This window comes from Listeria sp. MAN/IMW/UF555 (assembly GCF_058684075.1).
In genome coordinates this window covers 288,358-346,028 of sequence record NZ_JBZWZS010000003.1, presented here as the reverse complement: position 1 = coordinate 346,028, position 57,671 = coordinate 288,358, and the positions used below count along the sequence as shown (strand labels likewise).

51 protein-coding genes and 1 other annotated feature (1 of these 52 running past the window's edge) are annotated in these 57,671 nt (G+C 38.5%); of the genes, 14 read left to right on the top strand and 37 right to left on the bottom strand.

The window, feature by feature from the left end:
* Positions 1 to 10: 10 nt before the first annotated feature.
* A complete protein-coding gene (locus AC4PG8_RS11445; RefSeq protein ID WP_003728607.1) occupies positions 11 to 1,363 on the bottom strand; it encodes an MATE family efflux transporter in 1,353 nt (450 codons plus the stop codon).
* Positions 1,360 to 1,809 carry a MarR family winged helix-turn-helix transcriptional regulator gene (locus AC4PG8_RS11440; protein ID WP_003768632.1) on the bottom strand — a complete coding sequence of 150 codons (450 nt, stop codon included), beginning with the start codon at positions 1,807 to 1,809 and terminating at the stop codon, positions 1,360 to 1,362. Before AC4PG8_RS11440 ends, AC4PG8_RS11445 begins: the two co-directional genes overlap by 4 nt.
* A gap of 169 nt (positions 1,810 to 1,978) precedes the next feature.
* Between AC4PG8_RS11440 and AC4PG8_RS11435 the strand changes: the two genes are divergently transcribed.
* From AC4PG8_RS11435 to AC4PG8_RS11425, 3 genes are all read left to right on the top strand, one after another.
* Positions 1,979 to 2,860, top strand: coding sequence for a helix-turn-helix domain-containing protein (locus tag AC4PG8_RS11435; RefSeq protein ID WP_492170386.1), 882 nt, complete (start codon positions 1,979 to 1,981; stop codon positions 2,858 to 2,860).
* An 84-nt stretch (positions 2,861 to 2,944) separates the two neighbouring features.
* Positions 2,945 to 3,400: a MerR family transcriptional regulator gene (locus AC4PG8_RS11430; protein ID WP_492170385.1), complete on the top strand. Its 456-nt coding sequence runs from the start codon at positions 2,945 to 2,947 to the stop codon at positions 3,398 to 3,400.
* The gene (locus AC4PG8_RS11425; RefSeq protein ID WP_003764327.1) at positions 3,400 to 3,804 is read left to right on the top strand and encodes a cupin domain-containing protein; all 405 of its coding nucleotides are present in this window, start codon (positions 3,400 to 3,402) and stop codon (positions 3,802 to 3,804) included. The genes AC4PG8_RS11430 and AC4PG8_RS11425 overlap by 1 nt, the downstream gene beginning before the upstream one ends.
* A 42-nt stretch (positions 3,805 to 3,846) precedes the next feature.
* Here the strand turns inward: AC4PG8_RS11425 and AC4PG8_RS11420 are convergent, their stop codons facing one another.
* The 10 genes from AC4PG8_RS11420 to AC4PG8_RS11375 all read right to left on the bottom strand — a co-directional run bounded on the left by AC4PG8_RS11420 (position 3,847) and on the right by AC4PG8_RS11375 (position 11,530).
* On the bottom strand, positions 3,847 to 4,458 hold the full coding sequence (locus tag AC4PG8_RS11420) for an HAD family hydrolase (protein ID WP_003727646.1): 612 nt from the start codon (positions 4,456 to 4,458) through the stop codon (positions 3,847 to 3,849).
* A gap of 13 nt (positions 4,459 to 4,471) precedes the next feature.
* Positions 4,472 to 4,840, bottom strand: coding sequence for a hypothetical protein (locus tag AC4PG8_RS11415; protein ID WP_003764329.1), 369 nt, complete (start codon positions 4,838 to 4,840; stop codon positions 4,472 to 4,474).
* A 107-nt stretch (positions 4,841 to 4,947) separates the two neighbouring features.
* The gene (locus AC4PG8_RS11410) at positions 4,948 to 5,904 is read right to left on the bottom strand and encodes a LacI family DNA-binding transcriptional regulator (RefSeq protein ID WP_003764330.1); all 957 of its coding nucleotides are present in this window, start codon (positions 5,902 to 5,904) and stop codon (positions 4,948 to 4,950) included.
* A 67-nt stretch (positions 5,905 to 5,971) separates the two neighbouring features.
* Positions 5,972 to 7,306 (bottom strand): hemolysin family protein, encoded by a 1,335-nt coding sequence (locus AC4PG8_RS11405; protein ID WP_492170384.1) that lies wholly within the window; start codon positions 7,304 to 7,306, stop codon positions 5,972 to 5,974.
* Positions 7,307 to 7,398: 92 nt separating this feature from the next.
* On the bottom strand, positions 7,399 to 8,088 hold the full coding sequence (locus AC4PG8_RS11400) for an NAD-dependent protein deacylase (RefSeq protein ID WP_003772836.1): 690 nt from the start codon (positions 8,086 to 8,088) through the stop codon (positions 7,399 to 7,401).
* Positions 8,081 to 8,371, bottom strand: a complete 291-nt coding sequence (locus tag AC4PG8_RS11395) for a helix-hairpin-helix domain-containing protein (protein ID WP_003772834.1) — start codon at positions 8,369 to 8,371, stop codon at positions 8,081 to 8,083. The genes AC4PG8_RS11400 and AC4PG8_RS11395 overlap by 8 nt, the downstream gene beginning before the upstream one ends.
* Entirely contained in the window at positions 8,361 to 9,569 is a 1,209-nt protein-coding gene (gene lde, locus AC4PG8_RS11390; protein WP_003772833.1) for a multidrug efflux MFS transporter Lde, read from the bottom strand. The genes AC4PG8_RS11395 and lde overlap by 11 nt, the downstream gene beginning before the upstream one ends.
* Before the next feature lie 92 nt (positions 9,570 to 9,661).
* The gene (locus AC4PG8_RS11385; RefSeq protein ID WP_492170383.1) at positions 9,662 to 10,033 is read right to left on the bottom strand and encodes an SH3 domain-containing protein; all 372 of its coding nucleotides are present in this window, start codon (positions 10,031 to 10,033) and stop codon (positions 9,662 to 9,664) included.
* An 18-nt stretch (positions 10,034 to 10,051) separates the two neighbouring features.
* Complete coding sequence (fsa, locus tag AC4PG8_RS11380) at positions 10,052 to 10,696, bottom strand: fructose-6-phosphate aldolase (protein WP_003768664.1); 645 nt, start codon at positions 10,694 to 10,696, stop codon at positions 10,052 to 10,054.
* 144 nt (positions 10,697 to 10,840) lie between these two features.
* A complete protein-coding gene (locus tag AC4PG8_RS11375) occupies positions 10,841 to 11,530 on the bottom strand; it encodes a Crp/Fnr family transcriptional regulator (RefSeq protein ID WP_003764343.1) in 690 nt (229 codons plus the stop codon).
* A 330-nt stretch (positions 11,531 to 11,860) separates the two neighbouring features.
* Between AC4PG8_RS11375 and AC4PG8_RS11370 the strand changes: the two genes are divergently transcribed.
* Positions 11,861 to 13,588 (top strand): ABC transporter ATP-binding protein, encoded by a 1,728-nt coding sequence (locus AC4PG8_RS11370; RefSeq protein WP_003772831.1) that lies wholly within the window; start codon positions 11,861 to 11,863, stop codon positions 13,586 to 13,588.
* A 52-nt stretch (positions 13,589 to 13,640) separates the two neighbouring features.
* Here AC4PG8_RS11370 and AC4PG8_RS11365 read toward each other — a convergent pair whose 3' ends face one another.
* From AC4PG8_RS11365 to AC4PG8_RS11355, 3 genes are all read right to left on the bottom strand, one after another.
* Complete coding sequence (locus AC4PG8_RS11365; RefSeq protein WP_492170382.1) at positions 13,641 to 13,892, bottom strand: TfoX/Sxy family protein; 252 nt, start codon at positions 13,890 to 13,892, stop codon at positions 13,641 to 13,643.
* 19 nt (positions 13,893 to 13,911) lie between these two features.
* The gene (serS, locus tag AC4PG8_RS11360) at positions 13,912 to 15,195 is read right to left on the bottom strand and encodes a serine--tRNA ligase (protein ID WP_033533779.1); all 1,284 of its coding nucleotides are present in this window, start codon (positions 15,193 to 15,195) and stop codon (positions 13,912 to 13,914) included.
* Between the two features lie 60 nt (positions 15,196 to 15,255).
* Positions 15,256 to 15,477 (bottom strand) — a binding site (T-box leader).
* Positions 15,478 to 15,529: 52 nt separating this feature from the next.
* Positions 15,530 to 15,949, bottom strand: coding sequence for a pyridoxamine 5'-phosphate oxidase family protein (locus tag AC4PG8_RS11355; RefSeq protein WP_003772827.1), 420 nt, complete (start codon positions 15,947 to 15,949; stop codon positions 15,530 to 15,532).
* Between the two features lie 130 nt (positions 15,950 to 16,079).
* Here AC4PG8_RS11355 and AC4PG8_RS11350 point away from each other — a divergent pair, with 130 nt between their 5' ends.
* From AC4PG8_RS11350 to AC4PG8_RS11335, 4 genes are all read left to right on the top strand, one after another.
* On the top strand, positions 16,080 to 16,652 hold the full coding sequence (locus tag AC4PG8_RS11350; RefSeq protein WP_492170381.1) for an anthranilate synthase component II: 573 nt from the start codon (positions 16,080 to 16,082) through the stop codon (positions 16,650 to 16,652).
* Entirely contained in the window at positions 16,649 to 18,355 is a 1,707-nt protein-coding gene (pabB, locus tag AC4PG8_RS11345) for an aminodeoxychorismate synthase component I (protein WP_492170380.1), read from the top strand. The genes AC4PG8_RS11350 and pabB overlap by 4 nt, the downstream gene beginning before the upstream one ends.
* Before the next feature lie 161 nt (positions 18,356 to 18,516).
* Positions 18,517 to 20,238 (top strand): ABC transporter ATP-binding protein, encoded by a 1,722-nt coding sequence (locus tag AC4PG8_RS11340; protein ID WP_045552762.1) that lies wholly within the window; start codon positions 18,517 to 18,519, stop codon positions 20,236 to 20,238.
* A complete protein-coding gene (locus AC4PG8_RS11335) occupies positions 20,238 to 22,010 on the top strand; it encodes an ABC transporter ATP-binding protein (protein WP_045552761.1) in 1,773 nt (590 codons plus the stop codon). The genes AC4PG8_RS11340 and AC4PG8_RS11335 overlap by 1 nt, the downstream gene beginning before the upstream one ends.
* Before the next feature lie 305 nt (positions 22,011 to 22,315).
* Here the strand turns inward: AC4PG8_RS11335 and AC4PG8_RS11330 are convergent, their stop codons facing one another.
* The 18 genes from AC4PG8_RS11330 to abc-f all read right to left on the bottom strand — a co-directional run bounded on the left by AC4PG8_RS11330 (position 22,316) and on the right by abc-f (position 49,617).
* Positions 22,316 to 22,669, bottom strand: coding sequence for a hypothetical protein (locus AC4PG8_RS11330; protein ID WP_492170379.1), 354 nt, complete (start codon positions 22,667 to 22,669; stop codon positions 22,316 to 22,318).
* A gap of 185 nt (positions 22,670 to 22,854) precedes the next feature.
* Positions 22,855 to 23,589 (bottom strand): hypothetical protein, encoded by a 735-nt coding sequence (locus AC4PG8_RS11325; RefSeq protein WP_003739944.1) that lies wholly within the window; start codon positions 23,587 to 23,589, stop codon positions 22,855 to 22,857.
* Between the two features lie 125 nt (positions 23,590 to 23,714).
* A complete protein-coding gene (locus AC4PG8_RS11320; protein ID WP_160464625.1) occupies positions 23,715 to 24,110 on the bottom strand; it encodes a barstar family protein in 396 nt (131 codons plus the stop codon).
* 33 nt (positions 24,111 to 24,143) lie between these two features.
* Entirely contained in the window at positions 24,144 to 24,554 is a 411-nt protein-coding gene (cdiI, locus tag AC4PG8_RS11315; protein ID WP_228465965.1) for a ribonuclease toxin immunity protein CdiI, read from the bottom strand.
* Positions 24,555 to 25,052: 498 nt separating this feature from the next.
* Complete coding sequence (locus AC4PG8_RS11310) at positions 25,053 to 25,238, bottom strand: hypothetical protein (protein ID WP_260502444.1); 186 nt, start codon at positions 25,236 to 25,238, stop codon at positions 25,053 to 25,055.
* Positions 25,239 to 25,456: 218 nt separating this feature from the next.
* Positions 25,457 to 25,807: an Imm40 family immunity protein gene (imm40, locus tag AC4PG8_RS11305; RefSeq protein ID WP_160464626.1), complete on the bottom strand. Its 351-nt coding sequence runs from the start codon at positions 25,805 to 25,807 to the stop codon at positions 25,457 to 25,459.
* Between the two features lie 172 nt (positions 25,808 to 25,979).
* Complete coding sequence (locus tag AC4PG8_RS11300) at positions 25,980 to 26,462, bottom strand: hypothetical protein (RefSeq protein ID WP_070212488.1); 483 nt, start codon at positions 26,460 to 26,462, stop codon at positions 25,980 to 25,982.
* 9 nt (positions 26,463 to 26,471) lie between these two features.
* On the bottom strand, positions 26,472 to 27,389 hold the full coding sequence (locus tag AC4PG8_RS11295) for a hypothetical protein (RefSeq protein ID WP_225903283.1): 918 nt from the start codon (positions 27,387 to 27,389) through the stop codon (positions 26,472 to 26,474).
* A gap of 305 nt (positions 27,390 to 27,694) precedes the next feature.
* Positions 27,695 to 28,051, bottom strand: coding sequence for a DUF7957 family protein (locus AC4PG8_RS11290; protein WP_160464627.1), 357 nt, complete (start codon positions 28,049 to 28,051; stop codon positions 27,695 to 27,697).
* 2 nt (positions 28,052 to 28,053) lie between these two features.
* Positions 28,054 to 37,416 carry an RHS repeat-associated core domain-containing protein gene (locus AC4PG8_RS11285; RefSeq protein WP_492170378.1) on the bottom strand — a complete coding sequence of 3,121 codons (9,363 nt, stop codon included), beginning with the start codon at positions 37,414 to 37,416 and terminating at the stop codon, positions 28,054 to 28,056.
* A gap of 20 nt (positions 37,417 to 37,436) precedes the next feature.
* Entirely contained in the window at positions 37,437 to 37,883 is a 447-nt protein-coding gene (locus tag AC4PG8_RS11280) for a hypothetical protein (RefSeq protein ID WP_203574713.1), read from the bottom strand.
* 381 nt (positions 37,884 to 38,264) lie between these two features.
* The gene (gene pbpD1 / locus AC4PG8_RS11275) at positions 38,265 to 39,602 is read right to left on the bottom strand and encodes a D-alanyl-D-alanine carboxypeptidase PBPD1 (RefSeq protein WP_492170377.1); all 1,338 of its coding nucleotides are present in this window, start codon (positions 39,600 to 39,602) and stop codon (positions 38,265 to 38,267) included.
* Positions 39,603 to 39,778: 176 nt separating this feature from the next.
* Positions 39,779 to 41,446 (bottom strand): CocE/NonD family hydrolase, encoded by a 1,668-nt coding sequence (locus tag AC4PG8_RS11270; RefSeq protein WP_492170376.1) that lies wholly within the window; start codon positions 41,444 to 41,446, stop codon positions 39,779 to 39,781.
* A 108-nt stretch (positions 41,447 to 41,554) separates the two neighbouring features.
* On the bottom strand, positions 41,555 to 43,708 hold the full coding sequence (locus AC4PG8_RS11265; RefSeq protein WP_492170375.1) for a DNA topoisomerase III: 2,154 nt from the start codon (positions 43,706 to 43,708) through the stop codon (positions 41,555 to 41,557).
* Between the two features lie 22 nt (positions 43,709 to 43,730).
* Positions 43,731 to 45,503: a DNA helicase RecQ gene (gene recQ / locus AC4PG8_RS11260; protein ID WP_492170374.1), complete on the bottom strand. Its 1,773-nt coding sequence runs from the start codon at positions 45,501 to 45,503 to the stop codon at positions 43,731 to 43,733.
* Between the two features lie 159 nt (positions 45,504 to 45,662).
* Positions 45,663 to 47,129, bottom strand: a complete 1,467-nt coding sequence (guaB, locus tag AC4PG8_RS11255) for an IMP dehydrogenase (RefSeq protein ID WP_003722118.1) — start codon at positions 47,127 to 47,129, stop codon at positions 45,663 to 45,665.
* Positions 47,130 to 47,418: 289 nt separating this feature from the next.
* Positions 47,419 to 47,949 carry an ADP-ribose-binding protein gene (locus AC4PG8_RS11250; RefSeq protein ID WP_070752237.1) on the bottom strand — a complete coding sequence of 177 codons (531 nt, stop codon included), beginning with the start codon at positions 47,947 to 47,949 and terminating at the stop codon, positions 47,419 to 47,421.
* 57 nt (positions 47,950 to 48,006) lie between these two features.
* Positions 48,007 to 49,617, bottom strand: a complete 1,611-nt coding sequence (gene abc-f, locus AC4PG8_RS11245; RefSeq protein WP_185541070.1) for a ribosomal protection-like ABC-F family protein — start codon at positions 49,615 to 49,617, stop codon at positions 48,007 to 48,009.
* 180 nt (positions 49,618 to 49,797) lie between these two features.
* Here abc-f and AC4PG8_RS11240 point away from each other — a divergent pair, with 180 nt between their 5' ends.
* From AC4PG8_RS11240 to AC4PG8_RS11215, 6 genes are read left to right on the top strand one after another with little or no spacing between them, the layout of a single operon-like run.
* Complete coding sequence (locus AC4PG8_RS11240) at positions 49,798 to 50,145, top strand: hypothetical protein (protein ID WP_185539140.1); 348 nt, start codon at positions 49,798 to 49,800, stop codon at positions 50,143 to 50,145.
* On the top strand, positions 50,135 to 51,589 hold the full coding sequence (locus AC4PG8_RS11235; protein ID WP_003772804.1) for a glycoside hydrolase family 1 protein: 1,455 nt from the start codon (positions 50,135 to 50,137) through the stop codon (positions 51,587 to 51,589). Before AC4PG8_RS11240 ends, AC4PG8_RS11235 begins: the two co-directional genes overlap by 11 nt.
* A gap of 45 nt (positions 51,590 to 51,634) precedes the next feature.
* Positions 51,635 to 51,937: a PTS sugar transporter subunit IIB gene (locus AC4PG8_RS11230; RefSeq protein WP_003725315.1), complete on the top strand. Its 303-nt coding sequence runs from the start codon at positions 51,635 to 51,637 to the stop codon at positions 51,935 to 51,937.
* A 33-nt stretch (positions 51,938 to 51,970) separates the two neighbouring features.
* Complete coding sequence (locus AC4PG8_RS11225) at positions 51,971 to 53,323, top strand: PTS sugar transporter subunit IIC (RefSeq protein WP_003725316.1); 1,353 nt, start codon at positions 51,971 to 51,973, stop codon at positions 53,321 to 53,323.
* Positions 53,324 to 53,334: 11 nt separating this feature from the next.
* Positions 53,335 to 54,219 (top strand): beta-glucoside kinase, encoded by an 885-nt coding sequence (gene bglK, locus AC4PG8_RS11220; protein WP_010991440.1) that lies wholly within the window; start codon positions 53,335 to 53,337, stop codon positions 54,217 to 54,219.
* On the top strand, positions 54,212 to 54,520 hold the full coding sequence (locus AC4PG8_RS11215) for a PTS sugar transporter subunit IIA (protein ID WP_003725346.1): 309 nt from the start codon (positions 54,212 to 54,214) through the stop codon (positions 54,518 to 54,520). The genes bglK and AC4PG8_RS11215 overlap by 8 nt, the downstream gene beginning before the upstream one ends.
* Positions 54,521 to 54,559: 39 nt before the next feature.
* Here the strand turns inward: AC4PG8_RS11215 and AC4PG8_RS11210 are convergent, their stop codons facing one another.
* The 4 genes from AC4PG8_RS11210 to AC4PG8_RS11195 form a co-directional block, all read right to left on the bottom strand.
* The gene (locus AC4PG8_RS11210; protein WP_010991441.1) at positions 54,560 to 55,294 is read right to left on the bottom strand and encodes a MurR/RpiR family transcriptional regulator; all 735 of its coding nucleotides are present in this window, start codon (positions 55,292 to 55,294) and stop codon (positions 54,560 to 54,562) included.
* Positions 55,295 to 55,393: 99 nt separating this feature from the next.
* Entirely contained in the window at positions 55,394 to 56,038 is a 645-nt protein-coding gene (locus tag AC4PG8_RS11205; protein ID WP_033533809.1) for a DUF1129 domain-containing protein, read from the bottom strand.
* Positions 56,039 to 56,120: 82 nt separating this feature from the next.
* Positions 56,121 to 57,251 (bottom strand): ABC transporter permease subunit, encoded by a 1,131-nt coding sequence (locus AC4PG8_RS11200; protein ID WP_070752233.1) that lies wholly within the window; start codon positions 57,249 to 57,251, stop codon positions 56,121 to 56,123.
* A 28-nt stretch (positions 57,252 to 57,279) separates the two neighbouring features.
* A protein-coding gene (locus AC4PG8_RS11195; RefSeq protein ID WP_003764405.1) for an ATP-binding cassette domain-containing protein crosses the window boundary here: on the bottom strand, positions 57,280 to 57,671 show its final stretch. The gene runs 496 nt beyond the window's last position; only the last 392 of its 888 coding nucleotides appear in the window; its start codon lies beyond the right edge, outside the window; the stop codon is at positions 57,280 to 57,282.

Genomic DNA, 57,671 nt, shown 5'->3' with positions numbered 1-57,671 from the left:
TCATTTTACCTTAAACTATCTCGGGATTTTTAAAAATTCGGCGCCATGTTTTGCTCATAATCACAAGACAGACGGTGAACGCGCCTAAATCTGCTAATGGGAAAGCATACCAAATGCCATCTAAACCGAAGAACTGCGGTAAAATAAGTAAAAGTGGTACTAAACAGATGATTTGGCGCATTAAGGAAATGATAAAGGAAATCCGTGCTCGACCAAGCGCTTGATATAGCCCTCCGCAGACAATTTGGAAACCAATTGTTGGCGCAGCTAGAAGCATAAATCTAACAGCATTTGTTCCTTGTGCAATCAATTCTGGGTCATTAGAGAAAATTCGTACGAGCATTCCTGGGAAAATTTCTACCAAGCCCCAAGCAATTAGTGACATGACAGTTGCTGCAATCATTGATACTTTGACAGCTTTCATTACACGTTCGAATTGTCTCGATCCGTAGTTGAAGCCAACGATTGGTTGCATCCCTTGTGTTACACCATTGATCGGCATAATTACGAAAGAAGCAATTCGGTTGGCAATTCCGTAAACCGCAATCGCCATTGTTCCGCCATAAATATTAAGCATCCAGTTTACCGCAACCGTTACGATACTCCCTGCGGACATCATAATAAATGACGGGAACCCGATTGCCATAATCCGGCGAATCAGTGGGAAATCCATTCGGAATGAGAACCCTTTTAAAGATAAAGTACTTTTTCCTGATAAAAAGTAAATCAAGAGCCAAATCGCGCCAACAGCCTGCGCAATAACGGTTGCAAGCGCTGAACCACGAACGCCCATACCGAATCCCATAATGAAAATCGGGTTTAAAATCATATTTAAAATAGCGGAAATAATCATGGTTAACATCGCTGTTTTCGCATTACCTTCTGAGCGAACGATATTATTCATCGCCATCGCAAAGGTTTGGAACACTGCGCCTAACAAAATAAGCGATAAGAAATCACTGGCAATATCATGAATATCTGCCGGTGCTCCAAAAAGCGTAATAAGCGGATCTAAAAAAATAAAGGTTACAATTGCAATAAAAATGCTGGAAATAAGTACTAACCAAATAACTTGATGGAATACTTTATCCGCATGTTTTTGTTCCCCAGCACCGAGCGAGCGGGAAATAATCGACGCGCCACCAATCCCAAACATCGCTGCCATCGCCATCAGTATCATTTGAACGGGAAAAGCAATTGAAAGTGCTGCAACCCCTGACGGACCAACGCCATATGACACGAAAATCGTATCAACAATATTATACATTCCCATAACAAACATACCGATAAATGCCGGAATCGACAAACGCGCCATGAGTGATGGAATACTATCTTCACCTAATCGTTTACTCTGTTCTTTCATTCGACCTCTCCTCCTTCAACTGCCATAATCGCATTATCAGAAAGTCGTCCTATCAAATGCATTAAGTCATCTTTTTCTTCTTCGCTAAACCCTGCCGTTAAAAGTGCAGACCATTCAGCTGTAACTTCTTCAATTAATTCTCGCATTTTAAATCCTGTTTCAGTCACGAAAATCCGTTGAATACGTCTATCTCTTGTATCCATTTCTCGGCGAATCATCCCAAGATCTTCAAGGCGCTTTATATGGCGCGTCACACTGGCTTTATCCACCATAAACCTTTTTGCCATTGATTCTTGAGAAATACCATCTTCTTTATAAAGCGTCCACAAATACCGCAATTGACCTATATTAAGACCAGTTTCAAGTAACTTTTTATTTTTAAAAGTGCTTTCCGAACGATGAATAATTGCGATGGCTTTCGCTAAACTTTCGTGTCTATCTGCCATTTATCCGACTCCTCATAAAAAAATCCACCACATAATTAGTTGCGGCGTCAACCATTATAGTATAGCAGTAATTTGGTTGACTGCGCAACCTTTTTATTTCCCGGGCAATAATTTGACTTCCTATCTTTCTTTTGTAAAAATAAAGAGTAGAGAAGGGGTGCTATCCACTGTGCAGATTAAAATATTAAAAAATAGATATCCCAATATAGTCGTTTCAAAAAATCCAATAAAATCAACTACAGATACGTTTTCTTTTTTCGAGGAACCGTATTATTTTACTATCCCCAAAAGTGACCTTTCAGAAGAAGAAGCGGCGTTACTACATACGTTATTTCCTGAACCTTTACCCACATTTACAAAAGAATCTACTCAGTTTTGGTTCGATTTATTATTTGGAAATGAAGCCGTCACGATTACGAATGAAAAAGAAACTTACCGGATAACACAGTTTCATATTAAAACTACTACTACCAAAAGCATGTTGCAAGAATGGCAAAAAGCGCTACTCAGTTTCTTTAGTCCGGATGCTGAACTAATTATATTTTCGGCGAGTTATGGTGTGATTATTGAAAAGTCCACCGGTTCACTCCTCGGGGAAGAAGAACTTATTGCCGTTGCCGGTACCCTTGAAAATGATTTTTATATTCAATCTACTTTCTTTATGGGGCTCTTCCACCCGTTAAATGCTAAATTACGTGGCTTATTTGCAGAGGAACGTACCATTTTTGACCATAATAATCGTGAAGTTGTCCAAACCGTCGCTTCCGAAAGTTTAAAAGTCATCGCGCTAAGAATGAAAGAAAGTTTAATTACGAGTGAACTCAACAACCTTTTCCACCAAGATGATACTTGGATTCCTTTAATTCATACGTTATTTAAAAACCAAGGAAACATCAGTCTTACTGCCAAAGAACTTTTTATGCACCGGAATACAATTCAATATCGTTTGGACAAATTCTATGAACAAACAAACTTATCACTCCGCAAAATGGATGGGTTGCTCTTAGCTTATCTATCTACACTTCAAACAAATAGTAGCAATCATGAATAAATGATCATGGTTGCTTTTTCGCTTGACTTAAAGTGAACTCCAAGGAATACAATCATTATAGAAAATCAGTAAAGGAGAATAGCTATGACCAAAAATAAAATTAGCTTTTATGTGGTGGATGCTTCGGAAGACTTAACAATGAATATCAAAGAAGCGAGTGAAAAAAGTGGTGTTTCTGCTGATACAATTCGCTACTATGAACGCATTGGTTTAATTCCACCTATATATCGTAATGAAAATGGGATTCGTAAATTTGGCGCAGAAGACATACGCTGGATTTTGTTTAGTCGTCAAATGCGCCGCGCTGGTTTAACTATTGAAGCATTAATTGATTACTTGGCACTTTTCCGAGAAGGCGAACACACGCTGGAAGCTCGCGCCGAATTGCTGAAAGAACAACGCATGGAGTTGAAAAATCGCATTGATGTTATGCAAGAAGCGCTTGATAGACTTGACTTCAAAATAGATAATTACGATACCCACCTCATTCCGGCTCAAAAAGAACTAAAAGATTTTAATGTCGAAAGGGGTAATTTATAATGAGTACACTAGAAAACAGCGTTATTTTTGATAAAGGTGAGTTGATTACAAATGACTACTTTATTGGAAATGCTTATTTAAAAATGCTTGTCCCAGAAGATACTGTTTACAATTGTCCGATTGGGAATGTTACGTTTGAACCGGGAGCCAGGAATAACTGGCATAAACATGACGGCGGGCAAATCCTACTTGTAACAGGCGGAACGGGTTACTATCAAGAGGAAGGAAAACCCGCTCAGTTACTTAAAGAGGGCGATGTGGTGACTATTCCTAAAGACGTGAAACATTGGCACGGAGCTACGAAAGATAGTTGGTTTGTCCACTTAGCCATTTCAACAAATGTGGATTTAGGGGGAACTACTTGGTTAGAACCTGTTTCCGACGAGCATTACAATAACTTATAACAAAAAACCCGCTAGCCTTCATTCAAGGTTGGCGGGTTTTACTTATTTACTTACATAAGCTAAAATATCTTCTGGTTTTTCGAAGACAAGTTCTGCTTTTTCAAAGCCATCTGTTGTTTTTGCACCCCAAAGCGCTAAACCAAAATGAGCTCCGGCCGCATGGGCACATTTCATATCGTACGAAGAATCACCAACATAAAGCACTTCATGTGGCTCTCTTCCAAGAATTTCTAATCCTTTAAGCAGTGGGTCTGGGTGAGGTTTATGGTTTTCGGTATCACTTGCGCAAACAATCGCTTGAAAATGATCCTGAATATTAAACGGATAAAAGCCTTTTTCCATTTCTAACGCATTTTTCGAAGTAACTACGCCGCTTTCCGGAATGGCATGCAGTACTTTATGAATACCTTCGAACACCTCTACTTCTTCAATAAAAGTTGCTTCACGTTCAATCCATTTGTCCAATACTTTCTCTGGATCCAAAATATTTAACTGTTCAACCGCAGCTGCCCCAGTAATTCCAAGTACAAATCGTAATTCATCTAGTTCATAACTTAATCCTTCTTCGGCTAAAACCGCTTGAAGAGAATGCAAAACAGCTCTCTCCGTGTCTAGAATCGTTCCATCTACGTCAAAAATTATTGCTTTATACATATAATTTCCTCCTTCAAGATTTAGCGAAGTTGTGATAATGGTGAGTTGTGTATCTCGCCTTTTTCTTATTTTCAGCTTTTTGAATATCTGAGCTATTAGTGCCTTTATTTTGAAGCAAATCCCGAAATTCGCGCAAATTAGCATGAGAATTCCCATTTATTTCAAATTCGATATTATCGCAGCTAAAAGTGAGCAGGATTTCCTCTTCTTCCCTAACCAATGCAATCTGTCCTAATTTCGCAACTGGAAAAGTTTGCCGTTTTTTCATACCTAAGCTGAAGTTTTGGTCAAAAACAAGATAATCTCTATCGATGTAAAACTCTCCGAATTGATATTCCATTCCTAGGGCTGAACTAATTTTGCATACTCCATCTAATTTCATACCATTCGCCTCCTTCATCACCTTATATATTAGTTTTAAATGATGAAATGGGTTTCATGTCAAGCAATTTCATAAAAATATTTTAAAAATGAGGCGGCGACTAGCTTTTATACCGTTTTCCTTCTAATTAATTCATGTTCCACTTTAATTCGTTGTAATTTTCCTTGTTCAAAAATCGAAAAAGCATTTTCTCCTAATTTTTTTAGGTTATGATCAAGCGTTGTGATTTCAAGAGCCTTACCAATTGGGAGATTTTCTTGCCCTAAAATAGCGACGTCTTCTGGCACGCGTAACCCAAGCTCCTTCACATGGTACATAACACCCGCTGCAACCTCATCACCATTCGCATAAATCGCATCAGGCCAGTCTTTCCCTTCAGCAAAAAAGTGTTTTCCTGCTTTTACACCATCTTCTAATGTGTAACACTCACTTAAAAAACGATTTTCACCAACTGGACCAAAAACCTGCTCATATGCGTTAATTTTCCCATATGTACTTGTGCTTTCCCGCGAGGCCCGTCCTGCTGTGAATGCCACTTTTTTATAACCTTCATCTTGTAAAAATTGAAATCCCGCGCGGTAGGCCTTTACTCGGTCAATATAGGAACAAGATACATCTTTGGACTCCACGTATTCACATGCAATAATCGGACCATAAGCAAGATATGGCAAAATCACATCCCAATTATTGGCACGCGAAGTAATAATTAGCCCGTCAACTTGCTTTGTTTTCAAACGCATTAGATATTTTTCTTCTTCTTTCGGATCATATCCTGTTGGGAAAAGTGTCACCGAATAACGATTTTTAAAAGCTGCTTCTAAAATACCATTCACAATTTTGTCAAACCACGGATGATCATTATAAGGTATAATCACGCCAACCGTATTTGTTTTACCACGCGCTAAGTCCATGGCGCTACGGTTAGGAGAATAGTCTAATTCATCAATAACAGCTTGCACGCGGGCTCTTTTTTCCTCCGCAACATACGGATGGTTATTGAGCACACGTGATACTGTCGTCACTGAAACTCCCGCTAATTTGGCTATGTCTTTAATATTTGGCATTTTAAAAACCTCATTCCTAAGAAAAAAGCGCGGACAGATTTCTCATACCGCACTTTTATTTTTATCATTAAGCCAGCTGTTCGAGTTCGCTTGTTTGAATGTCTTTTTCGACACGAACCGAAACCAGTCTAGCATCATTCATTTCTTCTACTGTAAATCGAAGGGTATCATATTCTACTACTACTTTATCATCTTCTTCTGGAATTGTCCCAGTTAAAGTAAGCACAAAGCCAGCTACAGTATCAACTCCGCGCGCTGGAAGTTCCACGTGAAACATTTTGTTGAAATCATCTAGTGGCATGCGGCCTTCAACGATAAATGTATTATCATCAATTTTTTTGACTTCATCAGAAAACACATCATTTTCATCGTCAATTTCGCCAACAATTTCTTCTAATAAATCTTCTACAGTGACAATACCAGCTACGCCACCATATTCATCCATTAAAATTGCCATTTGATTTCTAGTTCTTTGCATATTCTTAAGTAAGTCATCAATAAACATCGTCTCTTGGGCAAAATACGCGTTTTTAACGATCGATTTCACATCAATGTTTTCAAAGCCTGACTTTCTCGCTTCCGCAAAAAAATCTTTCATATGCAGAATACCTAGCACCGAGTCCTGGTCGCCTGTATAGACGGGAACTCTTGAAAAATTCTCACTTAATAATGCGTCACAAAGTTCTTCCGATTCTGTTTCGGCATCAATCATAAACGCATCTGTCCGTGGTACCATTACTTCACGCGCATATTTATTATCCATTTCAAATACACCACGAAGCATTTGTAATTCTTCTACCTCGATAATGCCGTCACGTCGACCGGTTTCAATCAGTAGCTGCATTTCCTCTCGCGTCATTTTTTCATTATCCGTATTTTTCTCCATTCTCGTTAATTTCACAAGAATATCTGTTGAAAAAGATAGGAATTTTACGAACGGACGAAGCACAACACCAACTGCCATAATTGGTCGTACAGAAACACGGGCAATTTTTTCTGATTTTTGGAGTGCTAAACGTTTTGGATAAAGCTCACCGAAAACTAACGTGATATAAGATAGCACAATAGTTACGACGATAATGGATAACTCTTTCGCAAAACTGCTTCCGCCAAAAACCGATTCAAGTCTAGTCGCAATACTAGTCGCGGCTGACGCACTGGAGAAGAATCCAGCAAGCGTAATACCAACTTGAATAGTAGCTAAAAATTTACTTGGATCATCTACGAGTTTAGCAAGCATTACGGCTTTTTTGTCACCGGTTTCTGCTTGGTTTTTCACCCGATTTTTGTTCAGTGATACAAGGGCCATCTCTGCTGAGGCAAAGAACGCGTTGAGCATTGTCAACACCACAATAAGAATTAACTGCAAGATAATCTGCTGACTCTCGGGGTCAGGGTTCATATGGAACTCTCCACTCCTTATTTTCTCAAAATATTCCGGACAATTTCCCGGTTAAGAAAATTTTATCACGCCACCCCCATTACTGCAAGGTTTCAAATCTCCGCAAAAACTTTCACAGCATCATTTTCTATCATTTCAAAAGGATATGGAAGCGAAATTCGTTCTTTATTCACAGCAAAAATTCGCGCTTTTTTATTCCGATAATCCGTTAAATTACAAAACGGACTCACGCGGAAAGAAGTGCCAACAATAACGATTAAATCCGCTTCCCGAATAGCTGCAAGTGACTGGTCTATCGCACTTTCAGAAATTGCTTCTTCATAAAGCACCACATCTGGCCGAACGACCCCACCACAATCAGCATGGATGTCTGACTGTAAATAGTCGCTTGCTGAAACACTTCTTCCGCATTTTTGGCAATAGCAGTGATACAAACTACCATGAAAATTAACTACCTTCTTAGAGCCAGCTTTTTCATGAAGGCCATCAATATTTTGCGTAATAACAGTGACGTTTTTCTCCGCTTCGATTTCAGCCATTTTACGATGAATAGTGTTTGGGACAGCATCTGGATAGTACATATTTTCTGTGACAAATTGATAAAACTTCTCGGGTTCCCGCACAAGACACGTATGGCTAAGCATATATTCAGGGCTACTCATCCCCGCATACAAACCATTTTTCGAACGATAATCCGGAATTCCTGAAGGCACTGAAACGCCCGCTCCCGTTAGAAAAACAATATGTTCTGCTTGTTTAATCGCTTCTTTCAAATTATTCATCTTTTAAATTCCTTTCATTTGTATGCTGTTTATCTTTCCAGTTCCACCATTTTCGTAAATCTGCATGTTGCTCGGTTTCATCGGTTTCTGCGACATATACCGCACATCGATACGTATATAACACACAAGGATCCATTCTTTCGCCTCGTTTATCGCAAGTGTTTTCGTATAAATCAAGCGGATTCTTTCCTCTTAAGTCAGCAACTTTTTCAATCCCAATTTCATTTAGCATTAATACCATTTTCTTGCCTATTCCTGGTAATTTTATTAGATCAGTTGGCATGATTTCCCTTCTCTCTATGCATTTTTCGGTTAAAATAAAAACTGATTAGTACATTGATAAAAATAAAACCAGCAACTACAAGGAAGACATCTCCGTAGCCAAAATGCGCCGCCACGCTTGATCCAACAAGCGGACCGATGACATTGCCGATATATTGAAAAGATTGATTATAACCAAAAATTCGACCGGAAATTTCGCGAGGTGTATTTTTAGTTAGTAGTGATTGAACTGCTGGAAGTAAAGCACCATCTGTGAGACCTAATAAGAAACGCAAAATACCAAGTTGCATCGGATTTTGAGCGAAAGCCATTGGTATTTGCAGCAACATGGACCCGATGAGCGCGCCTAGCAGTATTCGTTCTGAACCAATTCGGTCGCCCCACCTTCCAAGTCGTGGTGCAGCAATCAAGGCTGCAACCCCTGGTACTGAAGCAATCATCCCACTAATAAAGGCAATGTTTTGCGCATTTCCCGCTAAATCCCGCACATATAAAGTCAAAATAGGGTTCACGGAATTGGATGCAATTTGGATCATCATTGTCGTAATAAACAGCGAGATAATTAAGCCAGGATTTTTTAATGATAAGAAAACTTCCTTTCCTGACCGCATTTCCTTTTTTTCTACTGGTGTAAATTTCTCTTTGACAAAGAAAAGTGTTAGGAAAAAACTACCTAATAAAAGAGCGCCTGTAATGTAAAACACTGGTCTAACGCCAAATGAGTCAGATAGCGCTCCACCAATTAATGGACCGATTAATACGCCTGATACTGCTGCTGTTGATAAAGCACCGAGCGCCCATCCACTGCGGTGACGCGGAACTTGTGTGGCGATTAGCGCATTAGCCGTGGAAATGTATCCTGAAAATATCCCCATCAATAAACGTAAACCTACAAATTGGTAAACATTGCTGACAAGTCCCATCAAAATCATTGCTATCGCCATTCCAAGTGCAGCACGTAAAAGCATAATGCGCCGCCCTTTTTGATCCGCCAATTTGCCCCAAACCGGCGACATAATTGCTGATACTAAAAATGTTGAGCTCAGTGCCACACCTGACCATAAACTTACTTGGTCGGGATTATGTACGCCGAGTTCTTCAATATATAATGGTAAAAATGGCATGATTAAATTTAATCCAGTCCCGGTAAGAAAACACCCCACCCAAACAACATACAAATTCTTCTTCCAATTTTCCATAAGTTCACCTAGATTCTTCTATCGTTATCCTTAATTATTCCACAAAAAAAGCGAAAGTAAAACTAAACCCTTCGCTTTTTTGCTATATTTACTTAAAATGTTCCACGTGAAACAATTTTTGATTCAAGATTTTCTCGTGGTACCCAGCCAGCTTCATTATCTTCCGTTACGCACCAAACCCAGCCATTAAGCTCTCGATTGCTTTCTAATTTATCCCCAGGTTTTACATTTAATTCGCGTGCTGAATAATCTTCTGTCACGGTCCCACTCTTTCCATCAGTACCTAACTGAATGATTTGTTTTGGTACCCAGCCTTCTTTATCCGATGACTTCACTTTGCAAAAAATCCAGCCAGGGTATTCTGTATCTTCATCAAACACCCAAATAGACTCATTTTTATTAACAAAAAGTGGATTTGGATACTTGCTAATGTGTTCTTTTTTTACGATAAATGTTTGATTCATAGTTAGAAACCTTCCTCGTTATTTTTTAGCCGCTTCCCAATCTGCAAGAAATTTATCAATTCCGCTGTCGGTCAAAGGATGTTTTAACATTTGTTCAAATACTTTATAAGGCACTGTAGCAATATCTGCTCCTGCCTTGGCACATTCAATGACATGAATCGGATGGCGCACGCTTGCTGAAATAATCTCTGTCGGGATACCATGTGTTTCAAAAATTTCTGCTATATCACGAATGAGCACCAGTCCGTCGTCACCAATATCATCTAAACGGCCTAAAAACGGGGATACGTATGTCGCTCCTGCCCGCGCTGCCAGTAATGCTTGTGTAGCAGAAAAGACTAGCGTGACATTAGTTTTAATCCCTTCTTCCGTCAAAACTTTTACTGCTGCCAAACCTTCACCTGTCATAGGTATTTTAACAACCATATTTGGATGGATTTTAGCAATAACTCGGCCTTCCTCAATCATCTCTTCCGCTTTCAAACTTACTACTTCGCCGCTAATCGGTCCGTCAACAATGGATGTAATTTCTTGAATAACCTCATTAAAATCGCGGCCTTCTTTGGCAACTAGTGATGGGTTCGTTGTAACACCAGCAATAAACCCCATTCTATTCGCCTTTTTAATCTCTTCTACGTTCGCTGTATCGATAAAAAATCTCATTGAAACATCCTCCTTTTCTATCAAGCGCTTTCAATTACAGAGCCATTATAACGCAAAAGATAAAATAATGCTTTCGAAGTGCTTTTTTCCACAAAAAAAAGAATGCAACTGAAGCATTCTAAAAAAGTTTCACGTGAAACAAAGTTATAAACGAGTTTTGTCCATCACTAGTAGAGGTTTAGGTCTATTTCTAATTATATCCTCTTTAATTAAATGCATGACTGTGTGAGCCACATATTCACGTGATGTATTGGTGTATCTTGCAAGAACTTCTTGCGTGACTTCTTTTGGTAGCAATATCCCGTTATCAGAAAACGTTCCTAGAGTTTGAGCGCATTTTAGAATGGCTTTGCGAATTCGTTCTTCTTTCTTTAAAAAGCTTAGTTTTGCAAAAGTATGTGCTTCCCGTAGTTCTTCTGCCATTACTTTAATCATGAAAAAGTTGTTCTCATCTTCCTTATCAAACACGGAAAACAAGAAATTACTATCTACTTCCATAACCTCTCCATGACCTAGACTTTGCATCGAAACATGCGGGCTCCATTCATCATAAAACAAATGGTAAAGTCCAAAACTATCTCCTTTTTGCAAGAAACGAACAATGCATTCTTTACAGTTTTCTTCTTCCAATTCTGCATCTTTTTCTACAATCATCCCGTATATGCCACTTAGAACAAAATATACTTTTGTCCCAGTCGGACTTAAACTTTCTAGAACCTCACCCTTCTTCGTGCTGATAACCGAGCAGTAGTCTTTGTAATTTGGATGTTCAAAGCACAGCTCCATTAATTTGCTAACCGTTAGATTGGATTCAAGCTCTTTTAAGAATAGCATACTCTCTCCTTTGCTATATAATATTGAAAAAACTACTCGTAATTATATCATAAACACTATATTGGAAATCTCATTCATAGGCTTTCAAAAAATGCTGAAAACTCAATTTAAGATAACTATATTACATTGTTTATTATAATTCTTAATTTTTATCACTTATAAATGTGAGCTTTTGACATAAATTCGAATTTTTTGTTACTTTTCTTTAAATATTCAAATCGAGAAAATAATTCCATAACTACCACTTTAGACTGGTTTATTATTTGGTAAATTGATTATACTTAAAAAGTAAGCATTATATGGATGGGAAAATTAGGAAGGGTGAAATAAATGGATCAGAAAAAATATAGTTGGCGGAATTTTTTCCAGTTAATTATTAGTGCAAAACCTGCAAATTGGATAATATTCTGCGCTTTAATCGCCAGTGTCGTAACTACTGTTGCTGGCCTTGTAGTCCCACTTTTTACAAAAAACTTAATTGATGGCTTTTCGATAGCTTCGTTAGATGTAAAAATGGTGGCTTTGATTGTTCTTGCATTTATTTTGCAAGCTATAACAAACGGTTTCTCGATTTTCTTGCTTAACTATATGGGGCAGAAAGTTGTAGCTACCATCCGCGAACGTTTATGGCGAAAAATCGTGCACTTGCCAGTTTCCTATTTTGATAATACAAAAACGGGTGAAATGGTGAGCCGCATGGTGAACGATACAGTCGTAGTCAAGGAACTAATTGCAGATCATTTACCGCAATTTGTAACAGGGATTATTTCTGTGGTTGGTGCGATTATTATCCTATTCTTTATGGACTGGAAAATGACACTAATTATCTTAATAGCTGTTCCGATTACAGCGCTAGTCGTTGCGCCGCTTGGTCAGAAAATGTTTAAAATCTCTAAAGGTCTTCAAAATGAAACAGCGGACTTCACTGGTTCTATTAGTCAAACCCTTTCTGAAGCGAGGCTCGTAAAGGCATCTAACGCGGAAACACGTGAAACGGAAGCTGGTCATAAAGGAATCAATCGTCTATTCGGATTCGGTATTCGTGAGGCGAAAGTTGTTGCTGTACTTGGACCTTTAATTTTCTTTGTTGTAATGGGAGTTATTGTTGGTATCATCGGTTACGGCGGAATTCGTGTTTCAGCTGGAACTATGACTACTGGTACATTAATCGCATTCTTGCTATATCTATTCCAAATTATCGTCCCAGTAACCTCTTTTGCTACGTTCTTCGCGCAACTTCAAAAAGCAAAGGGAGCGACAGAACGCATTGCAGATATTTTAAATGAAGCAGAAGAAGATTTCGATGCTGGTAAAAAAGTGGATGTGAGCGGAAAAACGATTCGCGCCACGGATATTTCCTTCTCTTACAATGAAGGTGAACCGATTTTAAAAGATGTTTCTTTTGATACAAAACCAGGGGAAGTTATCGCATTCGCTGGTCCAAGTGGTGGCGGTAAATCTACCTTGTTTGCGATTTTAGAGCGTTTCTATCAACCGAAAACGGGAGAAATTTTAGTGGGTGATATTCCTCTTTCTGAGATTTCTATTAACTCATGGCGCTCACAAATTGGTTACGTTTCACAGGAAAGTGCTATGCTTTCAGGCACCATTCGCGACAATCTTTGTTACGGACTGGATCGAGAAATTAACGAAGAAGAGCTTTGGAATGTAGCAAAACTGGCTTATGCAGACGGCTTTATTTCTGAACTTCCTGACAAAATGGCAACCGAAGTCGGCGAACGTGGAGTGAAGCTCTCTGGAGGCCAAAGACAGCGAATTGCAATTGCACGAGCTTTCTTACGCAACCCGAATATTCTCATGTTAGACGAAGCAACAGCAAGCTTAGATAGCCAATCCGAACAAATAGTTCAACAAGCTTTAGCGAACTTGATGGAGGGGCGCACTACTTTTGTTATCGCTCACCGCCTTTCCACTATTGTTAATGCCGATCAAATTCTCTTTATTGAACACGGGGAAATAACTGGTCGGGGCACACATAGCGAATTAGTGGCTTCTCATCCGCTCTACGCCTCTTTTGCGGAACAACAATTAAAATAACTATTTCCCGGGAAATAAAAAAACGACGATGCGAATATGCATCGTCGTTTTTTTATAAGGATTGATGAAACTTTTTGAGTTCAAATTTCTTTGCTTCGTCTAAATCATGCCACCTGATGCCTTGTACGGCTCCTTCAAGCGCACATAGTTCACTTAAACAAACACTTGAATCATTTTCCCAAATACGTAAAAAGGCTTCTTTGCTTCCAACATTTTTTAGCTCAGCTGGAGTTTTTATCCCAGCTTTTATTAAGTCTTGCTCCAGTACTTTGCCAATGTTTGGTAATTCGCTAAGGTTCGCCATTACAGTTCCTTCTTCCTTTTTATTTTGGTAATTCGATTTTTTCGATACCGCCCATATAACCTTGTAGTACTTTCGGAATGCGTACAGAGCCATCTTCCTCTTGGTAATTTTCCAAAATAGCAGCGACTGTACGACCTAGCGCTAACCCGGAACCATTTAATGTGTGCACGTATTCTGGTTTGCTTCCTGGTTCACGGCGGAAACGAATATTGGCCCGTCTTGCTTGGAAGCTTTCAAAGTTACTGCAAGAAGAAATCTCACGGTAAGAATCATAGCTTGGAATCCATACTTCTAAATCATATTTTTTAGCAGCAGTGAAGCCTAAGTCAGCAGTACACATGCTTAGTACGCGATATGGTAATTCTAGGCGACGTAATACTTCTTCTGCGTTTCCAGTTAATTTTTCAAGCGCCGCGTAGGAATCTTCCGGTTTAACAAATTGAACTAATTCCACTTTGTTAAATTGATGTTGGCGAATTAAGCCACGCGTATCACGACCCGCAGATCCCGCTTCAGAACGGAAACATGCGCTAAATGCTGTATATTTTCTTGGTAAATCTTCTGCTTTTAAAATATCTTCGCGGTGGTAATTTGTTACTGGTACTTCCGCTGTTGGAATAAGGAAATAGTCTTCTGCTTCTATTAGGAAAGCATCTTCTTCAAACTTCGGCAATTGTCCAGTACCTGTCATGCTCGCGCGGTTTACCATGTACGGTGGAAGCATTTCTTCATAGCCGTGTTCATTCGAATGCAAGTCCATCATAAAGTTAATTAGCGCTCGTTCCAGTCTTGCACCTAATTTTTTATAAAAAACGAAGCGGCTGCCAGTTACTTTTGCAGCATTTTCGAAATCAAGAATGTCTAGGTCAGTTCCTAAATCCCAATGAGCTTTTGGTTCAAAATCAAATTCGCGAACTTCACCCCATTTGCGGATTTCTACGTTATCGTCTTCCGATTCACCGACCGGAGTAGACTCATGCGGAATATTTGGAATCGACATTAAAATCGTATCTAACTTCTCGTCAATTTCTCTTAATTCGATGTCTAATGTTTTAATACGGTCACCAACGACACGCATTTCTTCAATTTTAGCATCAGCATCTTGTTTTTCGCGTTTTAATTTAGCGATTTCTTGAGATACTTCATTACGCTGGCTTTTTAGCGCTTCTGTTTCCACAATCAGAGTACGACGACGTTTGTCTAACTCGCCAAATTTCTCAAATTCACCTAAGTCTTCCCCACGATTTTGCAACTTCTGCTTTACTTCTTCAAAATTATTACGTAACAACTTAACATCTAACATGCTAACTCCTCCTTTATTTTTTTCCATATAAAAAACTCCCGTACTTTCCCGAATTAACAGGAAAGGGACGAGAGTTAACCGCGTTGCCACCCTTATTGGGACTAAAAAAATCCCCAGCTTCATTTAGGTTTAACGGACCCAGCCGGAATGATTTACTCGCAAAACTATGCTTTCCACCACTCACTCCAAGATGGATTCATAAGGAAACTTCACCAGTTCGCACCAACCACTGGCTCTCTTTAGAAATTCTACCTTATTACTACTTCTTGTCTTCGCTTTTCGTATTAATTTAAAGTTATTCTATCGCATATCTGCTTAAATTACAAGCAAATCTTTAACCAATTAAATCGAGCGTGTCTGGACCGTCATCATCAGAATTCAGTATTCTAATTTGTTCCGGAACAATTTTTATAACGACAAAGGATGGTGAATCTTCGCCTTGAAACCAGTCTTTAGAGATATTTTCCCAGATGCGTTCTTTGATAGATTCATCTTCTTCCAGTGATGCTAAACCATTAATTTCTAAAAACGCAGATCCGGGGCTATCATAGCCAATTAAAACGCATACGTGCGGGTTTCTACGGACTTCCTCTGTTTTCGGTAGTTCTTTTCCAGATGGTGTATAAAGTGTTAAGCCATCATGAAGAAACGTCATATATCTAGCGTGCGGAAAATCGCCTTGTACAGAGGTTAATACCCCAACTTGATGTTGTTCTAAAATGGCGAGAATTTTATCTTCTAGTTCATTTTCCATCTAAAACACCTTCCTTTGGTTATTTAGTGTACATTTCCACTTGTTTTCAGGCTTCAAACATTTCAGGCTTGTTATCTCCGTAGCTATTTGCTATAAAAGAGTATAACCGTTTTGACTAGGGGGATTTGAAGTGATTTTATTAATCGATCATAATGACTCATTTACATATAATTTATTCCAATATTTTTTAGAGCTTAAGGAAGATGTGCGGGTAGTTTCTGCTAGAGATTTTTCGCTTCAAGCATTCGACCAATTAGCGCCTGAAATGGTTATTCTTTCACCCGGACCTGGTTCTCCAGATGATTTTCCAGAAAGTTTAGCTCTACTAGACAAAATTCACGTTCCCATTCTCGGAATTTGCCTTGGCCATCAAATGATTGGTCATTTTTTCGGGGCAAAAGTGGTTCAGGCGGACCTTCCTGTTCACGGAAAAACTAGTATTATCTCGCATCACGGTGAAGGATTATTTGCCGGACTTGTTTCGAGATTCTCAGTTGCCCGCTACCATTCTTTAGTCATTGACCCAAATACTGTGCCAGCTGATTTGAAAGTGACCGCTGTAACAGATGATGGAGTTTTAATGGGGTTAGAGCATCTAACAAAAGCGATTTACAGTGTCCAATTTCATCCTGAAGCAATCCTATCTGAAAACGGACACGCAATTTTAGAAAACTTTGTACGACTGGGGAGAGCTGCCAAATGAGTTTATTACGTTTTGATTTTGAAGGTTCGGTAAAGATTTTTGAAAAGCCAATTCGCGAACTGGTGGCACGCGATTTATCGGAAGTACTTCCTATAATGAAAGCGGCCGAAGAAGCCCAAAAATCAGGAAAATACGTTGCTGGTTTTGTTAGTTATGAGGCCGCTCCTGCTTTTCGTAGCAATTTAAAAACCAAACAACCTGCCGAGAACATGCCACTTATCTGGTTTGGTGTATACGATAACTTCACGACTGCACCTACCGAAAACTCAGACACTGCACCACTTTCTTTTAAAATGGATACGGATTACCCGAATTATGCGGAAAAAATAGCACAGATTAAAGCGGAAATTGCTGCTGGAAACACGTACCAAATCAACTACACTGTTCGGCTTCAAAGTGATGTACCAAGTGAGTTTTCTGCCCAAGCCACTTTTGAATCGCTGCAACAAGTTGGAAAAGCAAACTATACAGCGCTACTTGAAACGGATGAATTTCAAATTATCTCAGCTTCACCCGAGCTATTTTTTAAATGGAAGGAAAACATCTTGACGACACGTCCAATGAAAGGCACCATTCGCCGCGGAAGTACGGAACAAGCTGACTTAGAAGCACATGATTGGTTAAAAAATGATCCTAAAAATCGTGCCGAAAATGTGATGATTGTTGATTTACTACGAAATGACCTTGGGATGATTGCAGTGCCCGGTAGCGTAAAAGTGCCTAAATTAATGACTTTAGAACCTTACCCAACAGTGTGGCAAATGACGTCTACTGTTACCGCAGAAACATCTCCGGATACTAGTTTAACCGCAGTTTTCGAGGCGCTTTTCCCTTGTGGTTCAATAACTGGCGCCCCAAAAGCCCGGACAATGGAAATTATTTCAGAGCTAGAAGATTCACCTCGAGGCGTATACTGCGGCGCGATTGGATTCCTAGAACCTAATGGAAATGCGATTTTTAATGTGCCAATCCGAACGATTTCCATTGCAGATAATAAAGCAACTTATGGTGTTGGTGGCGGTATTGTTTGGGATTCTGATGCCGAAAGTGAATTTTCCGAGATTCATGCAAAATCAGCCATTTTAGAAAAAGCAACCAAGTTTTCTTTAATTGAATGTTTACGCCTTGAAAACGGAGCGCTTTCCCGGATAGACTTTCATCTAAAACGGCTTCAAACAAGCGCAAATTTTTTCGGTTTTCCTTTTAATGGTGAAAAAATTGTGGAACTATGGCGGGAAACAGCGCGAAACAATCCAGCTGGAACATATAAATTAAGATTTTTACTCCATCCAAATGGCACGCACCTTTTAGAACTAACCGAAATAAGTACGCAAAATCAGCAAATAACCGCGCAACTGGCAAAAAGTCCCGTCTCAACTGATGATTTATTCCTTTATCATAAAACCACTAATAGATCTGTTTATGAAGACATGAAAAGCACTGAAACCGAGGAGACATTGCTTTGGAATGAGCGAGGCGAGCTAACAGAATTTACTACCGGGAATATAGTTCTAGGCATAAAAGGCTGTTTTTTCACACCACCAGTGAGTTCAGGTCTTCTCCCAGGTACCATGAGAGCAGATTTATTAGCAAAAAACAAAATTTCCGAAAAAACACTAATGAAAAAAGACCTTTTCGAGGCTGACTTTGTGTGGTTAATAAATAGTGTAAGAGGATTTGTAGAAGTAGAAATCAAACAATAATCAACAGGTTTTTTCACAATTAAAAAGTGATTTTCGACAGTATATTTGCCATATTTTCGCCATATTTAGAATTAGTGAAAAAATTACTTGCAAATTTTCACAAACTATATTAGAATATGTGTTCGCACGTCTTTATTTCCGTTTTCCAAGGGAGGAAAATCATGAAAGTATTGTTTCACCATCTTAAAAATTACAAGCTACAAGCAACATTATCTACTTTGTTTGTAGTAGTCATGGTTATCTCACAACTATGGCAACCAAAATTACTTCAGCAAGTCCTAGACGCCATTATGAAAGATAATATGGATGAAATTTCTTCCATAGGCGCACTTCTAATCGGTATCGCCGCAGTTGGCCTTATCGCTGGGATTCTAAACACGATTCTTTCTGCCAAAGTCGCTCAAGGTGTCGGCGCAGATATTCGTGAATCTAGTTTCCGTAAAATCCAAACATTTTCATTTAGTAACATTGAAAAACTTTCGACAGGTAATCTAGTCGTTCGACAAACAAACGATATTACCCAAGTACAAAATTTAGTGATGCTTTCACTACAGTCGCTAACAAGAATTCCGATTATGTTTATCGGGGCATTTATTTTAGCGATGTTTACTCTACCTGAATTATGGTGGGTAATTATTGTGCTTGTTGTACTCGTTGTGCTAATTGTTGTCTTCACATTTGGCTCTATGGGTAAACACTTTGCAATTATCCAGAAGTTAATTGACCGCGTAAATTCTATCGCAAAAGAAAACCTTGCCGGAATGCGTGTTGTTAAATCTTTTGTTCAAGAAGATAACGAAATCGGACGTTTCACAACTGTCAGTGACAAACTAACTCGTCACACTATCATTGTAGGAACTCTTTTTTCTGTCATGATTCCTGCATTTATGCTCGTTTCTAACTTAGCAATTGTTGTTTCTATTTTCTTTGTAGGTGATATGGCTGCTGAAAACCCAGAAGTTATCGGAGCTATCGCATCATTTATGAACTATTTAATGCAAATCATGATGGCAATTATTATCGGCGGTATGCTAATGATGATGGCCTCTCGTGCGCTTATTTCCTTGAAACGTATTACTGAAGTTCTCGAAACAGAACCAGATATTACATACAACGAAAATGCGCCTGAACAAGATTTAGAAGGTACTGTTGAGTTCCGTAACGTTAGTTTCAAATATGATGGTGACGATACACCTGCTCTTAAAGATATTTCTTTTAAAGCAAATGTTGGTGAAATGGTTGGTATTGTTGGCGCAACAGGTTCGGGTAAATCGACTCTTGCCCAGCTAATTCCACGCCTTTACGATCCAACTGAAGGGGAAGTTATTGTTGGTGGTACTAACCTAAAAGACATCAATAAGAAAACACTTCGTAGCACTGTTTCCTTCGTGCTCCAACGCGCAATCCTTTTCTCAGGAACAATCGCAGACAATTTACGTCATGGTAAAAAAGACGCGACAACCGATGAAATGGAACATGCAAGTAAAATAGCACAAGCGAAAGAATTTATTGATAAACAAGCAAAACTATATGAAGCACCTGTTTCCGAGCGTGGAAACAACTTCTCTGGTGGACAAAAACAACGCCTATCCATTACACGTGGAGTTATCGGTTCGCCGAAAGTACTAATTCTTGATGACAGCACAAGTGCCCTTGATGCAAAATCCGAGAAATTAGTCAAAGAAGCACTTAATAAAGAGCTAGACGACACTACTACTTTCATCATTGCACAAAAAATCTCTTCTGTTATTCAAGCAGATAAAATTCTCGTGCTCGATCAAGGTAAACTCGTTGGCGTTGGTTCCCACAAAGAACTTCTTAAAGAAAATGAAACTTACCGTGAAATTTACGACACTCAAAAAGGCAAGGAGGTAACCGCATAATGAAAGAGTTTAAACAAATTAGCCGCTTTTTCTGGCACTATCTGCGGGGTTATAAACCTCAACTTTTTGTCATTTTAATTGCTGTAGTTTTTGCGACATACCTTCAAGTAAAAGCGCCACAATATATTGGTAACGCCGTTCAAGAACTTGGTGATTATGTTGTTCGTTTACTACAAACGGGTGTTGATGACAAGAGTGACTTCATCCATATCATTTGGATGCTGATTCTCTGCTACGTACTGCTCGCTGCTGCCACTTTTATCCAAAGTATCATTATGACAGGGGTAGCTGGTAAATCGACGAACAGAATGCGTATAGGGCTTTTCCGCAAGATGGAAAAACTATCAATCCGTTTCTTCGATAGCCGCAATGATGGCGAAATGCTGAGTCGCTTCACTAGTGACTTGGATAACATTTCTAACACACTCAACCAAGCATTGATTCAAGTGCTATCAAACATTGCATTAATGATTGGTGTCATCATCATGATGTTCCAGCAAAATGTGGAACTAGCCTTTGTTACTTTAATATCTGCTCCATTTGCGATTATTATTGCGACTATAATCATTCGAAAAGCCCGCAAATTCGTTGATATTCAACAAGATGAATTAGGTGTTTTGAACGGCTACATTGACGAAAAAATTTCTGGTCAAAAAATTATTATCACAAATGGCTTAGAAGAAGAAACTATTGAGGGCTTTGTTAAACAAAATAATGTTGTTAAAAACGCAACTTACAAAGGTCAAGTTTACTCCGGTTTACTTTTCCCAATGATGCAAGGTATTTCATTATTAAATACAGCTATCGTTATCTTCTTCGGTGGATGGTTAGCTCTAAACGGCGACCTAGAACGCACAGCCGCTCTTGGTTTAATCGTTATGTTCGTTCAATATTCACAACAATTCTATATGCCACTAACACAAATTTCGTCCCAGTACAGCTTGCTACAACTAGCAATCACTGGTGCGCGTCGTGTTAGTGAAGTATTTGCAGAGGAAGAAGAAGTTGAACGCGAGAACTTACAAACAATTGATGGTATTAATAAAGGTGTTAAACTAGATCATGTTGATTTCGCTTATGACCCTGAAAAACCAGTTCTAAAAGACGTGTCAATTGATGTAAGTAAAGGTAAAATGGTGGCGCTTGTTGGACCAACTGGTTCTGGTAAGACAACTGTTATGAACCTTCTTAACCGCTTCTATAATGTCGATGGAGGCGCGATTCTCTTTGATGATATCGACATCCGCGACATTCGTCTTGATTCTCTTCGTAAACAAGTTGGTATCGTGCTACAAGATTCCGTTCTATTTACGGGAACCATTCGCGATAACATTGTTTTCGGTAAGCCGGAAGCAAGCGACGAGGAAGTGATTAACGCTGCGAAACAAGCTAACATCCATGACTTCATTATGAACCTAGAAAAAGGTTATGAAACAGAAATCAGTGATGAAAACAATATTTTCAGTGTTGGTCAAAAGCAGCTTATGAGTATTGCGAGAACTATTATTACGAACCCTTCTCTTCTAATTCTAGATGAAGCGACAAGTAATGTAGATACCGTAACCGAAAGCCGCATCCAAAAAGCTATGGACAACGTAATCTCCGGTAGAACTAGTTTCGTCATCGCCCACCGTTTAAAAACTATCCTTGATGCCGACCATATCGTCGTACTACATCAAGGTGAAGTGATTGAACAAGGTAACCATGATGAGCTGATGAAGGCGGAAGGATTTTATTCTGAGCTTTATCATAATCAGTTTGTTATTGAGTAAAACTATTCTCACTTGTGTTTTAAACAACAACTGACAAATAAACAAGCAGAAAGCTATGTCGTTTTGTAAATGACATAGCTTTCTGCTTGTTTTATTTTAAATAATGAATCTTTATCCAAACCATTTTCTTTTGTTTAAGATTTTACCTCCCAACTCGCTTATTTGTCGTCATCTTACTAACTTCCTAATCATACATATATAAATATTTACTATCTACTAATCCAAAACTCTGCTTTAACTGTTGTTTTATTCAATTTAATGTCTCCTAAACTTGAGTTGTAGATGTATTCTCTTCTAAACGTTCTTTATTGAATTTTCAACTGTATCAGAAATCCTTTATTCTCAGAAGTTGCGGACAATAAATATATCGTAATATCAGTGGCTCTTTTTTCTTGGGTATAAATAGTTGCGGATTTGTACTCAATAAACTGCACCAATTGATGGAACAAACTTTGTGCCGCTTGATAGCTAAAATTTTTCATGTTCACATCTAATGAAAAATAATTATTTATCTTTTTACCTTCTTTTTGAAATTTCAATTCAAAGCTAGAGATATTATCTTCTTGATACTCAAAAAACGAATTTATTTCAGACCATAAATCAACTTCATATTCACAATTAAGTGATTTTGCTAGATTAAATACATCAGTTTTATTCATGTATAAATACCTTCTTTTATTCGTTTTCAAATTTTTTAGCACCTGACAAATATGATTCTAAACTAAGACTACATCCTCTGTTAGCATCGGGGATATTTTCTCTATAGCCCTGGACACATCGTAATCATCGCTTTATAAGTTGTCACTACTTGTGGTTAGTGCTGCGCCTCATCAACTTTGTAAGCCTAAATTTGATATGTTTGGATTATACTTTTTAAAATATTCTTCTTCTCATTTAATAGTAAAACCAGAACCTCTTCTGTTAAAAACAGAGCCTTCCTTAACATAAACTCCTCGGGAATTCTGTATTTCTCTTTGAATTGTAAATTTTTATAAGTTAAAATCTTTAATTCATCATAAATTAGTATATTCTTTTTATTTGTTGCTATAAAGCCTTCAATTGCATTATTATCCAACAACTCTACTCTATTTTGTGTTTCGTCACCATAATATATCCTACCTTTTTCATCTCTAAAGACCTTTTCATCTTGAGAATTACCTATTAAAAATTGCTTATCCGTTTTACTAATTACTCGCATCTTAATGATTTTGGCTTTCTCAAACGATAAGGTATACTCCACCAAGTCCTCTTTCAAAATAAAATTGTCCCCATCCACAAAATAATAATTATCGAATATCATCGTATCTGTATCTATGTTTTTTACTGTATGATTTAATAAATTCACAACATACAGCTTTTCATTTTCTGCATCGAAAATAACAACGAAATTATTCAAAAGTGATGTATAAAATTGATAAATCATGAGGTTTTCATCAATTTTAATATTACATTTTCTATTACATTCTTTGTCATACACAACTATCCCAGTATAGTTGTCATTGATAATTAAATAATCCTTTGTAGCTCCTATCTCATAAATATCATTCTCGGTAATAGTAATAGATTTTTTTATTAGCATATTATTTCCTCATTTCGGTAATCTCTTGGTTGAATCTGCTATTAGTTTAACAATTTAATAGAGGTTATACATTTCTTTGTTTTTTACCCTCAAGGACTATTATTTCATTTAATTACATGAATATGCTATTTAACTAAATATACTTTAAACGAACGAGGTTTCCCCTCAACAACTGTTTGAGTTACACCTTTTTCCCAAAAAGGTAAAATATCTTCTTTAAAAATTTCCATTACAATTTCTTTGGACTCAGTATCTTTTTTTAAGAAATCTGTATAATCTTTAATTATAATACAAAAACATGGATTATCAATCCAACTTAAATCAGTCATCCAGTCTGTAAATGAATCCCACCCAGTACTATCAGGTAATAAAAATTTTTCCGTCATTAATTCAAGAAAACTTTTTTTGGTTTGAATATTACCTCCCTGGATATTAACAATATAGCACTCATTCTCTTTTGCGTTCTTCTCTAACTCTAAAATATCTATTGTATTTACTCTTGAAATTTCATTTTTTATCATAGATACTCCCTCTATTTAAGGCGTTCCACTGTACTATTGGCATTTCAGCTTCGTTATTCTCGTATTAGGAATCAACACATTTCCAAGCAGTCCTTTATAGGCATTTCCTTCTGGATTTCTTTCCGCCTCTTTTTTTACATTCTCATCTAAATAAGCATAAAATGTTTTAAAATCTAAGTAAGCTATTTGGTCAATCTCTACAGCTGGGAATCCTAATTCGACTAAAACATGTTTATCATCTAACGGTCTTGGTAATTGCGCTATATCATAATCATCTAAGTCGTTTTTAAAGGAAATAAAAACTATTTCTTGTCCGTATCCTTCTTTTTCTTTAAAAGCAGACAAAGCCTTTTTCAAATATCTTCCACTTATTATTGAAAAATACGTTAACATAAGTTGATCTATACTTTTCTTGTCTTCTAAAAGTTGAAATTCATTTTGCATAATATCACTATCCAATCATTCACTTTTGTCGGCATATCACTTTTTACTTTGCCGTTTCTTTTCTCAATATTCGAAAACAAATCCTTCGCGTCTTGAAAAAGCTGACTCTGCTTATTGCTTGAAAATAAAACTAATAGTCAACTGTTGAAAGATAATAAAAAAGAAAATCCACAATGTAGTTAATATTCAAAGTGGATTTTTAATCATACATATAATCATTCATCCGATTGCAAAAGCCGTTTCCTAATTGAACGAGCCTTCAACCTCTTAAACTCCCACAAGTATACTCCACAGAGAAAATTCGCCCTATAGGTTCACTTATGAAAGTTTATCTAAGAGAATCTCTCTTTTCAATGAGACTACATTTTCGAACTGTAATCATTTCTTAGTAACTACTAATTTACATCAATTACTTGTATTCCTTTAACCTGAGCACAGTCATTAATCTCTTTGATTAAATTGTTTCTATAAACTGATCTTGCTCTATGTATTTCTCTTTCACCATCTGTATCTATATATTCCGGAAATAAAATAAAATTGGTTTGATCCATTTTTTTTTATTATATATTCATTTCCTTCAAATTCTCCACATCTGATATGATATGAAGTTATAAAAGACATTATATCTTCATATAATTCCTGTGTATTAATTTCTGCCTGCAAAAATCCTTCTAAAACATCCATAATAATCTCACCTTTCCATTTTACTGGATAAGATGATAACATACCTCCATCTTCTGATAATACAACTTTAATTAAGTTTTCTGCCTTGATTCCTATAGTTTTTCTAGCGTCAACTATTACAGAATAATTTTGTTACAAGTCCTCTTCCGCACGATTACATTCTACACTTATTTTAATAACAGGTTCTATCCATGCCAACAAATTGTATAAACACAATCTTATATTTTCTTATAAACTATAGAGTATATAAAATTCTCTCCAAATCTTTCATAATAAGATTCTAAATAATCTTTTGCTTTTTCCTCTGAAAGCCTCATGCCCTCTTCAGTTTTTTCTGCATTAATATACCAATTATCATATGTTACTTCAATACTATCATTCAATAGTTGATACACATCTCCGCCTAATATTATATATCCATTTCTCGTTAAAATATTGATTACCTGCACGATATCACTATAATGCCAAGCAACTTCACTAGCACCCACACTATCTTCTAAATTAATTTTTTTAGACCATGTGGATTTTGGAATGATTTTTTGGATAGCTTTCAAATGATTACTATTCATATCAATTTCCTCTTTCTATTATTTAAGGCACTTTATCACTTAATTAGTAATTAAATGATAAAGTGCCTTTTTTGAAGTTGTAAAGCTTTAGACACTTTCTTTAATATTAGACCCACTTGAATCCCATTTACATTTATTTACTTATTTATTCTCATATATCTCCATGAGTCTTCTATTTCATATTTAAATAAGATTTTACCAGATTTTTAGATGCTGGAATTAATTCTTCTTTAATTTCAACATACTTACCATCCACGCCTGTATATAAACATTCATCGCAAAATTTGATAATTGGATCACTCTCTCCAGCAATAACGGTTAAACGCATGTTACTTTCAGAGCAAACTGGGCATACTTCATCAATCATATATGCACTCAGTGCCCATATTAATGCTGCAACTTGGTTGCAAATATCTTCTCGGTTTTCTTCGACTTTTGTTTTATAAAAAAATATACCTGCTTCTAGATTATCATCTGAATGACCTAGAATAAAATCTTGAGATTTAAATCTTCTAATTGATTTTAAGTAATCTAATGATGTGTATTTCTGAAATTCAGATTCGTATTTATTCACAAATTGAATAAGATTATCAAAAAAATTATTTAACTTATTTTTATCAAAATCATCATAGATTTTTATAATATCTGTATTCATAATAACCTCCTATGGTTTTGGAATCGGAAAAGTTGTAATAACATTTCCAGCTTTATCTGTTATCACTTTTAACCATGTTGTCTTTTCTCCGCCTAAACTAGGTTTGACAGTCCCAATACTTTCACTAATATCTACTACTCTTTCAAATCTACCTTCACCTAAATTAACTACAGTTGTATTTACCGTTTTTTTGGATTGCAATATAGCCTTTAACTCCAATTCAGATATTGAGAATTGTCCAGCATTTTTTAATGGATCAAAATGTCTATCTCTAACATGTTTCATTCCAGCATTATTAGACGGACTAAATCTTGTTGGATTTTCAGCCAAATTAATTCTAGATTGAACAATTCCCACATGTGGTTTTGGAGTATCCAACTTACTGACTTCCTTAGTCACAGCCTTAGAAACCAGTTTTGTGCCACCTTTTCCTCCAACTTTGACTAAAAATCCAGTAATTAATAGTTCTTCTGGACCCGGTATGACAAGCATAAGTGCATAAGTGCTCCATTCACCTATTTTCTCAGAAACTTCTGCGCTTTTTTCCTTATCAATATTTCCGTTAGCATCGAAGGCCCATGCTTCATCCGGTCTTGGATAGCCCGCTTTGTAGTCGTAGGTTGGATCGCTATAGCCTTTCTTTTGACTTTCTAAGAATTCTTGGTTTTTACATAAGGCTTCTTTGGCTGCGGCTTTTCGATCCGCTTTTTCTTTTTTTGCTTTAGCTGCCGCTTCTTTACCTGCGGCTATTATTGCATTGGCTTTTTTGCCGACTGTTTTGATTTTGCTGGTAGCTTTATTTACTGCTTTGGTTCCGGCTTTTTTGTAGACCTTTTTGACTGTTTTTCGAGCTTGTTTAATTGACTTCTTAGCTGCCTTCTTGAATTTCGCCACTGTTTTTTGGACTTTTTTGGTGGTTTTCTTCACGGCGCGTTTTACTTTTTTGACGGTTTTTTTGATGACTTTTTTTTTGACTTTTTGGGTTGCTTTTTAAAGCCATTTTGAGATGTGCTTGTATTAAGAATCAACGTAATGCATTTTTTTATTTGAATCTTAATTTAAAAAAGTATTACTTTATACGCATTTAAGAGAGCTCTTTCAAGCTCTCTTAAATGAGTCATCATGCACTAACAGTTAACGTTTTGTTAGCTATCGGTAACTTGATTAGTGAGTCTCTCCTTGCTGGTCAAGGTTTTACTATCCGACTCCAATCAGATAGTAAATTGCCTTTTTTATTTAGTTATACTTACCATTTGCATATCGCCTGTTTTCAAGTTAACTTTAAACCTTCTTCCTGAAAAATCTGTTACAAATAAATGATTACTTTCATCTACATACATAAGAACAATGGGTGAACAAGTAAATTCAAGGTTATCTTTAGGAGGGAAATTCTTAATTTGCCAAACAATATTTCCCATTTTATCTATCGCGTAAACATTATTATCCTCACCTTCTATATACTCTGATGAATTCATGATAATTGCTAATCTTACAAATACATACTCATCATTTTGTTTAATTTCATCAATTTTCTTTGGGAATTTGATTTTTTTACCTGAAATTTCTAACTCATTATCTTTATATTGCATTGTTATTCTCCGCTCCAATCTATAATTTTCCCTATTTCTTTAAACTCACCAATTTTTTGTTGCATCATATCGAATTGGAATCCACCGCCTTTGCTTCCAAATATTGGATTAACTTCCCCTGCTCTAATAGTACTACCTTTAGGTAACGTAACTTCTCCAATATATTTAGGTAGTTGAGGCAACGCAAATTTTTCTTTTATTTGTAAAGGGGTTAATCCTTTAATATCTTCAGCTCGCATGACCCAGCCTCCATACAACCCACTGTCCACACCATCATATACCCTAACAAATTTGGTGTCTTCTAAGAGTTTTATTTCCTGGACAACAGTTTTAGGAGTGTACGGCGGGTGCTCGTATCCTTGCTTTTTCCACCAGGTATTAACAGTCTCAGCTGATTCGTATTTATTGACCTTTACTTTATTTTTTATACTTCCTAATTGATTATCTAAATACTCAAAACCCTTAGCTCCCTTAGTTACAGCCTTAGGAAACAGTTTCGAAGCAAACTTCCCTCCAACTTTAACTACAATTGTCCCTGCAACCTTACCCATTATTATTTCTCCTGGCCCTGGGATAGCCATAGCTGCAATAGAGTTCCAAAAGTTTAGTTGTTCAGAAACTTCTGCGCTTTTTTCTTTATCAATATTTCCATTCGCATCAAAAGCCCATACTTCACCTGTTCTTGGATAACCGGCTTTGTAGTCGTAGGTTGGATCGCTGTAGCCTTTCTTTTGACTTTCTAAGAATTCTTGGTTTTTACATAAGGCTTCTTTGGCTGCGGCTTTTCGATCCGCTTTTTCTTTTTTTGCTTTAGCTGCCGCTTCTTTACCTGCGGCTATTATTGCATTGGCTTTTTTGCCGACTGTTTTGATTTTGCTAGTAGCTTTATTTATTACTTTGGTTCCGGCTTTTTTGACGGTTTTAACAACTTTTTTAGTAGTTTTCTTGATTTTATTTACTTTTTTCACGACAGTCTGTTTGGCTTTTTTATAGACCTTCTTGACTGTTTTTCGAGCTTGCTTAATCGATTTCTTAGCTGCCTTCTTGAATTTCGTCACTGTTTTTTGGACTTTTTTGGTTACTTTTTTGACGGCGCGTTTGATTTTTTTGGTGGTTTTCTTGATGGCTTTTTTGACTTTTTTCACGGCGCGTTTTACTTTTTTGACGGTTTTTTTGATGACTTTTTTGACTTTTTTGATGCCTTTGCTTACTTTTTTCGCGGCTTTTTTGACTTTTTTGGTTGCTTTTTTAAGCCATTTTGGTATGTTTCCGCTTGGGTCGCTGAATGACATTGGGTTATTGACGCCGTAGATGTAGCGGTTTTGGCTACGTGGGTCGTCTAGGGATCCTCTGTAGCTATCGACTTGTTGGAAACGACCGGTGTTTGTGTCATAATTTCGGGCACGCAAGTTTTGTGATTCGCTTGTGTCGTGCATTTGCGCGCGATAACCGATTTGATTCGCAACTGGGGCTGTCGCAAGTGCGGTACCATAGTCGGTGTAATCATAGTCGGTACTTGTTTCGCCGTCAGTTGTTGTTGTGATGTCGGTTAGGCCGTTTTCGTGATAGCTTTCTTCTTCGGTACCGATTATTTGATTGTCGTCACCAAAACGGAAAGCGGTCTTGGTGGTGCTTGTTTCGCCGTCGTCTTCTGTCGTCTCGTTAAGCTGAGCGACTTGGGTGTATTCTTGCGTTAAATCGTTGACATAGCGAATGGTATTTACCGTTTGATAGCCAACTGTTTGAGTCATTTTCGTGGTGCGCTGACTGGTTTTGCTTCCGCTGCTATCGCTTGCTTTAAGCTCGGTTTTCCCTTGCATGCCATCTTTAGTCACTTTTTGCGTACTTGCTTCTGCATACGCTGAGCAACCTTTAGAAGTTTCATTGGCGCGAGTTTCTAATTGTGCCGCTAGTGTTTCTGTTTTGCCTTTTTGACTATCTTTGTCGTATTCTGTAATCCATTCACTGAGCGACCCTTTGAAGGACTTAGTTTTGTCTGTAATGGTTTGTTTGCCTATGCGATTACCAAATGCGTCATATGTGTATGTCGTCTGATTGCCTTCGTTGTCAGCGGATTGAATCAGTTGGTTTTCGCCATTGTACGTGTATGTTTCTACTTTACCACTTCGTAAGGCTTTTTTGGTAATGTTACCGTTTTTGTCGTACGTGTAGGTTGTGTCTTTATCACCATCTGCTTTAATCATGGTGAGCGCGTTGTCATCGTCGTAATGATAGTTTTCCGTGGTTTTCTTACCGTTTTTATTACGTAAAAGTTTACTTCGGTTGCCGTTAGCATCATAGATATACGTAATTTTTTCGGTAGTTTTTCCTTTAGTTATTGTTGTTTCCATCAGCTGGTCATCGGCATCATAGGTGTGGCTCTTGGTTTGTTTTTCGCCACTTTGATTGATGGTTTCTTTGGCTACGTTACCGTTTTCGTCGTAGTTGTAGTCAAATGACGCGATGGTTTCTCCGGCTTTATTTTTGGTGATGACTTGCTCGGTTTCGCCAGTTGCTGTGTATTTATAGCTAGTCGTTGTGCCATTGCTGTAATGAATGCTCAGTGGCAGGCCGTTCGCATCATACGTGTAGCTGGTTTTTTTACCGTCTGATTCGATGACATCGGTTAGCAGGTTGGCGTCATTGTAGCGGTAAGATACGCGGGTGTTATCTGGATAAATGAGCGCGGTTTTGCGGCCGATTGTATCATATTCGTATTTCAACGTTTCGCCGTTTGCATCTTTGACTGATAGTACGTCACCGAATTTATTGTAGGTAAACTTGGATGTTCCGTCTTTTGATGTGGCGGTTTTTACGTCGTCATTACTGTCATAAGTGTATTTGTAGCTGCCACCATCAAATTGTTGCTCGACTAAATTGTTTAATTCATCGTATTTGAAAGTTGTTTTTTCACCATCTGGCTTAGTTTTAGACTTCAAAGAACCATCTAATTGGTATTCGTATTTTTCGGTTTTGCCTTCTGGTGTTACTTCTTTGACGAGGTCACTGCGATCGTTGTAGCTATATTTTGTGACAAAACCTTTGGCGTCTTTGATTTCCTTGACGTTATCTACTTTGTCGTAACTGTAAGTTGATTTTTGTCCTAATCGGTTTTGTGCTGCTGTCATGCGATCTAGTGCGTCGTATTCGAAGCGTTCTTTATTGCCTTTTGCGTCTGTTGTTTCGCTAAGATTCTCGTTGCCATCGTAGGCCATTTTTGTTGTGTGACCTTTGGCATCTGTAATAGAAGTTAGCAGGTTACGTGCATCATATTGGTATTTAGTTATTGCGTTTGTTGGGTCTTTTATGCTGATAACTTGGTCGTTTTTATTGTAACGATACTCTGTGCTTGCTGCGAGTGGGTCGATTTCTTTGGTCATATTGCCTTTTTTGTCGTAGGTGTATTTGTAGACTTGGTTACCTGGATCAATCATGGAGGTAACGTTGCCGACTTTGTCATACTGAATTTTAGTATCATTGCCACGAACATCTCGCATTGTAGTAACACGGTCTAGTTTATCGTACGTATAGCCGACCGCAAGTTTATTTGGATACGTAATTTGCGTCATGCGCTGGGTATCGTCATATGTGTAGCGCGTGATTCGACCTTGAATATCTTTTTTCGTCGTTTGCTGACCCAATTTGTCATACGTATAGCTGGCAATCGCCTTTTTCTGCTGATTATCACTTTCTTCAATAAGGTCGCCGTATTCGTTATATTTGTAGCTTTGTTTATAACCAATCGGGTCCGTTTCAGATAAAAGTTGATCGTCTTTATCATAACTATAAGTTGTCGCATTGCCATTTGCATCTATTTCTTTGGTCACATTACCACGTAGATCATATTTAAATTTCGATGTGGTACCATAAGGCTCTTTGACTGTCAAAATGTTATCTGCGTTATCATACGTGTATTTCGTTGTGTTTCCGCGCTTATCTGTTTCAGCGATAAGGCGTCCCGCTGCGTCATAGCTGTTCAGGAGTTTGAATCCTGCTGCATCTATTTCGGTTGTTAGGCGTCCTAATTGGTCATAGCCGAATTGTGTTTTATTTCCTTCTGCATCTGTCTGGCTTGTGACTAAACCTGTTGCGTCAAAAGTTTGTTTTGTTATGCCGCCATTCTCATCGGTAACTGCTGTGACATTGCCATTTGCATCGTAAGTTACGCTAGATTTAGCGCCTGCTGGATTCGTTGTCGTAATCAGCTCATCGTTGCCATTGTATTGATAGCTTGTTGTTTCGCCTAGCGGGTTTGTTTCTGACAACAAATTACCTTCTGCATCGTATTTATAAGTGTATTTCCCAGTATTTGGTAAAACTTCCGAGGTAATATCGCCACGTTTGTTATAGTCGATGCTTTGCGCCTTACCTGTTGGGTTTTGTTGCTTCACTAAGCGGTTGGCTGCATCATATTCGTAGCTCGTTTTATTGCCTCGCATGTCGGTTTTACTGCTGACATTGCCGAATGTGTCATAGGTGTAGGATTCAGTGCGACCTTTACGATCGGCAATACGGGTCACATCACCAGTTGCGTTGTATGTGTAGCTCTCTTTTTGACCTGTATTGTCTTGTTGTTCTAGCAGTCTGTCCATTTTGTCATAAGTGTACGTTGCTTTTGTGCCATCTGGTTTTTTTTGTTCGATGATACGGTCCGCCTTATCGTAACTGTAGGTTGTTTTTCGACCGAGTGGATCAGTACTTGTTGTCAAATTGCCACGCTTATCGTAGTCATATGTTGTTTCGTTACCTAGGGCATCAATGATTTTAGACACTTCGCCTGTTTTTGCGTAACGATAGCTTGTTTCGTTACCGTATGGATCTATTTCTTTGATTAAATCGCCGTTTTTGTTATAGCGATATTGAGTGATATCGTTTGTTGATGAAATTTCCGTTTCGACTAAATGAAGCGCATTATAGGTATATTTTGTGGTATTACCTTCTGCGTCCGTTTGGCGAATCATATTACCAGCGTTATCATACGCCATTGTTATAGTATGACCATTTCCGTCCGTAATTTTCGTGACATTGCCGTCTGCATCATATACATAGTGGGTTTTTTCGCCAAGTTCGTCGGTTTCGATTTCTATTTGATCCACTTTATCAAAACTATAGCGCTTTACGCCGCCAGCTGCATCTTCTTCTGAGGTCACACTACCATTTTCATCGTAGCTGTATGTCGAAACACGGCCGGATTCTTTTAATTTTGTTGTGTTTCCGTTCGCATCAAATTCATACGTCTGAACGTTACCAGCCTGATCGACAAAACGTGTAATATTGTCCATTGCATCATAGCTAAACTCTTCTGTTGTCCCGTCTGGATAGGTGATTTTCGTGACATTGCCGTCTGCATCATAGGCATAGCTTGTCTTGTTACCAAGTGGGTCTGTTTCTTGTGTCTTATAGCCTGATTTTGCATCATATAGATAGCTTGTTTTTTGACCATCTTCGGTTTCTTCGGATAATTTTTGACCAAGTGCATCATAGCGATACGTAATGACCGAGCCGTCTGCCGCAATCGCTTCTATCATCCGATTTTGCGAGTCATACTTAAATTCCTCCGTGTTACCGAGTGGGTCTGTTTCGCTAATTTTATTGCCATTTCCGTCATATTTATACTTTGTAACGCCGCCTAGTGGATTCGTTTCCTCACTCAAACGACCAAAAGCATCATATTCAAAAGTAGTGCTATTCCCGTTCTCATCGGTTTCGCTTGTCTTATTACCATTTGAATCATAGGAATATGTTGTCGCTGCTCCATTTGCATTCCATTCGCGCACTAGCTCACCGCGCGCATTTCGTTCATACTTTTCCGACTTACCATTTGCATCTGTAATGCTACTCAACATCGACAAATTATCATAGGCGTAGGTTGTCTCATTACCGCGGCCGTCCGTTACTTTTGTCGGATTTCCTTTCGCATCATAAGCGGTCTTTGTTACCGCGCCATTTGCATCAGTCTCTGTAACCACCTGACCATCTGCATTATGCGTAAATTTCTTCACACCACCGTTTGGCTCCGTTATTTGTACGACATTTCCATTAGAATCATAGGTATAGCTCGTTACGCCTCCACGGCTATCCGTCACGCGTATCAATTGGTTTTTCGCGTCAAATTCGTTCGTTTCTGTTGTCCCATCTGGATATACGGTTTTTGTTAGATTTCCGTTTGCATCATTTTCAAAAGTTGTCGTGTTTCCCAATTGGTCTATAGAAGCGACTAATTGGTGTTTATCGTCATATTTATTTTCAGTCGTTGTATCATCGGCATACTCAATCTTCGTGGTTTGGAAGCGCTCATTAAAATAAACCACTTTCTTATTACCGTTGAAGTCTGTTGTCGTTGTTTTACCTTTCTCATATTTCAGTGTGGCAGTATTGCCTTCTCCGTCCGTTTGTTCCGTCACACGACCATCCGCATCAAATGTATTTTTAATCAATAATTTTCCGTTATGGTCTTTATACGATGTCATATGATGTTCTGAATCATACTGATATGTAATCACTTTTCCAGTTTGATCCACTAGTTTTGTCAGATTTCCATCGTCATCATATGAATAAGCCAATTTCCCGCCATCAGGCAACACAATTTCTTTCAAGTGCCCATCTGCATCCCACGTATACTGCAACACCTTCCCAGAGCCAGTGGCCATTTTCACCAATTCACCATCAGCATTGTACGTATAGTTCGTTGCATTTCCGTCCTTACTTGTCACTTTTAAAAGTAGGCCGTTTGCAGCGAAAAGAGAGATTTTGCCTGTTTTTGAATCCACAATCTCAAATTCACGCGCGCCGTTTTTATTCACTTTTTTTGTAAGTGCTAGGGGCTCATCTTCTTCTATTTCAAAAGTTCCATCCGGCTGCTTCTCAAAAAACACACTTCCGCCATCTGAGCGGGCCAACATAACGGTGCCGTCTTCTAAGAAACCTAGCTGATCAGCTAAATTAAAGGTCCAATTCCGTCCGATTGGGCTATCTTTGCCTTGTGCCATCGAATTATAAGTCCGCGTAATCGTCTGTTCCTCATCGAAGTCAAACCATTTCGCATCTTCCATGTTATAAAGCAAGTTCCCACTATCAAAATTAATTGGTTCATATCCGAATGTACAATGCTTGCCACGCCCTATAGCAAGCGCATCAAGCCGCATTTTCTCCGCTGTATCATAATTTCCCGGTTGGTAGGCTTTACCAGCATTCTTTTGCGGATTCCGAATAAACACGACGTTTCCTTGAACGAGCAATTCATCCTTCATATTATTATCCAGCATAAACTGCGACCGTTTATTTGCAATCCCGTAGAATTTCAAAAGACGAGGCAACGAGTCTAGACCTGTCACTTTATAAATCTGAAACGTATCGTATTTCTTACTTACAGATTCGGTTCCATCTTTAATCTCCGCTTCTACTTGATACAAATGATTTTCTTTCAAAGCGCCTTTTAAAAGTAGCGTGTTAGTCTGCCAGTTACTCATTAACTCACGGTATTCCTGTGTTTCACTACTTAGCTTCGGATAGTTCGGGAATAAATAATCTCGACCAATTGATGGATCCGTTCCGCTAAATGCTACCTTGTTTTTATCCGATGTATCGATAATTTTATAATTAATTTTCGCATCTGGGCGACCAACGCCGTCCATTCCAAGCGCTGTAAAATCCAATTTCCCATCATTATTCGCACTTACAAACGGACGCAAATAAAGCTTTGTATCTTTCAGTGGCATGTCCGCATCAATCGGCGGACGCTCACGGTGTTTAAATACCACATACGGCGACTCGCTCGTCACCCCAGACTTAGGCGCAGCAAATACATCAGCCTGCGAATATGGTAGTTCAAATCCATTCACTTTTGCTGTTTTCACAATCACACCATTGTTTTTACCGCCATTCACCCAGTCCTTCGCAACATTTGTAATATCAAAAGAAACTCGGCGATTCGCATCATCAATTTTTCCAATATACGTTTCTTTTCCGTCTACATTTGCAGGCGGACCATACGGAAAACCAAGATTTTTAAATTTACCATATGTTAAATCGGCAATATTACCAACATCTTTCGTAATTCCATGCACTTCAAATAAACGTTTCACAACGCTTCCTTTACTATCTTTTGCCCGGTCTCCCCAAAAGCCTTCCGTACCGCTTCTAAAAAGAGACAACTCTGCCGATTCAATTTCACGGTTTGTGCCAATTTTTTTAATCTCGCTATCTGGCACTTTTACAACACCATAGGTAATAAAATGTGCTGCTCCAAGTGTCCCCGAGTTATTCCCATCATCGTAACCAATATACATGTATGGTTGGAAAGAATACGCCACATCATCCCGATATTGACGTAAACTAGTAGCTTGAATTCCATTTGTAATTTTTGTGCTCACAAAAGAAACAGCCACCTTGGCCAAATTACCTTTAAGGTTGGTCGTATTAAACTTCGCGACCTGCAACTGATACCCGGTTTCCGTCTTCACCGTTTTCGCGGTTAACGTATCCAGAATCGAGCCCGTCTCATCTTCTAAAACTGGACTTGGAATCGCGCCAATCAAATCTTCGCCACGATAAATTAATGTTGCCGCGCGCTTTGCATCGTCTTTCAAGGTCACGTCACTTGGAACCGTCAAATCAAATGTAACCTGTTGTTCCGTATCGTCTCCCGCCTTAACATACTGCCCGAGCTCCATACCAAAACTATCAGCTTGCAACGTGAACGGCTCCGCTTTATCATCTTCACTCGCATACATGATTCGGTTATCCTTGGCTACAACCTGAGCCAAATCAGCCTCACCACTCGGACGAACAGCCACATTCGCGCCGTCTAAGCTAAGTGTTGGCATCGCATCTTCCGTCACCACTTTTGGCGTCGTAATCTCTTTCGCCGTCTCACTTGCAGCCCAAGTCTTCTCGCCATCTTTCACTAGCGTTGTATCAAAGTCCGTCCACTTGCCCGCATCATCCTTGAAATGCACAGGCTCTGTAAAATAATACGTCTCTCCCTCACCCGTATTTTCATTTACAAAAGTTTTCGTATTCTCCGTCCGTTCCGAAACAACCTCCGTCATGCCAGCAGCTGATGCATCTTCTGCTAAAGTATCTGTCACATTCGGCGTCTCTGCCTCAAACAAACGAACAGCATCCGCATTCTTATCACTTAAATCCTCATCAAGCGTTGTATCTTTCGGTGTACTCTTATCCTTTAATTGCTCCTGCGCATCCTCAGTTAAGTCCTCCACAGTCACTTTATCTTGCGTGGAAAGTTGCTTTCCGTAATAATTTCCAAACTCACTCTCAACATTTACCGCTCCTTGCACAAATTGCCACGGTAACAGTGGAAATAAAAGTAACGTCACCAGTAAAATTTTTATGCCCTTTTTCATATGTAATCCCCGTCTCCCTTTTATATCTCAGTTTCTTTCTTTACACCTTTCTCTATCTCTAAAATCTTTGTCAGAACTTGCTTGGCTTGTTTAAAATCCTCGGCCTCAATCGCATCATTCATAACTTTTAGCTCTGAAGCCACATCACCATATGCAGTATAAATGGCCTGGTCCTTTTTCGATAAGCCATCCCATATTTTCGGTTTCTTAGCCTCTACATAAATTGTTCCGAAACTCTTTTCCATCTCCCTTAACTCCGCTAAATACAGTGGATTACAAATATCCCCATTCAGCTTTAAATCTGACCATTTTGCGTAATTTCGTTTGAAGTCTAGTTCTACTTTTAACGGTCCTGTTCCTTTTTCATCATGTGCACAATCTTGAAGCACGAATAACAGTATCCCAATAAACACTAAAAGCATTGCTAAGACTATCCATAGCTTCTTCTTTTTTGATAAATTTCTCATCCCATATCCTCCCGTTTTTCACAATCTCAGCAAGTATATCATAAAAACAAGTTGATTTTGTGTGCTTGAAGCAACGTTCGATTTTCTGTCACATTTGCGTTTTATACCATCCATAGCTCCCCTCAAAAAAGTCTCATCAATCTATCAGTTGAAGCAAAGTAAATATACCTCAAAACCCTTTTTTGGCGGGCTTTTTCACCACACACAAAAAAAGGTAGCACTCCGTAGAATGCTACCTTTCTTATCCATATCATCATAAAAAATATGGAAAAATCTCTATTAGTAAAGCTATTTAAAATCATAAAAAAATCATTTCATCACTAGAATTATGTCATTTTGCTTAGATTTATAATTCACAAAATCACTGCTATCTATAAATTCTCAACTAAACCAACCTTGCACACCATTAGAAACGTAGCTTCCAATGCCTTTAAAGAAAGAACCTACTGCTTGAGCGGAAAGTGCAAACCAGTTTGCCTTTTCGACATCGCCAGCAGTTAGTACTTTAATATTTTCTGTTTGTGTTCCATCAAGATAACCTAATTTGTCACCATCTTTTAAGGATACTTCCATTTCGCCAACTTCCGTATTCTTTTTAACTGGTGCTTCTAAGGTTTTTTCTTTCAGTTTAACTTTAGTGCTTAATTTAGGTTCATTGTCGTTTTTTGGTACAACTAGCTTCACAGCATCTTTTGTGATAAGTCCAACTATGTCTTCCTTACCTTTATCTACAGCGATTGTAGAAGGATTTTTCACTTTCGAGCCTGCTTTTTGTACTTCTTTTACCTTGAAATTGTTAAATGCATAATCTAGCATTTTGTTTGTTTCGTCAAAACGAGCACTCGTATGTTCACCTTTACCACCGCCGTTAGCATGAAGTACCACGGTAACAACTCGCATGCCGTCTTGTACAGCTGTTGCAGTCAAACACATTCCAGCGTAATCAGTAGTTCCGGTTTTCAAGCCATCGACACCTTTACGACCGTAAATTAATCCTGGTAGTAACCAGTTCCAGTTCGACATATCAATTTGGTCAGATGTGCCTTTACGGAATTCTTTTTTCGTTGTACTAGCTGTTTTAAGAACATCAGGATAATCATCAATTAAGTGTTTCGCAAGCTTTGCCATCCCGCGAGCCGTCATCTTGTTCTCATCTGTTGGACCGCCCACTTGCTGGCCACCTTTTAAATCTTCATTGTTAAGTCCAGTCGAGTTAACAAATTGGTGATCGCCTAGTTTTAATTCTTCTGCTTTTTTGTTCATTAAATCAACAAATTCTTTTTCAGAACCCGCTATTTTTTCAGAAATGGCAATCGCAGCCCCATTCGCGGAATAAATCGCCATAGCTTCATATAATTCTTGAACACTATACTCTTCACCTAATCTAAGTGGAACATTCGATAAGGAAGTATCTTGAGAAACTTTGTAGGCATATTCAGAAATAGTTACTTTATCGTCCCATTTCAATTGTCCTTTATCAATAGCTTCAAGTAATAAGTATTCATCCATCATTTTCGTCATGGATGCGATTCCCATTAGCTTATCAGCATCTTTTGAATATAAAATTTTACCAGTACTCTCTTCAATCGCGATTGCTGCGTTTGCATTTACATTTGGTGCTTCCGCGGCTTGTGCTGCTTTCGGACTTACTAAAAAGCCACTTACTGCAAGGGATGCTGCCATGATTACGATCCCTGTTTTTTTAATTATGTTTTTCACTGCAACTTCTCCTTCATTTGAGCAAATTATTGACTCATTTTATCTATATTTTAATCAAGAAACCTATTTTAAAATTCCCTTTTTGAATAAGTTTCATTTTTTTGACGGATACTTTCATATTTTACCATGATTTAGTAGTGCCGTATATAAAACTTTTCGCCCAAAAACCAAATTTTCTAGCGAACGATTGGCAGAAGAATATGTGACGGAAATTCAGGACTATGATAAATCGTTTGGCTCGCGATTTGGCTTTCGGTTGAATTAATAAAACTATCGCCCGTATTTGGGTTTGGATCGAATCTAGGGAAGTTACTTGAAGAAATTTCAACGCGAATTTGGTGCCCTTTTTCAAAAAGATTACTTGTTGCCCATAAATCAATTGTATATTCATTAATTTTGTTTTGCACATTATCGCCGTGTTGTTTGTTAGCCCGGATAATGCCGTCTGCTAGGTTAAAGGCTGTCCCATCCGGGAAAACATCGACTAATTTAGCGGTGAAATCAGTGTTTGGCGCATCTGTTTTCGCCCATAGTTTTACTTGGATTGGTCCTGTAATTTCTAGCGACTCTTCAAGTGGAGCAGTTGAATAGCAAAGAATATCGTTGCGCAACTCTAGGTGTTGTTGATCTCTGGGACCATCCGCATGTAGCTCTTTGTGTAAAGTTCCGCCGCCGTTTGAAGGCACCGGATTTTCCGGGTCATAACTGAATTTTGCTTCTGACTCTTTGGTTGGCGGAGTGAATTCTGCGCTTACTGTGCCTGTTTTAAAATAAAGTGGTATCGTAACTGTATTTTCGGGTGGCCAAGTTTCAGCTGTTTTCCAATCGTTTAAGCCCATAACAAAATAATTAACTGCCGCCATTTCAGGTAGTGGCTCTTGTTTTAGCCAGTGATTGAACCATTCTATATGTCTTGCATGCATACTTGCCTCGCCCCATTTAGTAGCAGCTATGCCAAAGTCTCTATCTCCAATCATTTGTGCAAAATTGGCATGAGTCCATGGTCCGATGACTAATTTATCTCCAAGCTTACGGCTGTGACCATTTTGGAAATTAGCGATCGTTTTATCTAAAAAGCAGTCGTACCAACCGGCTACATGAAGCCCTGGAACATTGATTTTATCGTAATTGCTTTTCGCATCGATTTTTTGCCAGTGATTGTGGGTTGGTTCATAATTAAGTAACTCTGAAAAGTAAGGCATTTCTTCCCGCCCAATTGCTGGCCAGTCTTTGTATGGTTTAAATTTATATAATGATTCGAGATTATCTAGGTTTTTCATTAATGTATTTGCTGCTTGTTCTTGTTCTTCACGTGTACTGTATTTGCGAGTCAGCATGTTTGGAAGCATTGATTCTAAATTCCACGTTTCCCACATACCAAGCTCGAGCGCACCGTCATGGTCGTTAAACACGTCAGTCATACTATTTTGCGCCATAATTGGAGCAATAGTTTTTAGATGCTTATTACCGCTTATCGCAGCCAATATTTGCGTATAACCATAGTACGACAACCCGAACATTCCGACAGCCCCATTAGAATAAGGCAAATTAGCTGCCCATTCAATTGTGTCATATCCATCATCTACTTCTGCTATGTAAGGTACAAATTCGCCTTCTGACGTGTATCTACCACGAACATCTTGAACTATCACAATATAACCTTGCTCTGCCAAAATATTAGGACGGAGAAAATGGAGCCCATATGATTTGCTATAAGGCAATCTTGTAAGCAAAACTGGGTACTTTCCTTCATCGGCTGGACGATATATATCTGCGTAGAGAGTCACCCCATCTCGCATTTTGGCTGGAATATCTGTTTCTATTATTAATTGATTATGTTTCACGTGAAACATCTCCTTTTTAATATTGATTGCCATTTTATTGTTTCGTATACAGCAGACTATGTCAAACAAAGCGACCCACTCGATATGAGTGGGTCGCTTTGTTTGCGCTTATTTATCTAGCTTTAATTTTGCTAATGCTTCGGCCATTGGGTTGTTAAAAGGTTCATCATCTTGCTTGTTTTGTTTTTTCATAAACTTGGCCACATCTGTTTTGGATACATTTTTGTTTTTCTGTTTATTGCGACGCTCTTGGAAGGCGGTTAGCTTTTCACGATGTCCGCAAACACATACAAAAATCTGTTTATCCCCTTCACCGCGCATTTCCATACGTTTATGGCAGTTTGGACAGCGCGCATTGGTCGTTCTTGAAAGTGATTCACGATGACCACATTCACGGTCCTGACAAACGAGCATCGTTCCGCGCTTACCTTTCACTTTTAGCATTGGCTTGCCGCAATCCGGACATTTTTGTGATGTAATGTTATCATGACGGAATTTTTTATCGTTTTGCTTTATTTCTGTTACTGCTTTTTTAGCATAATCCCGCATTTCCGCAGTAAATTTACGATAATCTAGTTCTCCTTTTGCGATTTTGGATAGCTTTTGCTCCCATCGCGCCGTTAGTTCAGGGGATTTTAAATCTTCTGGAACTAATTCGAGTAATTGCCGTCCTTTAGATGTAATGTGAATTTCCTTGCCTTGTTTTTCTAAGGCAAAACTATTGAAAAGTTTTTCGATGATGTCTGCTCGTGTAGCAACTGTTCCAAGACCACCTGTTTCGCCAAGAGTCTTGGCCAGTGCTTTACTCGTTGTTTCCATATATTTTGACGGATTTTCCATTGCTGACAGTAAAGTTGCTTCATTAAATCTTGCTGGCGGCTTTGTTTTTCCTGTTTCTAAATTTACACGCTTAACAGGAATTTTGTCGCCTTTTTTCATTTTAGTCAGTTGATCGGGTTCAGGCGCCTCGCCGTATATGCTTTTCCAGCCTAGGGACTTAACAACCTTACCTTTTAAAGTAAAGTCTTCTTGACCGATTTTTGCTTTTACAGAGGTTTCTTCATAAATATAAGGGTCCGAAAGTACTGCTAAGAAACGTTTAACTACCAAATCATAAATTTTCCGTTCTTTATCGCTTAAATCTCCGAGTGAAACGGGTTGCTCGGTCGGGATAATGGCATGATGGTCACTTACTTTGCTGTTATCTACAAACGATTTATTTGCTTTAATTGGTTTACCACTGATTTGGCGGGCAGCTTTGGCATTTTCGCCCACACCACAAGCTTCTAAACGCTCTTTTAGAGTAGGGACAATATCAGTTGAAATAAAGCGTGAATCAGTTCGCGGATAAGTTAATACCTTATGCCGTTCGTACAAGGTTTGCATAATATTAAGCGTTTCTTTCGCTGAAAAATCATATCTATTATTGGCATCACGTTGCAATTCGGTTAAATCATATAGCCCGGGTGAAAAAGTTTTCTTTTCTTTCATAGCAACGTCTGTAATTAACGCCGTTTCGCCTTGTAAAGATTTTACTAGTTTTTCAGCTAAATCCTTATCAAAGGTTTGTCCATTGTTCCACGTGAAACTTTCTTGCTCTGTTAACGCGGTAATTCTGTAGTATTCACGCGGTTTAAAGTTTCGTATTTCTTCTTCACGATGCTGAATCATTGCAAGCGTTGGTGTTTGCACGCGACCACAGGATAGTTGTGCATTGTATTTGGTTGTTAACGCGCGTGTAGCATTAATCCCTACTACCCAGTCAGCCTCAGAGCGCGCCACAGCAGAGTGATACAGGTTTTCGTAAGCATTTCCTGGTTTTAAATGTTCAAATCCTTCTCGTATCGCCTTATCTGTTACGGAGGAAATCCATAATCTTTTTAGAGGTTTTTTGATTTTCGCATAATCAATAATCCAGCGAGCTACTAGTTCTCCTTCTCGCCCTGCATCTGTTGCAATAACAATGGTAGTTATATCAGTACGGTTCATCAATTTTTTAACTGTTTCATATTGCTTTCTTGTTTGTTTAATTGGTTCTAGTTTCATTTTTTCTGGAAGCATTGGTAAGTCTTCCATGTTCCAATTCTTGTATTTAGGATCGTAGCGTTCTGGATCGGCCAGTGTTACTAAATGCCCTAACGCCCATGTTACTACGTATTTTCCGCCTTCTAAATAGCCATTTTTTCCTTGCTTAGCCCCGAGCACGCGGCCTATATCTTTACCGACAGACGGTTTCTCTGCCAGCACTAGTGTTTTTGTCATCTGTCAAACCCTCTCTTCTATCTTATTTTGCTGCCTCTTGTTGCAATACTGCCAAGAATTCAGCACCATATTTATCACGTTTCATCGCACCAATCCCTTTAACTTCAAGCAGCGCATCTTCCGTTTGTGGCATATAAGCACACATTTCACGTAAGGTTTCGTCTGAAAAAATGATATAAGGCGGTACTTTGTGTTTCGCTGCTAGTTCTCTCCGAACCTCTCGTAATTTTTCGAAAAGATCACTGCTTACATCCATTTTAACTTTTTCGGCACGTTTTGCTTGTTTACGCTCTACCTTTAGCTCGCCTCGTAGTACAGATATTGCTCGATCAGTAAGTTTAAGCGAAGGAAATTGACTATCTGTAGGCTGTAAATATTTTTCTGCTGTAAGGTAATCGATTAGTTGCAATACATCTTTTTGCGATGCATCTTTCATTAATCCATAGGTGCTAAGTTCTTCAAATCGCCAGTCTTTCACTTTTTGATCAGCAGAACCTGTTAGAACCTTGGCAATTAATACTTTTCCGAAACGTTCGCCCATTCTTTTTATACATGAAAAAACTTGTTGCGCTAAAATTGTAATGTCTGTCGTCTCTCGCGTATCCAGACAATTGCTACACTTCCCGCAGTTTTCCTCGTCGTCACCAAAATACTGAACGATATACTTCTGCAAACAAATTTCTGTATAACCATAACCCGTCATTTGGCGTAACTTAGCGAATTCATTTTGTTTACGTTCATCATCCATTTCGGATTGCTCAATTAAAAACTGTTGAATACGACTATCTTGCGGAGAAAAGAGCAGAATACAATCGCTTGGAACGCCGTCTCGACCAGCCCTGCCTGCTTCTTGATAATACGCCTCGATATTGCGGGGAATATTATAATGAATGACAAAGCGCACATTGGATTTGTTAATGCCCATTCCAAAAGCATTCGTTGTTACAATTACACGAATATCATCATATAGAAACTTCTCCTGCCAATCTTTTCGGGCAATATCAGTCATTCCGCCGTGATACATACCAGATTCCACGCCTTTTTTAAGCAAGAAACTGTGTATTCGCTCTACTTCTTTTCGTGTAGACGCATAAATAATACCTGATTCCGTCGAATTTTTCGTTAAATAATCAATTAAATATTTGTCTTTATCTTGACCTTTTACTACTTGAAATGCTAAATTATCTCTGGAAAATCCAGTTTTGATAACAGAATTTGGTTTTATTTTTAAAAGACGGCAAATATCGTCTGAAACAGCTTGAGTTGCTGTAGCAGTAAGCGCGATAACAAGCGGACGCCGAGTCATTTTGTCTAAACTATCGCAAAGGCTCAGATAGCTTGGTCTAAAGTCATGACCCCACTGAGAGATACAGTGCGCTTCATCAATTGCAAATAACGCAATAGGCACTTGCTCGATTAATCGCTGAAAACCTGGCGTTTCAATTCGTTCTGGAGCAATATAAAGCATCTTTAGCTCTCCAGAAAATGCAGCATCTAACCGAATATCTATTTCTCTATTAGTAAGTGTACTATTAATAAAAGTAGCTGCAATGCCATCTGAGACTAGCGCATCTACTTGATCCTTCATAAGTGAAATTAGCGGAGAAACGACAATGGTTAAACCGTCAAAAAGAAGTGCTGGTATTTGGTAACAAAGTGACTTCCCGCCGCCAGTTGGCATGATTGCGAGCGTATCTTCACCAGCTGAAAGTTTCGATATAACATCTATCTGTCCATCTCGAAAGTCTTGATAACCAAAATTTTGCTGTAAAATAGCTCTTGCTTGTTCTATCATTATCTTTTTTCACGCCTCCTCTATAGAAACAGTATAGCGGTTTTAAGAACTTAATTGAAGCTTTTTGAGGAAATTCGTTTTTTCTGGGGGTTTTCTTATTTTATAGAAGAAATTAAAAAGCAGAAACCTCTTTTGGAAGAGATTTCTGCTTTTTCGACCTTAAGAAATGCTATAGTTCGGTGCTTCTTTTGTAATTTGAATATCATGTGGGTGACTCTCGCGTAGTCCGGCACCAGTCATACGAACGAACGCCGCCTCTTCACGAAGATGTCTTAAATCAGGTGAGCCAGTGTAGCCCATGCCTGAACGAATACCGCCAACTAATTGGAAGATAATATCTGCCACGGAACCTTTGTAAGGAACACGCCCTTCGATACCTTCAGGAACAAGTTTTTTTGCATCAGCTTGAAAATAACGATCTTTAGAACCGTGCTCCATTGCTGCCAAACTACCCATACCACGATAAGTTTTAAATTGACGACCTTGGAAAATTTCTGTTTCACCAGGACTTTCATCTGTTCCAGCGAGCATACTTCCTAGCATAACTGCATTTCCTCCAGCAGCCAACGCTTTTACGATGTCGCCAGAGTATTTAATACCGCCATCAGCGATAATCGTTTTACCAAATTCGCGTGCAACAGTCGCGCAATCATAAATAGCTGTGATTTGTGGTACCCCAACCCCTGCAACAACACGTGTCGTACAGATCGAACCAGGACCAATACCAACTTTAACAATATCCACGCCAACTTCAAATAGAGCACGTGCTCCTTCAGCTGTTGCAACGTTTCCGGCAACAATTACTACATCTTTAAAAGTTTGACGGATTTCAGATATTTTATTAATAACGCCTGCTGAATGTCCGTGCGCAGTATCAATTACAATCGCATCTACACCAGCTTCGATTAATTTTTCAACACGAACAAAAGTATCATTTGTAATCCCAACAGCAGCTGCTGCAAGGAGTCTGCCATGCTTGTCTTTAGCAGAGTTCGGGAATTCAATTACTTTTTCAATATCTTTAATAGTGATGAGACCTTTTAGGATGCCCGCTTCGTCAACAAGTGGTAATTTCTCGATGCGGTGTTTTTGCAAAATCTGCTCAGCTTGTTTTAAAGTAGTGCCAACTGGTGCTGTCACTAGGTTTTCTTTGGTCATAACATCTTTAATGACTGTAGAATAGTCTGAAATAAAACGTAAATCACGGTTGGTTAAAATCCCAACTAGTTTGCGCTCCTTCTCGTTATTGACGATTGGAACACCTGAGATACGATATTTACCCATCAAATGCTCTGCAGCAAAAACTTGGTGATCTGGAGTCAGATAAAATGGATCAATAATAACGCCGCTTTCGGAGCGTTTAACTTTCTCGATTTCTTCCGCTTGTTGTTCAATACTCATATTTTTATGAACAACACCGATTCCGCCTTGGCGCGCAATTGCAATCGCCATTTTAGCTTCCGTAATTGTATCCATTCCGGCACTCCAAATTGGTACATTTAATTTGAGTGATGGAGCCATTTCTACACTTAAATCTACATCATTGGGTAATACGTCCGATTTCGCTGGAACGAGTAGAACATCATCAAATGTTAAGCCTTCTTTTGCAAATTTTGTTTCCCACATGGGTCGCAAACACTCCTTTTTTTATTGGTATTAGCTTTTTTTATATAGAAAAAACGCATCATCTTCTCTTTATTTGTATAAAGAAAAAATGGTGGAAAATATCCACATCATGCGACTTGTCTTCTATAATCATGCTGAAATAGCCAATGTATATTTTTAGTTATTGAATATGATGTTACAAGAAGCTAGGGGCTATGTCAAGAAGGTTTTCCGTTATTGTTTTATTCAGAAAATATAGTAAAAAATGTTTCACGTGAAACATTTTAAAAAGCCGTTTAAGATTACTATCTTAAACGACTTCACTATTTATTAATTTGTTGTATAATGTTAGATTTTCTTCATCAAAACAAACAAATCGTACTTCTTTTATACTTGAGTCATACTCTTCTTCCGCCCATTTGCGAACGGTATAAAGCGCGACTTCAGCTGCTAGTTTTTTAGGAAAACCATATACACCGGTAGAAATATTAGGAAAAGCAATCGTAGTTAAGTCTTTTCCGGCCGCTAAATCCAATGCTTTCCAGTAACAAGATGCTAATTTGTTAGCTTCTTGGTGCTCACCGTCTTTCCAAATCGGTCCCACTGCATGAATGATAAAATGCGCTTTTAAATCACCTGCAGAAGTGATTACCGCCTCACCCGCTGGACAAGAACCAATGCGATTAATAACTTCTTGGCATTCTTTTAATAAATCAGGACCAGCTGCTTGATGGATAGCACCATCCACTCCGCCCCCACCTAGGAGTCCTGGATTAGCAGCGTTCACAATGACGTCCACATTTTGTTCTGTAATATCGCCTTTTACAACTGTTATCTCCATACCATCACCTCTTTTCTTCATTCTAATTTATTTGAAGAGTGATTTCCAGCAAGGCGATTATCCTCGTTTACTAATGGCATAGCTGTAGTTACCTTCATACACTGTTAATTGCTTATTTTCGAGCCAAATTACTTTAGAACAGAGCTGATCAATAAAATAACGATCATGTGACACAGTAATAATTGTCCCGGTAAAAGTCCGGATTGCTTCTTCCAACACTTCACGAGATGCAATATCCAAGTGGTTGGTCGGTTCATCAAGAATAAGTGTATTCACAGGCATATTAATAAATTGAGCTAATCTAAGTCGCATCCGCTCGCCGCCGCTAATATTCGCGACTTTTCGGAAAACCATCTCCCCGTAAAACATAAAACCTGCTAGCATTTGCCTTGCTTCTCCCTCTGTCACTGCCACCTTATCTCGAAACGCTTCAAGCACTGTCATTTCTTCATTCAACTCTTCCATTTGTTGTGACAGCGAGGCGATTTTCACACTTGCTCCGACCTTCATCATTCCGTTATCCGGCTCCACTTTTCCTTCTATTATTTTTAGTAAAGTGGATTTTCCGGCACCATTTTCACCAATAATCGCCACTCGCTCGCCTTGTCTAATTTGTAAAGAAACATCCTGCACAATTTCTTTTTCGCTAAAAGATTTATTTAAATTCTCCATCACAACTACGTCTTGTCCACTTCTGCTAGCTTCGTCAAATTGTAATTGCATTTGTTTTTGTGTTAATACAGGGCGCTTCACTTTTTCCATCCGTTCTAATGCTCGTTCCATATTTTTTGCCCGGCGGAACATGGCGTCGTTCGGCGGATTGGCTTGCATAGCCCACTGGCGCAATCTTTTTATGGCTTGCTGCATTTTTTTGATTTTCTTTTGTTGATCTTTATAGTCTTGGAATTCGCGTAATAGTCGTTCTTCCCGTTCTTTTAAATATCCGGAAAAATTCGTATGATAAACGATTAACTCGCGGTTCTCAAGCTCTACCATTTTCTGGACTACTTCATCTAAAAAGTAGCGATCATGAGAAACTACCAACACAGTTCCAGCATAATGTTGTAAAAACGTCGTCAACCATTCCACTGCCATTAAATCCAAATGGTTTGTTGGCTCATCCAAAAGTAACAAGTCCGTTTTCTGTAATAATAAATGGGCTAATGCTGCTTTTGTTTTCTCACCGCCACTTAAATCGCCCCATTTTTGAGGCAGTAATGCTCCAATACCAAGTCCATTGACCACCTTGCTCAAGTTAGCGTCCATTTCATATCCACCGAGCTCACCAAACAAAGCCATTTTATCTCCGTAGCGGTTCATTAATTTTTCGCTTGAATTTGTTGCCATTTCTTCTTCTAATGCTCGTAATTCTTTTTCCAAATCCTCTAACTCGCCAAAACTAGTTCGTAAATATTGTTCTACTATTATATTAGGATCCACCGTGGATAATTGCTCTAACAGCCCGATTTTCGCACCCTTTTTGCTGGTTACAATCCCGCTATCAACGCCCTCAGTTCCTTTTAAAATCTTCAAAATAGTACTTTTCCCTTCGCCATTACGACCAATTAAACCGACACGCTCGCCTTCCTCTAATTGAAGAGATACTTTCTCTAAAATAATATCTCCGGTAAAACTTTTAACTACATCATTCATTGCTACTATTGTCATTTTATCCTCCATTTATCCAAGGAAGCATGGCAAAATGTTTCACGTGAAACATTTTTTTAGACAACAAAAAAGCGTCAGACAAGCGCCCGACGCCAATTATAAGTATAATACTAATTTAGCACTATACAAACCGATTGCGTGACTCCATGCTTCTCTCATTTTTTCTAGTTATACAGTTTTTTGGGCAGACTTCACCAATGTAACTGCAATACCGGAAAAAATTGCACGGACAATATACAAAAATTTAGCTATACTAGTTCGCGCATTCAAAAGAAACATGTCATCTCACCTCTTTTCATTAATACATATAGAATAAGGGATGCTGCCTCAAATGTCAATTGTTCTCCCAATCACATGCACGAAACACAGCGTTTCAACTCAGAAACTTATACCATTGATATGAAACACGAACCCAAAGCACCAAAATCTATTTACCAATTAGTCGAAACCGTTTACATTAATAAGGCAAGCAAAACAAAAAACAGACTAATCGCACATAATTTTTGGAGGTGCCATAATGGAACATAATAAGTTGAAACCTTTCCCAAAAGATTTTCTATGGGGATCAGCTTCTGCAGCGTACCAAGTAGAAGGTGCCTGGGATGAAGATGGCAAAGGACCATCTGTATGGGATGAATTTGTTCGTATTCCTGGAACAACATTCAAAGAAACAAACGGAGACGTAGCGGTAGATAATTATCATCGTTATAAAGAAGATGTCGCGCTAATGGCTGAACAGGGCCTAAAAGCATATCGTTTCTCTGTCGCATGGAGTCGCGTTATCCCGCATGGTAACGGGGAAGTTAATGAAGCTGGACTAAAATTCTATGATAATTTGATTGATGAACTTCTTTCTTATGGAATTGAGCCAGTCGTTACACTTTACCACTGGGATATTCCGCAAGGACTGCAAGACGAATATGGTGGATGGGAGTCGCGCCAAGTTATTGAAGATTTCACTAACTACTCCGCCCTTCTATTCGAACGCTTTAACGGCCGAGTTAAATACTGGGTAACACTTAATGAACAAAACGTATTTATCTCACACGGTTACAAATTAGCGTATCACCCACCTGGCGTTTCTGACGACAAGCGTATGTTTGCGGCAAATCACAATGCGAACTTGGCGAATGCTTCTGCAATTGCTAAATTCCGCGAGTTAGGTATTTCTGGAAAAATCGGACCAAGTTTTGCTTACGGACCAAGTTACTCCATCGATGCCAACCCAGCAAACGTGTTAGCTTCTGAAAACTCCGAAGAATTCAATGCCCATTTCTGGATGGATGTTTACACATGGGGTGAATATCCTACCGCTACTTGGAACTGGCTGGAAGAGCACGGTCTTGCACCGGAAATCTTACCAGGCGATACCGAACTTCTGAAAAAAGGGAAACCTGATTTCATGGGAGTTAACTATTACCGCTCAATGACTCATGCATTTAATGGGAAAGACGGCGTTGGTTCTGGGAAAATGAATACAACTGGCGAAAAAGGCACTTCCGAGGAAACTGGTGTACCGGGGTTATACAAAAACACCAATAATCCATACTTAGAAAAAACGAATTGGGACTGGGACATTGATCCAACTGGCTTGCGCATTGGCTTACGTAGAATTACTAACCGCTATAAATTACCAATCATGATTACAGAAAATGGTCTTGGTGAGTATGATAGCTTGACGGAAGACCACAAAATCCATGATGAGTACCGGATTGAATACATTCGCGCCCATGCTCTAGCAATCCAAGAAGCAATCACTGACGGTGTAGAAATGCTAGGTTACTGCACTTGGAGCTTCACAGATTTACTAAGCTGGCTAAACGGCTACCAAAAACGTTACGGTTTCGTATATGTTGACCGCGACGAAAACGATGAAAAAGAATTAAAACGCTATAAAAAAGACAGTTTTTACTGGTATAAAAAGACAATCGAAGCAAACGGAGCTAATTTAGTAGAAGAACAGGGCAAATAAGCCTTGTTCTCTCTCTGCTTCAACCATTTTGGGAGGGAAATTTTAATGAAAAAAATATTACTTGTATGTGCGGCCGGAATGTCGACAAGTTTACTCGTAACTAAAATGAAAGCGCACGCAACCTCTATTGGGGAAGAAATTGAAATTGAAGCATTGCCAGTATCAGAAGCTAGCAGCGTGGTAGATAAAATGGATATTGTTATGCTTGGACCTCAAGTCCGTTACCAAAAACCGCAAGTAGACGAACTCGTACAGGGACGTATTCCGGTTATTGTAATTGATATGAAAGATTATGGTATGTTAAATGGGAAAGCCGTTCTTGAAAAAGCTTTCGCGGAGATTGGGTAAGGAATTTTCATTTAAAAATAGGGAGGTTTTAAAATGAGTATAATGTCAAAATTCGAACACGGCATGGAACGTGTTTTAGTACCAGTAGCGAATAAATTGAACTCACAACGCCATATTGCAGCAATTCGTGATGCATTTATTTTAGTTTTCCCATTAATTATGGCCGGTTCAATTATCACTTTGATTAACTTCGCAGTGTTATCACCAGATGGCTTTATTGCAAAAATTTTATTCCTAGGGAAAATCTTCCCTAATTTAGCAGATGCACAGGCTGTATTTTCGCCGGTAATGCAAGGTTCTACCAATATTATGGCGATTCTGATTGTATTCTTAGTCGCACGGAATCTCGCCATCTTCTTTAAACAGGATGATTTGCTCTGTGGGCTTACCTCGATAGGTGCATTCTTTATCGTCTATACGCCTTATACAGTTGTTGATAACGCATCTTACATGACAATCAAATTCTTAGGTGCACAAGGGCTTTTCGTTGCTATTATCGTAGCGATTATTACTGGGGAAGTATTTAGTCGTCTAGCTAGATCCCCTCGTTTAATGATTAAAATGCCTGACCAAGTACCACCAGCAGTTGCTCGTTCTTTTAAAGTATTAATTCCAGTTATTATCATCACGATTCTTTTCTCTGTAATTAACTACTTAATCACTTTAATCGCTCCAGAAGGTTTAAATGACCTTGTTTACACAGTTATTCAAGCGCCACTTAAAGACATGGGAACTAACGTATTCTCTGTAATTATCATTGGACTTGTTTCTAACTTACTTTGGGTTCTTGGTATTCACGGACCTAACACAGTTGCGGCTATTCGTGACACCATCTTCACTGAACCAAACTTAGATAACTTATCTTACGTAGCACAACACGGCTCTGCTTGGGGAGCTCCATACCCTGCAACATGGGCTGGTTTAAATGACGGATTTGCAAACTATGGTGGATCTGGTATGACTCTAGGTTTACTGATTGCTATCTTTATCGCTTCTCGTCGTGCAGATTACCGCGATATTGCAAAACTTTCTCTTGCACCAGGGATTTTCAACATCAACGAACCTGTAATTTTCGGTTTACCAATCGTATTAAACCCAATTATGGTTATTCCTTTCATCATTACACCAGCAATCAATACATTAATTGGTTACTTCTTTATCTCAACAAAACTTATTCCACCTGTCGCCTATCAAGTGCCTTGGACAACTCCAGGACCACTGATTCCATTCCTTGGTACAGGAGGAAACTGGCTCGCGCTTCTGGTCGGCTTACTCTGTCTAGCCGTCGCAACAGTCATTTATCTACCATTCGTACTTGTATCTAACAAAATTGCCGCGAGTGATGCTGCAATGGATAAAAATGCAACAGCCTCAACGGAACAATAGGATGTGACAAAATGAAAATTGCAGCATTTGATATTGGTGGAACGGCCCTTAAAATGGGGGTCGTTTTGCCGCATGGTGAAATTATATTAACAAAATCAGCTGAAATAATCGCTAGTGATGGTGACCAGATTTTAGCAGAAATGAAGCTGTTTCTTGCTGAAAATACGGACGTGACAGGGATTGCCGTTAGCGCACCCGGCTACGTCAACCCAAAAACCGGACTCATCACAATGGGCGGCGCTATCCGCAGATTTGATAACTTTAATTTGAAAGAATGGCTCGAAGCGGAAACCGGTCTTCCTGTTGCCATCGAAAATGACGCCAACTGCGCCCTACTTGCTGAAAAATGGCTTGGAAAAGGACAAGATTTGGATGATTTTCTTTGTTTAACTATCGGAACTGGGATTGGTGGCGGAATTTTTTCTAATGGCGCATTAGTTCGTGGTGGCCGTTTCCGGGCTGGTGAATTTGGTTATATGTTTAGCGAACGCCCAGGTGCTTTTCGTCCTGGAAAATATACATTAAATGAAACTACTACTATGCTCGTTCTTCGCAGACAATATGCCCAGCTAACCGGACGTCCGTTGAAAGAAATTACTGGAGAAGAGATTTTTGCAAATTATGATGCGCATGATCCTATCTCAGAACGACTTATTAATGAGTTTTATACCGGAATTTGTACGGGACTTTATAATCTGATTTACCTGTTCGATCCAACGCATATCTTTATTGGTGGCGGAATTACAAGTCGCCCTACTTTTATCACGGAACTAAAGCATCATATGGCGAGCTTCGGGCTTCGTGACACGATTATCGAAACAGCAACCCATAAAAACCAAGCTGGCCTACTCGGCGCAGTGTATCACTTTTTACAGGAGGAAAATAGACATGAATGAAATGGAAACAGTAATTTTTGGCATGATTAGTCAAGTTGGTTCTGCGAGAAGCAGTTACTTAGAAGGGCTTCGTGCGGCTCGTGAAGGCAATTTCGAGGAAGCGGAAGCAAAACTACAAGAAGGCAGCGAAACTCTTGCAAACGGTCACCACGAGCATCATAAGCTAATCCAAAAAGAAGCTTCCGGTGAAAAAGTGGAAATTCAGTTATTGCTAATTCATGCAGAAGACTTACTCATCACAACAGAAACATTAAGAGAAGTTGTCACTGAGTTTGTTCACGTATACAAGAAAATAAGCTAATAAAAAAGCGTGTAGACGACAAAATCTACACGCTTTTTATTATTCTAGCTGTTCTTGATTATAATTTTTCTTCGCCATCGCTTCTAGTAAAAACAACACCGGAATTTGCGTCGTAATATTCGTCTTATCAACCATTTCTTGCGTGACGTAATACGGGATATTGACATCAGATAGCTCGGCAAGCGTATTATGGCTTGTATTGGTGATACTAATAATCCGACTGCCATATTGCTGCATATTTTGCGCCTGTTCAAGAACCTGGTCCGTCTCACCAGACACAGATAATATAATCATCACTGCTTTATTTTTAAATTGCTCTCCCGGGTTAGGATAAAATGGATCTTTAATATAAAAAGTTCGCTTCTTCATATTGGAGAAAAAACGACTGCCATATTCTGCTAAAATTCCTGAGGTTCCGATTCCGAAAAAAACGACTAAATCGGCTTCATTAATAATTTCCGCCGCCGCGTCTAGTACATGATCGTAATCTCGATTCATTGTCCGTTCAAAGAATTCCTCTAAAACTTCCACTGTATCTGCTGTTTTTTTCTTTACCTCGCGTGTCGCTTCTTGTTTTAGCTTCACTTTAAATTCCGAGAAGCCCTCACAGCCTAATTTTCTAGTAAAACGAACGATGGAAGCTGGCGAAACATGCGTTACTTCCGAAAGTTCGCGCACTCTCATAAACATAACTTTGTCCCGATTGTCCATTATGTAACGGTATAAATGGTGTTCTGTCTCTGTAAATTGCCTAATCACTTCATACGAAAACATAAATTTATTCACCTCATCTGTATCAGTATTTCCCGGGAAATAAAAACAGGTGACCACCTCGCAATATGCAATTTAGGTCACCTGTCCGTGTCCATCTTCTTATAAGGATGGAATATTTTTCTTTTTCTTCACATAGAAACGTAGGGCAATAATAATTGCACCACCAACTGTGTTAACAATCGGACTTAACGCTACATTGATATTTGGAGGAATTGTCACTTGAACAATTGTCATTACAAACATCCATACCGCAATGACTCCAACTGCTACTAGTAAGTATTTTATCGTTCCACCTTTTTGGCCTGCACGCATATTAGATGCGTATTTACGTAAGATAAGCATTGCAAAACCACCGACAACAGCAGTGATTACTAAGACAATAATTCCTAAAGTTTGTGCATTTTTTTGGAAATAAGCACTAATTCCAGAAATCAGCATCATCGCTCCAAGTACAAGGAGTCCGCCGTCAAGTACAAGCCACCATTTGTCTGTATTTTGCTCAACTGGTGCAGCTTTTACATCTAAAGAAACAACATATTCTGTTGGTGTTAAATTAAATAATTTTCGCGCTGTTATGCCTTTTTTCTGTTCGGCTAAAATCTTTTCACACATTTCGTAAATAATGATTTCTTGTTGCTCTTCATCGTAATGAGTTCCTCGCAAATGCTTTTCAACTTCCATTACGTATTGCAAATTCCGCTTTGTTAAACTAGCCTTTAAATCAGCTACTGGCGGTTTATTCATTTCTGTGGTCAATGCTAAATCCTCCCTCACTTATTCTACCCTCTATTATACCGGACTTACCTACTATAAAAAAGCTATTTTTTTAATTCGTTTTAGACATTTGGAAAAGTCCGCGCATTTTGTTTAAAATGTAAAGTGCTAAAACAAAACTAGCAATCGTCGCCCCGATTCCCCACGAAAGATAACCAATAAAACTTAATTCTGTATCAGCCACCGCTAGATTCGCTGTTGCCATACCAATAAACAGTGAGAACAAGATAAGAAACGGCCATTTCACCCAAGAAAAAGCAAATAAATAACCATTACGCTCGATATGTTGTTTTTTGTATAGAACTAAAATAGCAAGTACCATACAAACGCTTAACACCCCGCTAAAAATAACCGCTCCGAGCGAGGCCGATTCAAAAGAAAATGGAGAAAATACATTCACATAGTCCTCAAACCTAAGGAGATTAGTCATCCCAGCTTCTCCTCCATGTGGCCAAATATATTTATATAGATTATCCAAAGTTGGATTCAACACATTTGGTAGTAACATTACACCAAAAGCCACCACAGCAGCTGCAATAGGCGATCCAATTAGTAGTCCAATTAAAATAGCGACTAAAAAGATAAGAATATAAGTAAATAAACCACCCACAATATCTGTCCAAAATTTCGCCATTTCTAACTGTATATACTCTGTTGGTATATGCCTGAAAAAGTAAGTTAAACCAATTCCAATAGACACAAGATAACTAAGCGTAATCGTAGCTATCCCCATAATCATTTTAACGCCAATAATATGCGTCCGCTTATATGGCAAAGATGCCGTAAATCGATTTGCCCGAGTATATCGCTCAAAGATAACCGCTAACACCCCAAGAATAAACACACTTGCTTTAATTAAAGTAAAAAACATCTCTAATTGAAAATAAAACATAAAAGGCATGTACTCAACATATTCTTCTTGCACAAAATTTGTATACATCGGAATAGCTAAATAAGCTACTGTCAAACTCGTTTTCATTTCTTCATCAGAAGTTTTAAATTCCGGGTTTTCTTTTTGTTGTTTTATAAAGTCACTAGATTCGTAAAAATCCTTTTGACTTTGCCACCGTTCTGCATCTGAAACGAGCCCTAAAGCAATCCCCAGAAAAAACAATATCGCTACTCCTAGAAGCATCCATCTCATATTACGCCACTCTCGATACCATAACCCTCGATTAAACATTATTCGCTTCATCCTCATTTATATGTCTTTAAATCTCGTAATAATCAATCTTGTCATTCGCTAAATGAACCGTAAAAATATCCTCTATAGAAATAGCCATTTCTTCAAATAAAACTGGTTCCTCTAGTCGCAATTTCCGAACAAATTCACTGGCATTTTTTGTAACTAAAAGCGTGTAAATTCTCCCATTTCGATATAATAATTGCGCATTGTTTTTTACGAAATCAGGTATTTTCTTTGTTTTAAAAGCTACCTGGATTTTCACTGCATCATTTCGCATGTCATCTAAATAATAATCAAGCTCCAAATGAGCCCCTTTTAAAACAATGACCCGATTCGCAATAGCTTCTAGTTCATCCAAACGGTGAGAAGCAATTACCACGCTCATTTCGCGCTTTTTCACCGTGTCTTTTATAATCG

Excerpts from the sequence above, each read along its gene's own strand:
- bglK (WP_010991440.1), top strand. The coding sequence starts at position 53,335 with ATGAAAATTGCAGCATTTGATATTGGTGGAACGGCCCTTAAAATGGGG.
- AC4PG8_RS11290 (WP_160464627.1), bottom strand. The coding sequence starts at position 28,051 with ATGCAATATAAAGATAATGAGTTAGAAATTTCAGGTAAAAAAATCAAA.
- AC4PG8_RS11375 (WP_003764343.1), bottom strand. The coding sequence starts at position 11,530 with ATGCTATTCTTAAAAGAGCTTGAATCCAATCTAACGGTTAGCAAATTA.
- AC4PG8_RS11385 (WP_492170383.1), bottom strand. The coding sequence starts at position 10,033 with ATGAATCAAACATTTATCGTAAAAAAAGAACACATTAGCAAGTATCCA.
- serS (WP_033533779.1), bottom strand. The coding sequence starts at position 15,195 with ATGTTAGATGTTAAGTTGTTACGTAATAATTTTGAAGAAGTAAAGCAG.
- recQ (WP_492170374.1), bottom strand. The coding sequence starts at position 45,503 with ATGATAGAACAAGCAAGAGCTATTTTACAGCAAAATTTTGGTTATCAA.
- AC4PG8_RS11400 (WP_003772836.1), bottom strand. The coding sequence starts at position 8,088 with ATGAATAATTTGAAAGAAGCGATTAAACAAGCAGAACATATTGTTTTT.
- AC4PG8_RS11340 (WP_045552762.1), top strand. The coding sequence starts at position 18,517 with ATGAAAGTATTGTTTCACCATCTTAAAAATTACAAGCTACAAGCAACA.
- AC4PG8_RS11355 (WP_003772827.1), bottom strand. The coding sequence starts at position 15,949 with ATGGAAAATGAACTAGAAGATAAAATTCTCGCCATTTTAGAACAACAT.
- AC4PG8_RS11365 (WP_492170382.1), bottom strand. The coding sequence starts at position 13,892 with ATGGCGAACCTTAGCGAATTACCAAACATTGGCAAAGTACTGGAGCAA.
- AC4PG8_RS11280 (WP_203574713.1), bottom strand. The coding sequence starts at position 37,883 with ATGAGAAATTTATCAAAAAAGAAGAAGCTATGGATAGTCTTAGCAATG.
- imm40 (WP_160464626.1), bottom strand. The coding sequence starts at position 25,807 with ATGAATAGTAATCATTTGAAAGCTATCCAAAAAATCATTCCAAAATCC.
- AC4PG8_RS11425 (WP_003764327.1), top strand. The coding sequence starts at position 3,400 with ATGAGTACACTAGAAAACAGCGTTATTTTTGATAAAGGTGAGTTGATT.
- AC4PG8_RS11200 (WP_070752233.1), bottom strand. The coding sequence starts at position 57,251 with ATGTTTAATCGAGGGTTATGGTATCGAGAGTGGCGTAATATGAGATGG.
- AC4PG8_RS11205 (WP_033533809.1), bottom strand. The coding sequence starts at position 56,038 with ATGAATAAACCGCCAGTAGCTGATTTAAAGGCTAGTTTAACAAAGCGG.
- AC4PG8_RS11405 (WP_492170384.1), bottom strand. The coding sequence starts at position 7,306 with ATGAACCCTGACCCCGAGAGTCAGCAGATTATCTTGCAGTTAATTCTT.
- AC4PG8_RS11320 (WP_160464625.1), bottom strand. The coding sequence starts at position 24,110 with ATGATAAAAAATGAAATTTCAAGAGTAAATACAATAGATATTTTAGAG.
- AC4PG8_RS11235 (WP_003772804.1), top strand. The coding sequence starts at position 50,135 with ATGGAACATAATAAGTTGAAACCTTTCCCAAAAGATTTTCTATGGGGA.
- AC4PG8_RS11440 (WP_003768632.1), bottom strand. The coding sequence starts at position 1,809 with ATGGCAGATAGACACGAAAGTTTAGCGAAAGCCATCGCAATTATTCAT.
- AC4PG8_RS11310 (WP_260502444.1), bottom strand. The coding sequence starts at position 25,238 with ATGGATGTTTTAGAAGGATTTTTGCAGGCAGAAATTAATACACAGGAA.
- AC4PG8_RS11210 (WP_010991441.1), bottom strand. The coding sequence starts at position 55,294 with ATGTTTTCGTATGAAGTGATTAGGCAATTTACAGAGACAGAACACCAT.
- AC4PG8_RS11250 (WP_070752237.1), bottom strand. The coding sequence starts at position 47,949 with ATGGAGATAACAGTTGTAAAAGGCGATATTACAGAACAAAATGTGGAC.
- AC4PG8_RS11420 (WP_003727646.1), bottom strand. The coding sequence starts at position 4,458 with ATGTATAAAGCAATAATTTTTGACGTAGATGGAACGATTCTAGACACG.
- pabB (WP_492170380.1), top strand. The coding sequence starts at position 16,649 with ATGAGTTTATTACGTTTTGATTTTGAAGGTTCGGTAAAGATTTTTGAA.
- fsa (WP_003768664.1), bottom strand. The coding sequence starts at position 10,696 with ATGAGATTTTTTATCGATACAGCGAACGTAGAAGAGATTAAAAAGGCG.
- abc-f (WP_185541070.1), bottom strand. The coding sequence starts at position 49,617 with ATGACAATAGTAGCAATGAATGATGTAGTTAAAAGTTTTACCGGAGAT.
- AC4PG8_RS11330 (WP_492170379.1), bottom strand. The coding sequence starts at position 22,669 with ATGAATAAAACTGATGTATTTAATCTAGCAAAATCACTTAATTGTGAA.
- AC4PG8_RS11225 (WP_003725316.1), top strand. The coding sequence starts at position 51,971 with ATGAGTATAATGTCAAAATTCGAACACGGCATGGAACGTGTTTTAGTA.
- AC4PG8_RS11325 (WP_003739944.1), bottom strand. The coding sequence starts at position 23,589 with ATGCTAATAAAAAAATCTATTACTATTACCGAGAATGATATTTATGAG.
- AC4PG8_RS11445 (WP_003728607.1), bottom strand. The coding sequence starts at position 1,363 with ATGAAAGAACAGAGTAAACGATTAGGTGAAGATAGTATTCCATCACTC.
- AC4PG8_RS11285 (WP_492170378.1), bottom strand. The coding sequence starts at position 37,416 with ATGAAAAAGGGCATAAAAATTTTACTGGTGACGTTACTTTTATTTCCA.
- AC4PG8_RS11215 (WP_003725346.1), top strand. The coding sequence starts at position 54,212 with ATGAATGAAATGGAAACAGTAATTTTTGGCATGATTAGTCAAGTTGGT.
- guaB (WP_003722118.1), bottom strand. The coding sequence starts at position 47,129 with ATGTGGGAAACAAAATTTGCAAAAGAAGGCTTAACATTTGATGATGTT.
- cdiI (WP_228465965.1), bottom strand. The coding sequence starts at position 24,554 with ATGCAAAATGAATTTCAACTTTTAGAAGACAAGAAAAGTATAGATCAA.
- AC4PG8_RS11430 (WP_492170385.1), top strand. The coding sequence starts at position 2,945 with ATGACCAAAAATAAAATTAGCTTTTATGTGGTGGATGCTTCGGAAGAC.
- AC4PG8_RS11395 (WP_003772834.1), bottom strand. The coding sequence starts at position 8,371 with ATGCCAACTGATCTAATAAAATTACCAGGAATAGGCAAGAAAATGGTA.
- AC4PG8_RS11300 (WP_070212488.1), bottom strand. The coding sequence starts at position 26,462 with ATGAATACAGATATTATAAAAATCTATGATGATTTTGATAAAAATAAG.
- lde (WP_003772833.1), bottom strand. The coding sequence starts at position 9,569 with ATGGAAAATTGGAAGAAGAATTTGTATGTTGTTTGGGTGGGGTGTTTT.
- AC4PG8_RS11370 (WP_003772831.1), top strand. The coding sequence starts at position 11,861 with ATGGATCAGAAAAAATATAGTTGGCGGAATTTTTTCCAGTTAATTATT.
- AC4PG8_RS11265 (WP_492170375.1), bottom strand. The coding sequence starts at position 43,708 with ATGACAAAAACACTAGTGCTGGCAGAGAAACCGTCTGTCGGTAAAGAT.
- AC4PG8_RS11230 (WP_003725315.1), top strand. The coding sequence starts at position 51,635 with ATGAAAAAAATATTACTTGTATGTGCGGCCGGAATGTCGACAAGTTTA.
- AC4PG8_RS11335 (WP_045552761.1), top strand. The coding sequence starts at position 20,238 with ATGAAAGAGTTTAAACAAATTAGCCGCTTTTTCTGGCACTATCTGCGG.
- AC4PG8_RS11415 (WP_003764329.1), bottom strand. The coding sequence starts at position 4,840 with ATGAAATTAGATGGAGTATGCAAAATTAGTTCAGCCCTAGGAATGGAA.
- AC4PG8_RS11410 (WP_003764330.1), bottom strand. The coding sequence starts at position 5,904 with ATGCCAAATATTAAAGACATAGCCAAATTAGCGGGAGTTTCAGTGACG.